The sequence below is a fragment of the Ectopseudomonas chengduensis genome (genome assembly GCF_900102635.1).
GTDB classification, from domain to species: Bacteria; Pseudomonadota; Gammaproteobacteria; order Pseudomonadales; family Pseudomonadaceae; genus Aquipseudomonas; species Aquipseudomonas chengduensis.
The window spans coordinates 333,500-388,872 of record NZ_FMZQ01000002.1; the positions used below are offsets into that span (position 1 = coordinate 333,500).

General features: G+C 62.0%; 53 protein-coding genes and 3 pseudogenes (1 of these 56 cut by a window edge). 26 read left to right on the plus strand and 30 right to left on the minus strand.

The annotated features are described in order from the left end of the window. Window positions 1-40 precede the first annotated feature (40 nt). From BLS08_RS06170 to BLS08_RS06180, 3 genes are read left to right on the plus strand one after another with little or no spacing between them, the layout of a single operon-like run. Window positions 41-829 carry a PP2C family protein-serine/threonine phosphatase gene (locus tag BLS08_RS06170; RefSeq protein WP_090336212.1) on the plus strand — a complete coding sequence of 263 codons (789 nt, stop codon included), beginning with the start codon at window positions 41-43 and terminating at the stop codon, window positions 827-829. Between the two features lie 16 nt (window positions 830-845). Continuing rightward, window positions 846-2,324 (plus strand): serine/threonine-protein kinase, encoded by a 1,479-nt coding sequence (locus BLS08_RS06175; RefSeq protein WP_090336214.1) that lies wholly within the window; start codon window positions 846-848, stop codon window positions 2,322-2,324. Window positions 2,325-2,339: 15 nt separating this feature from the next. Further along, on the plus strand, window positions 2,340-3,242 hold the full coding sequence (locus BLS08_RS06180; protein ID WP_090336216.1) for an FHA domain-containing protein: 903 nt from the start codon (window positions 2,340-2,342) through the stop codon (window positions 3,240-3,242). A gap of 143 nt (window positions 3,243-3,385) precedes the next feature. Here the strand turns inward: BLS08_RS06180 and BLS08_RS06185 are convergent, their stop codons facing one another. The 3 genes from BLS08_RS06185 to BLS08_RS06195 all read right to left on the minus strand — a co-directional run bounded on the left by BLS08_RS06185 (window position 3,386) and on the right by BLS08_RS06195 (window position 5,086). Then, complete coding sequence (locus BLS08_RS06185) at window positions 3,386-3,715, minus strand: DUF2025 family protein (RefSeq protein ID WP_017674924.1); 330 nt, start codon at window positions 3,713-3,715, stop codon at window positions 3,386-3,388. A 62-nt stretch (window positions 3,716-3,777) separates the two neighbouring features. Then, entirely contained in the window at window positions 3,778-4,248 is a 471-nt protein-coding gene (locus BLS08_RS06190; protein WP_244155364.1) for an NUDIX hydrolase, read from the minus strand. A 136-nt stretch (window positions 4,249-4,384) separates the two neighbouring features. Next, entirely contained in the window at window positions 4,385-5,086 is a 702-nt protein-coding gene (locus BLS08_RS06195) for a YebC/PmpR family DNA-binding transcriptional regulator (protein WP_017674922.1), read from the minus strand. Between the two features lie 511 nt (window positions 5,087-5,597). Here BLS08_RS06195 and BLS08_RS06200 point away from each other — a divergent pair. Then, complete coding sequence (locus tag BLS08_RS06200) at window positions 5,598-6,311, plus strand: NADPH-dependent F420 reductase (RefSeq protein WP_090336218.1); 714 nt, start codon at window positions 5,598-5,600, stop codon at window positions 6,309-6,311. 6 nt (window positions 6,312-6,317) lie between these two features. Here the strand turns inward: BLS08_RS06200 and BLS08_RS06205 are convergent, their stop codons facing one another. Next, window positions 6,318-7,052, minus strand: a complete 735-nt coding sequence (locus tag BLS08_RS06205; RefSeq protein WP_017674919.1) for a sulfite exporter TauE/SafE family protein — start codon at window positions 7,050-7,052, stop codon at window positions 6,318-6,320. Between the two features lie 139 nt (window positions 7,053-7,191). On the opposite strand from BLS08_RS06205, the gene BLS08_RS06210 reads away from it, so the two are divergent. Continuing rightward, a complete protein-coding gene (locus tag BLS08_RS06210) occupies window positions 7,192-8,085 on the plus strand; it encodes an EamA family transporter (RefSeq protein WP_090336221.1) in 894 nt (297 codons plus the stop codon). A gap of 70 nt (window positions 8,086-8,155) precedes the next feature. On the opposite strand, the gene BLS08_RS06215 is transcribed toward BLS08_RS06210, so the two are convergent. The 3 genes from BLS08_RS06215 to BLS08_RS06225 all read right to left on the minus strand — a co-directional run bounded on the left by BLS08_RS06215 (window position 8,156) and on the right by BLS08_RS06225 (window position 10,653). Further along, window positions 8,156-8,695, minus strand: coding sequence for a DUF1003 domain-containing protein (locus BLS08_RS06215; RefSeq protein ID WP_090336223.1), 540 nt, complete (start codon window positions 8,693-8,695; stop codon window positions 8,156-8,158). A gap of 60 nt (window positions 8,696-8,755) precedes the next feature. Beyond that, window positions 8,756-10,285 carry a sensor domain-containing diguanylate cyclase gene (locus tag BLS08_RS06220; protein ID WP_090336225.1) on the minus strand — a complete coding sequence of 510 codons (1,530 nt, stop codon included), beginning with the start codon at window positions 10,283-10,285 and terminating at the stop codon, window positions 8,756-8,758. An 86-nt stretch (window positions 10,286-10,371) separates the two neighbouring features. Beyond that, a complete protein-coding gene (locus BLS08_RS06225) occupies window positions 10,372-10,653 on the minus strand; it encodes a peptidylprolyl isomerase (RefSeq protein ID WP_003462270.1) in 282 nt (93 codons plus the stop codon). 167 nt (window positions 10,654-10,820) lie between these two features. Here BLS08_RS06225 and BLS08_RS06230 point away from each other — a divergent pair. After that, window positions 10,821-11,161, plus strand: a pseudogene (locus BLS08_RS06230) (hypothetical protein). A gap of 135 nt (window positions 11,162-11,296) precedes the next feature. Then, window positions 11,297-11,746, plus strand: coding sequence for a hypothetical protein (locus BLS08_RS06235; RefSeq protein ID WP_003462266.1), 450 nt, complete (start codon window positions 11,297-11,299; stop codon window positions 11,744-11,746). Between the two features lie 11 nt (window positions 11,747-11,757). On the opposite strand, the gene BLS08_RS06240 is transcribed toward BLS08_RS06235, so the two are convergent. After that, on the minus strand, window positions 11,758-12,849 hold the full coding sequence (locus BLS08_RS06240) for a GGDEF domain-containing protein (protein ID WP_338139003.1): 1,092 nt from the start codon (window positions 12,847-12,849) through the stop codon (window positions 11,758-11,760). 134 nt (window positions 12,850-12,983) lie between these two features. Between BLS08_RS06240 and BLS08_RS06245 the strand changes: the two genes are divergently transcribed. Then, window positions 12,984-13,841, plus strand: a complete 858-nt coding sequence (locus tag BLS08_RS06245) for a CAP domain-containing protein (RefSeq protein WP_090336228.1) — start codon at window positions 12,984-12,986, stop codon at window positions 13,839-13,841. Window positions 13,842-13,854: 13 nt separating this feature from the next. On the opposite strand, the gene BLS08_RS06250 is transcribed toward BLS08_RS06245, so the two are convergent. From BLS08_RS06250 to istA, 3 genes are all read right to left on the minus strand, one after another. Continuing rightward, window positions 13,855-14,442, minus strand: coding sequence for an NADPH:quinone oxidoreductase MdaB (locus tag BLS08_RS06250; RefSeq protein ID WP_003462259.1), 588 nt, complete (start codon window positions 14,440-14,442; stop codon window positions 13,855-13,857). A 119-nt stretch (window positions 14,443-14,561) separates the two neighbouring features. Next, window positions 14,562-15,317 carry an IS21-like element ISPpu7 family helper ATPase IstB gene (gene istB, locus BLS08_RS06255; RefSeq protein WP_090336230.1) on the minus strand — a complete coding sequence of 252 codons (756 nt, stop codon included), beginning with the start codon at window positions 15,315-15,317 and terminating at the stop codon, window positions 14,562-14,564. 17 nt (window positions 15,318-15,334) lie between these two features. After that, a complete protein-coding gene (gene istA / locus BLS08_RS06260) occupies window positions 15,335-16,849 on the minus strand; it encodes an IS21 family transposase (protein WP_090336232.1) in 1,515 nt (504 codons plus the stop codon). 204 nt (window positions 16,850-17,053) lie between these two features. Here istA and BLS08_RS26480 point away from each other — a divergent pair. Beyond that, window positions 17,054-17,287 (plus strand): annotated as a pseudogene (locus BLS08_RS26480) (efflux RND transporter periplasmic adaptor subunit); the annotation flags it as partial. Continuing rightward, a pseudogene (locus tag BLS08_RS06270) lies at window positions 17,284-18,354 on the plus strand (efflux RND transporter permease subunit); the annotation flags it as partial. The pseudogenes BLS08_RS26480 and BLS08_RS06270, both read left to right, overlap by 4 nt. On the opposite strand, the gene BLS08_RS06275 reads toward BLS08_RS06270, so the two are convergent. After that, window positions 18,350-18,925 carry a hypothetical protein gene (locus BLS08_RS06275; protein ID WP_055646740.1) on the minus strand — a complete coding sequence of 192 codons (576 nt, stop codon included), beginning with the start codon at window positions 18,923-18,925 and terminating at the stop codon, window positions 18,350-18,352. The pseudogene BLS08_RS06270 and the gene BLS08_RS06275 sit on opposite strands and share 5 nt — an antisense overlap. Window positions 18,926-18,971: 46 nt before the next feature. Continuing rightward, complete coding sequence (locus BLS08_RS06280) at window positions 18,972-19,250, minus strand: EF-hand domain-containing protein (RefSeq protein ID WP_034081111.1); 279 nt, start codon at window positions 19,248-19,250, stop codon at window positions 18,972-18,974. Window positions 19,251-19,412: 162 nt separating this feature from the next. Here BLS08_RS06280 and BLS08_RS06285 point away from each other — a divergent pair, with 162 nt between their 5' ends. Continuing rightward, window positions 19,413-20,045: a TetR/AcrR family transcriptional regulator gene (locus BLS08_RS06285; RefSeq protein ID WP_034021350.1), complete on the plus strand. Its 633-nt coding sequence runs from the start codon at window positions 19,413-19,415 to the stop codon at window positions 20,043-20,045. Window positions 20,046-20,226: 181 nt separating this feature from the next. On the opposite strand, the gene BLS08_RS06295 is transcribed toward BLS08_RS06285, so the two are convergent. Genes BLS08_RS06295 through BLS08_RS06305 form a run of 3 tightly spaced genes read right to left on the minus strand, consistent with a single transcriptional unit; the run spans window position 20,227 to window position 22,950 of the window. Continuing rightward, window positions 20,227-21,516 (minus strand): ISL3-like element ISPpu12 family transposase, encoded by a 1,290-nt coding sequence (locus tag BLS08_RS06295; protein ID WP_090336233.1) that lies wholly within the window; start codon window positions 21,514-21,516, stop codon window positions 20,227-20,229. Window positions 21,517-21,537: 21 nt separating this feature from the next. Then, complete coding sequence (gene lspA / locus BLS08_RS06300; RefSeq protein WP_003821921.1) at window positions 21,538-22,050, minus strand: signal peptidase II; 513 nt, start codon at window positions 22,048-22,050, stop codon at window positions 21,538-21,540. Window positions 22,051-22,053: 3 nt separating this feature from the next. Then, on the minus strand, window positions 22,054-22,950 hold the full coding sequence (locus tag BLS08_RS06305; RefSeq protein WP_004364974.1) for a cation efflux transmembrane domain-containing protein: 897 nt from the start codon (window positions 22,948-22,950) through the stop codon (window positions 22,054-22,056). A gap of 95 nt (window positions 22,951-23,045) precedes the next feature. Here BLS08_RS06305 and cadR point away from each other — a divergent pair, with 95 nt between their 5' ends. After that, window positions 23,046-23,453: a Cd(II)/Pb(II)-responsive transcriptional regulator gene (gene cadR, locus BLS08_RS06310; RefSeq protein WP_004364961.1), complete on the plus strand. Its 408-nt coding sequence runs from the start codon at window positions 23,046-23,048 to the stop codon at window positions 23,451-23,453. Between the two features lie 318 nt (window positions 23,454-23,771). Next, the gene (locus tag BLS08_RS06315) at window positions 23,772-24,515 is read left to right on the plus strand and encodes a class I SAM-dependent DNA methyltransferase (RefSeq protein ID WP_039964908.1); all 744 of its coding nucleotides are present in this window, start codon (window positions 23,772-23,774) and stop codon (window positions 24,513-24,515) included. Window positions 24,516-24,550: 35 nt separating this feature from the next. On the opposite strand, the gene BLS08_RS06320 is transcribed toward BLS08_RS06315, so the two are convergent. Further along, complete coding sequence (locus tag BLS08_RS06320; RefSeq protein WP_003462220.1) at window positions 24,551-25,252, minus strand: FMN-dependent NADH-azoreductase; 702 nt, start codon at window positions 25,250-25,252, stop codon at window positions 24,551-24,553. A 145-nt stretch (window positions 25,253-25,397) separates the two neighbouring features. On the opposite strand from BLS08_RS06320, the gene BLS08_RS06325 reads away from it, so the two are divergent. Continuing rightward, a complete protein-coding gene (locus BLS08_RS06325) occupies window positions 25,398-26,264 on the plus strand; it encodes a LysR substrate-binding domain-containing protein (RefSeq protein WP_090336235.1) in 867 nt (288 codons plus the stop codon). 153 nt (window positions 26,265-26,417) lie between these two features. Here the strand turns inward: BLS08_RS06325 and BLS08_RS06330 are convergent, their stop codons facing one another. Further along, a complete protein-coding gene (locus BLS08_RS06330) occupies window positions 26,418-27,113 on the minus strand; it encodes a GNAT family N-acetyltransferase (RefSeq protein WP_003462217.1) in 696 nt (231 codons plus the stop codon). A gap of 109 nt (window positions 27,114-27,222) precedes the next feature. Further along, on the minus strand, window positions 27,223-28,395 hold the full coding sequence (locus tag BLS08_RS06335) for a GGDEF domain-containing protein (protein WP_090336237.1): 1,173 nt from the start codon (window positions 28,393-28,395) through the stop codon (window positions 27,223-27,225). 227 nt (window positions 28,396-28,622) lie between these two features. Between BLS08_RS06335 and BLS08_RS06340 the strand changes: the two genes are divergently transcribed. After that, the gene (locus tag BLS08_RS06340; RefSeq protein ID WP_017674896.1) at window positions 28,623-28,958 is read left to right on the plus strand and encodes a hypothetical protein; all 336 of its coding nucleotides are present in this window, start codon (window positions 28,623-28,625) and stop codon (window positions 28,956-28,958) included. Further along, window positions 28,942-29,133 carry a DUF1289 domain-containing protein gene (locus tag BLS08_RS06345; protein WP_026088376.1) on the plus strand — a complete coding sequence of 64 codons (192 nt, stop codon included), beginning with the start codon at window positions 28,942-28,944 and terminating at the stop codon, window positions 29,131-29,133. The genes BLS08_RS06340 and BLS08_RS06345 overlap by 17 nt, the downstream gene beginning before the upstream one ends. A 43-nt stretch (window positions 29,134-29,176) precedes the next feature. Here BLS08_RS06345 and BLS08_RS06350 read toward each other — a convergent pair whose 3' ends face one another. The 4 genes from BLS08_RS06350 to BLS08_RS06370 all read right to left on the minus strand — a co-directional run bounded on the left by BLS08_RS06350 (window position 29,177) and on the right by BLS08_RS06370 (window position 36,517). Beyond that, window positions 29,177-29,743: an isochorismatase family protein gene (locus BLS08_RS06350; RefSeq protein WP_017674894.1), complete on the minus strand. Its 567-nt coding sequence runs from the start codon at window positions 29,741-29,743 to the stop codon at window positions 29,177-29,179. 977 nt (window positions 29,744-30,720) lie between these two features. Then, entirely contained in the window at window positions 30,721-31,740 is a 1,020-nt protein-coding gene (locus BLS08_RS06360; RefSeq protein WP_081593801.1) for a DUF4062 domain-containing protein, read from the minus strand. A 107-nt stretch (window positions 31,741-31,847) separates the two neighbouring features. Further along, window positions 31,848-33,098, minus strand: a complete 1,251-nt coding sequence (locus BLS08_RS06365) for a ribonucleotide-diphosphate reductase subunit beta (RefSeq protein WP_017674892.1) — start codon at window positions 33,096-33,098, stop codon at window positions 31,848-31,850. A 509-nt stretch (window positions 33,099-33,607) separates the two neighbouring features. Then, window positions 33,608-36,517: a ribonucleoside-diphosphate reductase subunit alpha gene (locus BLS08_RS06370; protein ID WP_090336239.1), complete on the minus strand. Its 2,910-nt coding sequence runs from the start codon at window positions 36,515-36,517 to the stop codon at window positions 33,608-33,610. 762 nt (window positions 36,518-37,279) lie between these two features. On the opposite strand from BLS08_RS06370, the gene BLS08_RS06375 reads away from it, so the two are divergent. Continuing rightward, window positions 37,280-38,035: a winged helix-turn-helix domain-containing protein gene (locus BLS08_RS06375; protein WP_017674890.1), complete on the plus strand. Its 756-nt coding sequence runs from the start codon at window positions 37,280-37,282 to the stop codon at window positions 38,033-38,035. A 10-nt stretch (window positions 38,036-38,045) separates the two neighbouring features. Continuing rightward, window positions 38,046-39,653 (plus strand): ATP-binding protein, encoded by a 1,608-nt coding sequence (locus BLS08_RS06380; RefSeq protein ID WP_090336241.1) that lies wholly within the window; start codon window positions 38,046-38,048, stop codon window positions 39,651-39,653. Window positions 39,654-39,756: 103 nt separating this feature from the next. Here the strand turns inward: BLS08_RS06380 and BLS08_RS06385 are convergent, their stop codons facing one another. Continuing rightward, window positions 39,757-40,461 (minus strand): 4'-phosphopantetheinyl transferase family protein, encoded by a 705-nt coding sequence (locus BLS08_RS06385; protein WP_090336243.1) that lies wholly within the window; start codon window positions 40,459-40,461, stop codon window positions 39,757-39,759. Between the two features lie 615 nt (window positions 40,462-41,076). On the opposite strand from BLS08_RS06385, the gene BLS08_RS06390 reads away from it, so the two are divergent. Further along, complete coding sequence (locus BLS08_RS06390; RefSeq protein WP_090336245.1) at window positions 41,077-42,951, plus strand: MFS transporter; 1,875 nt, start codon at window positions 41,077-41,079, stop codon at window positions 42,949-42,951. A 75-nt stretch (window positions 42,952-43,026) separates the two neighbouring features. Here BLS08_RS06390 and sugE read toward each other — a convergent pair whose 3' ends face one another. The 4 genes from sugE to BLS08_RS06405 all read right to left on the minus strand — a co-directional run bounded on the left by sugE (window position 43,027) and on the right by BLS08_RS06405 (window position 45,452). Continuing rightward, complete coding sequence (gene sugE / locus BLS08_RS06395) at window positions 43,027-43,341, minus strand: quaternary ammonium compound efflux SMR transporter SugE (protein ID WP_021490124.1); 315 nt, start codon at window positions 43,339-43,341, stop codon at window positions 43,027-43,029. A gap of 146 nt (window positions 43,342-43,487) precedes the next feature. After that, on the minus strand, window positions 43,488-44,435 hold the full coding sequence (locus BLS08_RS06400; RefSeq protein WP_059391281.1) for a bile acid:sodium symporter family protein: 948 nt from the start codon (window positions 44,433-44,435) through the stop codon (window positions 43,488-43,490). Further along, a complete protein-coding gene (locus BLS08_RS26295) occupies window positions 44,423-44,563 on the minus strand; it encodes a hypothetical protein (protein WP_167375870.1) in 141 nt (46 codons plus the stop codon). The genes BLS08_RS06400 and BLS08_RS26295 overlap by 13 nt, the downstream gene beginning before the upstream one ends. A gap of 19 nt (window positions 44,564-44,582) precedes the next feature. Further along, window positions 44,583-45,452, minus strand: a complete 870-nt coding sequence (locus tag BLS08_RS06405; RefSeq protein WP_090336247.1) for a MurR/RpiR family transcriptional regulator — start codon at window positions 45,450-45,452, stop codon at window positions 44,583-44,585. 202 nt (window positions 45,453-45,654) lie between these two features. On the opposite strand from BLS08_RS06405, the gene zwf reads away from it, so the two are divergent. The 7 genes from zwf (at window position 45,655) to BLS08_RS06440 (ending at window position 52,292) form a co-directional block, all read left to right on the plus strand. Continuing rightward, complete coding sequence (gene zwf / locus BLS08_RS06410; protein WP_090336249.1) at window positions 45,655-47,124, plus strand: glucose-6-phosphate dehydrogenase; 1,470 nt, start codon at window positions 45,655-45,657, stop codon at window positions 47,122-47,124. Continuing rightward, window positions 47,111-47,824: a 6-phosphogluconolactonase gene (pgl, locus tag BLS08_RS06415; protein WP_090336250.1), complete on the plus strand. Its 714-nt coding sequence runs from the start codon at window positions 47,111-47,113 to the stop codon at window positions 47,822-47,824. Before zwf ends, pgl begins: the two co-directional genes overlap by 14 nt. A gap of 1 nt (window position 47,825) precedes the next feature. Then, entirely contained in the window at window positions 47,826-48,497 is a 672-nt protein-coding gene (locus BLS08_RS06420) for a bifunctional 4-hydroxy-2-oxoglutarate aldolase/2-dehydro-3-deoxy-phosphogluconate aldolase (RefSeq protein ID WP_017674881.1), read from the plus strand. A 165-nt stretch (window positions 48,498-48,662) separates the two neighbouring features. Next, window positions 48,663-50,585 (plus strand): methyl-accepting chemotaxis protein, encoded by a 1,923-nt coding sequence (locus tag BLS08_RS06425; protein WP_017674880.1) that lies wholly within the window; start codon window positions 48,663-48,665, stop codon window positions 50,583-50,585. A gap of 121 nt (window positions 50,586-50,706) precedes the next feature. After that, the gene (locus BLS08_RS06430) at window positions 50,707-51,240 is read left to right on the plus strand and encodes an REP-associated tyrosine transposase (protein WP_017674879.1); all 534 of its coding nucleotides are present in this window, start codon (window positions 50,707-50,709) and stop codon (window positions 51,238-51,240) included. A gap of 195 nt (window positions 51,241-51,435) precedes the next feature. After that, window positions 51,436-51,870, plus strand: coding sequence for a YciI family protein (locus tag BLS08_RS06435; protein ID WP_017674878.1), 435 nt, complete (start codon window positions 51,436-51,438; stop codon window positions 51,868-51,870). Between the two features lie 2 nt (window positions 51,871-51,872). After that, window positions 51,873-52,292 carry a VOC family protein gene (locus BLS08_RS06440; protein WP_017674877.1) on the plus strand — a complete coding sequence of 140 codons (420 nt, stop codon included), beginning with the start codon at window positions 51,873-51,875 and terminating at the stop codon, window positions 52,290-52,292. A gap of 139 nt (window positions 52,293-52,431) precedes the next feature. Here BLS08_RS06440 and ggpS read toward each other — a convergent pair whose 3' ends face one another. Next, window positions 52,432-54,690 (minus strand): glucosylglycerol-phosphate synthase, encoded by a 2,259-nt coding sequence (gene ggpS, locus BLS08_RS06445; protein ID WP_017674876.1) that lies wholly within the window; start codon window positions 54,688-54,690, stop codon window positions 52,432-52,434. 258 nt (window positions 54,691-54,948) lie between these two features. Further along, window positions 54,949-55,373 carry the 3' end of an MFS transporter gene (locus tag BLS08_RS06450; RefSeq protein ID WP_017674875.1) on the minus strand. Its footprint extends 826 nt past the window's final position, so the window shows 425 of its 1,251 coding nt (coding positions 827-1,251); its start codon lies off the right edge, out of view — the gene reads right to left on this strand; the stop codon is at window positions 54,949-54,951.

Sequence of the window (55,373 nt, forward strand, 5' to 3'; positions counted from 1 at the left end):
CGCATCATGGGCAATCGCATTTTGCTCAAGGATTCGCCGCGTGTCTCAGCCTTCCCCTGTATCCGTGGTCTTCGCTGCGCAGAGCGTTGCCGGCCAGGTACGCACGCATAACGAGGATGCCCTGGCCTGCCGTCCCGATCTGGGGCTGTGGGCGCTGGCCGATGGCATGGGCGGGCACGCGCGTGGCGAGGTGGCCAGTGCCCTGGCGCTGGAGGAACTGGTGGGCGCCGTGCAACAGGGCGAGGAGCTGCCTGCAGCGGTGCAGGCCGCCCATCTGGCAATCGTAGCGGCGGCGCAGCCCGTTGCGGGCGAGGCGGGCATGGGCAGCACCCTGGTTGCCGTGCGCCTGGACGGGAATGAGTTCGAACTGGCCTGGGTCGGCGACAGCCGCGCCTATCGCATCGGCAGCGAACATATCGAGCAGCTCAGTCACGACCACAGCTGGGTCCAGGCCATGGTCGACGTTGGCCGGATGAGCGCCGAGGAGGCGCGTGAGCACCCGCGCCGCAACGTGATTCTGCAGTGCCTGGGGCAGGTCGGGCAGGCGCCTGAAGTCGGTCTGCTGCGGGTCCGACTGGCGCCGGACGAACTGCTGCTGCTGTGCAGCGACGGGCTGACCAACGAGCTGGACGACGCTGCCATCCAGCGCTGTTGCGCCGAAGCGGACACGCTGGAGGCGATGGTCGAGCAACTGGTGGGGCTGGCAAATAGCCATGGCGGCAGAGACAATATCAGCAGCATCGTCCTGGGCCTTGGCCCGACTACCGAACCCCGCGAAGCGCCGACCCCCGGCCTGCTGCGCAAGCTGTTCAAATCCCTTCAACCCTGAGCGCCAGTCGAGCCGCATGAGTCAGCCTTCCATCAGCGTACCCGGTTACAGCATTCATCACCGCCTGGGCAAAGGCGGCATGGCCGAGGTCTATCTGGCTACCGAGCAGGCGCTGCAGCGCCAGGTGGCGCTCAAGGTGCTGCTGCACCGCGAGGACGCAGCCTTCACCCAGCGCTTCATCAAGGAAGGCCATACCGTCGCCTCCCTGCAGCATCCTTCGATCATCACCATCTACCGTATCGACCAACTGGACGACGGCCGCCATTTTCTCGCCATGGAGTACCTGGCGGGCGGTGATCTGGCCCAGTACAAGGGCCAGCGCCTGGAGCCGGCGCGTGCGCTGCGTATCGTCCGGCAGATCGCCAGCGCCCTGGCACTGGTACACGACAAGGGCCTGGTGCACCGCGACATCAAGCCCGGCAACATCCTCTTTCGCGACGATGGCACCGCCGTGCTCAGCGACTTTGGCGTGGCCAAGGAGCTGCAGCTCGACAGCGAACTGACCCAGTCCGGCATAGCCGTCGGCAGCCCGGCCTACAGCAGCCCCGAGCAGGCGCAGTGTCAGGCGCTGGACGCACGCAGCGACATCTACAGCCTGGGCGTGATCCTGCTGGAGATGCTCAGCGGGCATAACCCCTTTCGCGGCGGCAACTACACCCAGACCCTGATGAATCAATTGCAGCTAGAGGCGCCGCCGCTTCCGGAGTCGCTGGGCGAGCTGCAGTGGCTACTCGACCGCATGCTGGCCAAGGACCCGGAAGATCGCTTCGCCGACTGCCACGTGCTGCTGGCCAGCCTCGATGAGCTGCAGGACGCCGATCAGGATCAGACCCGTCTGAGCCCGGCTGTCAGCCTGCCGCCTCGGCCCTCCCGGCGGCGCTGGCTGCCCTGGGCCTTACTTGGCTTGCTATTGCTAGCCATGAGTAGCGCAGGTGGCTACTACTGGCAGCTGCAGCAGCGCATCGCCGGGTTGCTCGCGCTGGCTGAAACGCGCTTGAGCGAGGGGCACCTGCTGACCCCGGCGCAAGACAACGCCGACTACTATTTTCGCCAGACGCTGGCCCTGGACGAGGACAACCAGCAGGCCAACGACGGTCTGCAGCGCGTGCTGCAGGCACGTATCCAGCAGTATCTCGACCTGGCCGAGCAACGCCTCGGTGAGGGTTTGCTGATCTTGCCGGAGGACGACAGCGCGGTGCATTACTTCCGCCAGGTGCTTGGCTGGGAACCGGACAACCTGCTGGCCCTGGCCGGCATCAACCGGGTGGCGCAGCGTTTCATCGAACAGAGCGAGGCGGCCTATGCGCGGCGCGAATATAACCTGGCGCTTGAGCACATCAAGCAGGGTCTCGAGGCCGAGCCGGACAACGAACGGCTGCTGGCCCTTTATGACAGCCACGAGCAGCGCGTGCGTCAGGCGGCGAGCCGCCCACGCAGCGCGCAGCCGGCCCAGCAGAACCCGATCAAGCGCTTGCTGAACAACCTATTCGACTGACCCGAGGCGACCACGATGCTCAGACTGCAGTTCCTGGATAACCGCCAAGCGCCGGTCTGGCTGACCGACGAACGCCTGACCATCGGTCAGGACGGCCGCAACCAGCTGGTGCTTGGCGACGCCGGAATCGCCAGCTTCCACGCCGAGATCCGCCAGGATCACGGTTACTACTACCTGAGCGATGCCGGTCAGGGCGCCACCTGGGTCAACGACCAGCGCGTCGGTACACGCTTTCAACTGCGCGACGGTGATCGCCTGCGCCTGGGGGCCGTCGAGCTGCAACTGGTCGACCCGTCGAAAAGTGTGGCCAGGCCCGAGGCTGCCGCGCCGCGCTGGTTTCTGCAGGTGATCCAGGGCGAGCACCAGGGGCGCAAGTTTCATATCCACGGCTCGATGACCTTCGGTCGTTCGAGCAAGTGCGAGCTGTGCTTCAGCGATCTGGAATTGTCGCGCCGGCATTGCGAGTTCTTTCTCAAGGACGACGTGTTGGAGGTCAAGGATCTTGCCTCGGCCAACGGTGTACTGGTCAACCAGCAGAAGGTCAGGACCGCGGTACTGCAGCCGGGCGATCAGTTGAAGATGGGCACGGTGACGCTGCTGGTGATCGGGCCGAAGGTGAACGTGAGTGATGCGCCCGACGAGGATGCCACCCAGTTCATGCGTGTGGCGGACCTGCCGCCTGCATTGGCTGCCAAGGCCGCTGGCGGCGCCACGCAGATCGCCCCGGTGCCGCAGCCGGCGCGTGCCAGCGCCAAGGCAGCGCCGGCGGCGGCCAATCCGCTGCGTGCGGCTCAGGCCAAGCCTGCCGCCCTTGCCGCGCCGCCTGCGGCCAGTGCGGGCAAGCTGTGGCTGGGTGGGATCGTACTGCTGCTGATCGGCGTAGGCCTCGGTGCTGTCGCCATGCGGCTATTGGGCTGAGGCGGGGCGCGTCACCCGATAGAACCGGCATGGCGGGTTGCACCCGCCCTACGGGGTAGCGGTCGTGTCGTAGGGCGGGGGTACCCCGCCGTTGTGGTCCCGGTGGGTTGGTGCGCACCGAATGCCTCGAAACACGCTGAATCTCAGGCCGGCATCAGGCGTCGCCGCTCCGCACGGATCTCCGGCAGGTCGCTGCGGCGCAGATAGACGCGCAGTGGCTCGCTGAGATTCACTCGGTCATCGATGCGCTGTTCCTGCAGCCAGGCCAGGCGCTGGCGATCCAGGCGCATCAGCTCACCGTCGTCGGCGTGCCAGACGTATTCGCAAGTGGGCGTGATGGTGTCGGCCGGTACATCGAGGCCGAAGCTGTCTTCGGAAAAACGCAGCAGGTACTGCTCGGTCTTGGCGTTGTAGCCGACGAAACCCTGCAACTGGTCGGCGGCCTGGCAGATCTGGGCGGACGTGATACTCATGGCAAACCTCGTTTCCTGTGGGGTTTGCAGGCAAGGCGAATGGTTCTGTTTATCGGCGCAGCCTAATCGCTGGCGTTGTCACCCGCGTTGTCGTGGATCAAGAAACTGCCGGGAGCGGTTCTTGATGTCGCTGGCGACGGTCCTAGCAGAGCCGGCAGCACCTGTTCACGCAGCAGCGGTGCCAGGTCATCGGGCAGGGGCAGGGTGGTGTCGAGCCAGCGCAGCTCTTCCAGCTCGGCGGCCGGCTGCACCGCGTGGTGCAGGGCGGCGCGATAGATGTCTGCCTGCACCCAGGTATCGGCCTCGTTGGCCGCGGGCGCCTGGAACTGGCCGAGCGGTTGCAGGGCGTCTGCGCCCAGTTGTAATTCGAGCTCTTCGAGCAGCTCACGCTCGAGCGCCGACAGCGCGTCTTCGCCCGCTTCACGTTTGCCGCCGGGCAGCATGAAGAATCGGGTATTGCGCTTGCGCACGAGCAGCAGCCGGCCTCGTTCGTCGAACAGACAGGCAGCAGCGATATGCAGGGTGGTTGGCATGGGGCAAGCACTGTACTGATTGCGTCTCTGGCGAACCCGGACAACGCACGTTGCAAAGCTTCGCCCCGGGGCGGGGCTCCTACAGGGGCTGAAGCCTTGCCTGATATGGGCGCCGGTTCAGGGCGCCCAATGAGCGTCAGCCGGCCAGGCCGACATAGACGTTCTGCACGTCATCATGGCCGTCAATGGCCTCGAGGAAGGCTTCGACCTCTTCCATCTGCTCCGGCGTCAGGCTGCTTACCGGGTTTTTCGGACGGTAGCCGAGTTTGGCTGAGTTGACGGTGAAACCCTGCTCCGGCAGCGCCTTGCACACGGCGTCGAGGTCGGTCGGATCGGTGATGAACAGGGTCGAGCCCTCGTCATCGGGCACGAAGTCCTGGGCGCCGGCTTCGATGGCGGCCAGTTCCGGGTCGGCGCCCTCTTCGGTGGTGGCTTCGATCAGGCCAACGTGGTCGAAGTCCCAGCTGACCGAGCCGGAGGCACCGAGCTGGCCCTTGCGGAACAGCACACGGATCTCGGCGACGGTGCGGTTGACGTTGTCGGTCAGGCACTCGACGATCACCGGCACCTGATGCGGAGCGAAGCCCTCGTACTGGGTACGTTCGTAGTTGACCACTTCACCGGACAGCCCCGCGCCTTTCTTGATGGCGCGATCCAGGGTGTCCTTGGGCATCGAGGCTTTCTTGGCCTGGTGCACGGCCAGGCGCAGCTTGGGGTTCATGTCCGGGTCGGCGCCGTTACGCGCGGCGAGCATGATTTCCTTCACCAGCTTGCCGAAGATCTTGCCTCGGGCATTGGCGGCGGCTTCTTTGGGTTTGGCTTTCCACTGGGCGCCCATCTGGGGTCTCCTGGCCGATAGGTGAGAGGGTGTCACGGCACGCAGGGGCGGCCGGACGATCACTTAGGCTGCGGATTCTAGTGCGTTGCGGCGCTGGCGGCACGCGCAATTTCCCGGATGGTGTTTTTGCGCCAGGGGAGTGCCGACGCAGCGAGGCTGCGCCGGCAGGTTGGAGCTCAGGCGTCCGGTGAGTGGCTGCCGAGCAGGGTCTGGCCGTGCTTTTTCTCGCGCTTGGCCATGCGTTTCTCGTGCGCCGTTTTCAGCGGCTTCTTCTTGCCTTCTTTGTGTGAATCCATGCTTTTGCTCATGGTCGTGTCTCCGGGAAGTAGGTCATTGACTGGGGGGATGCGTTCGGGTCACTGCCACCTCCTCGGCTCATGTAGCCGACTGCAATGCGGTATCGCCTTTCAAGCATAGCTGGCGGGCAACACCCTGTTGCGAATCGTTGCTCGTCACTGTGTCTGGTTTTTCTATGCTTGCTCTTCGTCGTCATTTGCTCGAGGAACTCAGCATGCCCCGTTTACTTCACCGTTTCGCCGCCGCGCTTGGCCTGCTTGTGCTGCTGGGCGGCGCCCCGGCACTGGTGCAGGCGGACGCCTTGCGTATCGGCATCATCGGCACCGGCAATATCGGCAGCCCACTGGCGCGGCTGTGGGTCGAAGCCGGGCACGAGGTGATGATTTCCTCGCGCAATCCCGAACGCCTGCAGCCGCTGGCCGAGGAGCTGGGCGAGCGTGCCCGCGTCGGCACCCCGCGTGAGGCTGCGGCCTTTGGCGAGGTGATCATGTTGGCGGTGCCCTATGCTGCGACGCCGCAGGTCGGCCGCGACTACGCCACTGAGCTGGCCGGCAAGGTGGTGCTGGACGCCGGCAACCCACGACCGGGGCGCGATGGTCCGATGGCCGAGGCAGCGGTCGAGATGGGCGCCGGGTTGGCCTCGCAGCAGTTTCTGCCGGGCGTGCGCCTGGTGCGCGCGTTCAACGCCATCTCCGCGCACAACCTGCGCAGCCAGGCCCATCGCAGCGGCGAGAAACTGGCCATCCCGCTGGCCGCGGATGACGAGGCGGCGCTGCAGGTGGCAGCGCGTCTGGTGACCGATGCCGGCTTCGATCCGGTGATCGTCGGGCCGCTGGCCAGCGCCAAGTCCTTCGACTTCAACAGCGGCGTGTCGGCGCGCATGCCCACCGCGCGTGAGTTACGCGAACTGCTGGGGTTGCAGCCCTAGCAGGCGTCAGAGGTAACGCCAGATCAACTGCACACCCGCCATGAGAATGCCCAGCCGCGCGATACGGTAGAACCACAGGTGGTTGACTCGTGACTGCAGCCACAGGCCGCTCCATACACCCAGCGGGACGATGGGTGCGAGCATCAGGCTCAGCAGCAGATTGTCCTGGGTGAACTGGCCCAGCGCCGCGTAGGGGAACAGCTTGGCGGCGTTGGTCAGCAGGAAGAACAGATTGATGGTGGCGACGAAGCGCACCTTGTCCAGCTGCTGCGGCAGCAGGTGCATCATCACCGGCGGGCCGCCAGCGTGGGCGACGAAGCTGGTGAAGCCGGCCAGACTCGACAGCAGTGTGCCGCGCCCTTTGTGCAGTGGGCGTGGCGCCTGGTTGCCAAGCACCAGACCGAGCCCGACGAAGGTGATGGCGATGGCGCCGATCAGCAGGCCGATGGCGCGTTCGTCGAACAAACCGAAGGTCATCGAGCCGATGGCGATGCCGATCACCGCGCCCGGCAGCATGACCTTGAGGTTGGCCATATCCCACTTGCCCCAGTAGGCCTTCAGGCCCACCACATCGGCCAGACAGAGAATCGGCAGCATGACCGCGACCGCCTGTTTCGGCGAAGTGGCCAGGGCCAGCAACGGCACGGCGATGCCGCCCAGGGCGCCGCCAAAGCCACCCTTGGACAGCCCGGTGAGAAACACCGCGGGCAAGGCGAACAGAAGGAAATCGTGCAGAGTCATGGGTTTGGCGTAACGCTACAAAAGCGCGCAGGTTAGCAGCCGTCAGTGTCTGTGTGGCTTTTTTCCTCGGCCTCTGTGTCTGTCTGCTGCGGGGTGAGGCTGCTCTAATGCCGGCTCACTCAACCCGAGGTTCGTGCTCATGACACCCAAGGATCTGCTGCTGGCGCTGCTGGTGATCGTCGTCTGGGGGCTGAACTTCGTGGTGATCAAGGTCGGCCTGCACGGCATGCCGCCGATGCTGATGGGCGCTCTGCGCTTCATGCTCGCAGCCTTTCCGGCGATCCTCTTCGTGCGTCGCCCGCAGGTGCCGCTGCGCTGGATGCTGGCCTATGGCATGACCATTTCAGTGGGGCAGTTCGCCTTTCTCTTCTATGCCATGTACGTCGGCATGCCGGCTGGCCTGGCGTCGCTGGTGCTGCAGTCGCAGGCGTTCTTCACCCTGTTCTTCGCCGCGCTGTTTCTCGGTGAGCGGCTGCGTGGCAGCAATCTGTTCGGCTTGCTGGTGGCAGCCAGCGGCCTGGTGTTGATCGGTCTGCAGGGCGGGCAGGCGATGACCCTGGCGGGCTTCGCCCTGACCATCGCCGCGGCCTCGATGTGGGCGCTGGGCAACGTGGTCACGCGCAAGCTGGGCAAGGTCAATCTGGTCGGCCTGGTGGTCTGGGGCAGCCTGATACCGCCGCTGCCATTTCTGGCCCTGTCGCTGTGGCTGGAAGGGCCGGAGCTGATCAGCCAGTCGCTGCGCACGCTTGGCGTGGACTCGCTGCTGGTGCTGGCCTACCTGGCATTCGGCGCCACCATTCTTGGTTACGGGCTCTGGAGCCGCCTGCTGTCGCGTTATCCGGCCAGCCAGGTGGCACCGTTCTCGCTGCTGGTGCCGGTGGTGGGCATCAGCTCCTCGGCGCTGCTGCTGGGCGAACGTCTCGGCAGCTTGCAGATGGTCGGCGCGGCGCTGGTCATGGCCGGGCTGCTGATCAACGTCTGGGGCGGGCGCCTGCTCGATGGTTGGCGTCGACGCGAGGCGACGCTGCCGTAGGGCGCTTCCTGAATCGTGATCCGATACTGCCGACGCCCTGGTGCACACGGCGCACCCTGCAACAACTGTCTCAGTCTTGCGGGCGCTGTTCCGGTAGGCGTTGGAGGATCTGATCCAGGCGTTGCTGGATGCGTTGGTCGATCTTCTCGTGCAGGCGCATGATTTCCAGTTCGGCGCGCAGGTTCACCTCGAAGTCCAGGCGTGCAGCCAGACGATCCTTCGTCGCCTGGCGGTTCTGGCTCATCATGATGATCGGCGCCTGGATGGCCGCCAAGGTCGACAGCATCAGGTTGAGAAAGATGTAAGGGTAGGGGTCGAAGGCCATGCCGAAGTGCGACAGCACGTCAGTGTTGAGCAGCATCCAGCCGAGCATGGTCAGCGAAAAACAGATGATGAAGGTCCAGGAGCCACCGACCGATGCGACCCGATCAGAAAGCCTCTCGCCGAAAGACGATTGTTCATCCGAGGCGTCGGCGGCATCGCGGCTGATGGGGCGGCGCTGGCGAATCTGTTCGAGCACATGGCTTTCTTCCGGCTCGAGCTCGTGGATTGCCTTGCCAAGCAGGTTCTGGGCGAGGTGTTGCAGCGGGTGCTGGGTGCTGTTGCTCATTGTGGCCATTCATCCGAGGCAGAGACGTCGAAGCGATGCTGAACCGCTTCACGAGCCTTGTCACCTCTGCTGTTCAGCATGCACTCCAGCACTTTCCAGCCGATTTCGACCATTGTTCTTGGCTCGATAAAGCGCTTGATCGGCCGCCTCGATAAGCGCCAGTGCCTGCCTCGTGCTGTCCCGCTGATCCGCCATCAGGTTGGCCACGCCGGCACTCACCGTGACCCTCGCGAAGGGACTTGCCTGGTGCTCCAGGTCGCGCTGTTCCAAGCTCTGCATGAAGCTTTGGGCGACGGCTTCAGCCCCTTCAAGTGTGGTGTTCGGCAGGATCACTGCCAGTTCCTCACCGCCATAACGGGCGGCCAGATCGCCGGGCCGGCGTACGCACTGCTTGAGCACCTCTGCCACGGCACGTAGACAGTCATCACCGGCTACATGACCGTAGTGGTCGTTGTAACGCTTGAACATATCGATATCGAACAGCAGCAGTGACAGGGAGGAGCCACGACGCTGCGCGCGGCGAATTTCCATTTCCAGGGTCTGGTCGAAGCTGCGGCGGTTGGCCAGGTCGGTCAGGCCATCCTGTGAGGCGAGGACCTCCAGCCGGGCGTTGGCATCAAGGAGTTCCTCGCGGGCGTTGAGCAGTTGCGCCTCGGCGCGCGAGCGACGGCGGATATCGACGATCAGGTATTGGCCAATGATGCTCACGGCAGCCAGCAACAGCATGATCAGCGCGGTGAACAGCTCGGCGTTGCGGCGCCAGGCTGCCAAGGCGTCCTCGCGGCCGAGTGCGACGACGGTGATCAGCGGCAGGCGATCGTTGCGGCGAAAGGCATAGACACGCTCGACACCATCGATACGTGAGGTCTGTACGGTGGTGCCTTCGCGTTGTTCGCGCAGCTGTTGCAGGATGGGTGAGTCGGACCAGTCCAGGCCGACATCCTGCTCACGGAATGGCTGGCGAAACAGCAGTTTGGCGTCGCCGGTGGAGAGGCTCATCGAGCCATGTTTGCCGAGGTCCAGGCTGCCGAAGAAGCTCAGAAAGTGCTCGACGCCTAGCGTCACGGCCACCACGCCGGCGAAACGACCCTCACCATCGTTCAGACGACGGCTGACGGTGAAGACCCAGTCACCCGTAATACGGCTCTTGATGGTGGGGCCGATGAAGGTGCCGGTGGAGGGATCGTTGCGATGATGGATGAAGAATGCGCGATCGGCGGCGTTGAGATTGTGTCCTGGCGGCTGGGTCGATGCCAGCAGGCGGTCGCCCTGTTCGTCGTAGATGACGATGGCGTTGGCCAACCCAAGCACTTCACTCTGCTGCTGCAGCAGTGCCTGCAGGCGTTCTTGTTCGTGCACGGCCGGGCCGTTGTGTTGCATGCGCTCGGCCAAGTCGATCAGCACCAGTTCCGACTGGCGAATGACCCCTTCCGTGTAGTTGTCCAGCGCCTGGGCCAGGTTGAGGTTGGCCACGTTCAGCTCTTGCAGCGCGCGTTCACGCGAGAACCAGACCTGCCAGGCGGTCAGCAACGCCAGCGACAGGCAGATGAATACCAGGAGAATGGACGCGAGCCGAATACCACGTTTCATGGTGAAACCCAGAGCCCTACTACAGGGAGCTGAAAAGGCTTGGGAAAACAGAAGGGCCGCACTGGCGGCCCTTCCGTCGTGCACGATCAGTCCTGACGGCTGGTGACTTCCAGCAGGTGATAACCGAACTGGGTCTTCACCGGGCCCTGCACCACGCCGACCGGTGCGCTGAACACCACGGTATCGAACTCCTTGACCATCTGGCCCGGGCCGAAGGAGCCCAGATCACCGCCGCTACGGCCGGACGGGCAAGAGGAGTTGTCTTTGGCCAGTTGGGCGAAGTCGGCACCGCCTTCGATGGCGGCTTTCAGTTCGTTGCACTTGTCTTCGCTGGCAACCAGGATGTGGCGGGCAGTGGCGCGGGCCATGGGAGTACCTCCTATCAATGAAGGTGCAGAGCCTAGCGCAATCGCCTCGACAAGCAAACGGTCGGCCGTTCGTCCACCTGTCAGGAGCCGTTTCGGCGTCTGGCTTGTCCCATCTTCTGTAAGTGGGCATCTGCCCTGAACTCAGGCTTCACTGAGGAGACTTGCGGATGAACACCCTGAGCATCGACGGTTGGCGCAAGGCCGACAATGACAGCAAATCCATCCCTATCGGCACTCTGCAGTTCTATGTCAGCGAGTCGGAGCACTTGCGCCTGGAGCAGGCTGAGGAGCAACTGCAGCGCAGCGGCGTCCGGGACGCGATGATCGACGCAGACATGCGACGTTGGAGCTGGTCATGCCGGAGGGCTTCGGCCCACTGAGTGAATGCAAATGGCGCGTGTACCTTGGCGGCGAGGAGGGGCGTGGCCAGTTTCATCTGGTCGGTTACAGCGCCGAGGATGGCTGCCTGATCTACAGCAATGCGGTGATGGTCGATCTGCTGGGGTGACCGGCACAGGCAAAACCTTGCCCCGCGGTGGCAAGTCGCTGCCACGAATGTGTGTGCAACCCGCGTAGTGACTGGCCTGCAGCGGCTGGCCCGGAATCTGCTTTGCATCAGGCGAACGGATTTCGCGGAGGCCTCATGACCAGTATCAACAACAGCACGCCTGCCATGCTCAGCTACTACGGTAGCCAGCTCAACAATCGCTCGACTGCGTCCAGTGGCGAAGCCGACGGTCAGGCCAGTCAGGATCCAGTTGCCGACTTGCGGCGTTTTGCCAAACAGGTGGTGGCGCGCAGTGAGGGTGGACTACTACGCGCGATGAATGGTGGCGCGGCGCAGCCCAGCAATACCGTGCAGCGCAGTGGTGACAGTCAGCCGACTACGCCTTCGGTGATTCAATTGCCGGACGTAACGCAGCTCGATCGCGACGATGCCGCCAAGCTGCTGGCGCAGGTGCAGAAGATGGTGGATGCCGGCATGGATGGCAGCGTGCGCATCGCCGGTTACAACGGCGACCAGCAGACCGACTCGCTGGAAACCTACCGCCAGTGGCTGCAGGAAAAGGGCGGAGTCAGCATCTACGTCTGATCCGCAGCCGTTCAGCCCAGAATGGGTTCTACGTCCTCTCGGGTGATCACCCGGTTACGCCCGGCGCGCTTGGCCGCGTAGGTGCGCCTGTCTGCCGCCAGCATCAGCTCGTCCAGTGATTGCCCATCTACCCCGAAACAGGCCACGCCAGCGCTCAACGTCATGTGCAGCGTGGTTTCATCCACCGTCAGCGATTGCGCAACCAGGCGTTCGCGCAGGCTTTCGGCGATTTCCCGAGCTTGCGCTGCCTTGCTGCCTGGCAGCAGCACCGCAAATTCCTCACCGCCCAGGCGGCAGAACAGATCATTGACCCGTAAACGCTGCGCCAGCACCTTGGCGAAGTGAACCAGGGCACGGTCACCGACTTCGTGGCCAAAGCGGTCGTTGATCTGCTTGAAGTGGTCGATATCGACGAATACCAGCGAAAGCGGCGTGCCATTGCGCAACGCATGGGCACGCTCACGCTCGAATACCTCGGCCAGCTTCAGGCGGTTTGGCTGGCTGGTCAGAGAGCCGGTGGTCGCCTGCTCGGTCAGGCGCTGCTCATTGAGCAGGCGGCTGCGCTCGTAGATGTGCGCGAAAATCATCACCGCCAAGCTGGCGAGGCCGAGATTGGCGATGATCTCGACGTTTTGCAGCAATTCATCGGACGAAAACCGCTGACTGAAGACGAACAGGCCGACACCGACGAACACGATCGAGCCGTACATCCCCAGGCGCAACCCCAGTAATAGATAGCAGATGATCGGAATTGTCTGGATCCAGGCGAACACCGCGAAGGTAGTGGTGGTCTGAGACAGCGCCACAATCATGATGCTGAAGAACGGCAGCAGGTAAACCGCGGTCAATAGCTGCAGGTTGCGTGTTTTATCGATGATGGTCAGCAGATACAGCGACACCGCGGCATAGCCGATCTCCAGGCCGGCCAGCAGCCAGTTGTCGTGCAACAGATTGACGACCGAGAAGAACAAACCGCCGCTCAAGGTGATCCATAGCAAGGCTTTGAGGACCAGGCGGCGATGTTGTTCGTTCTTGGCGAAGTAACCGGGTAGCAGTGTTCTCGAGCGGGAGAGACAAATGCGTAAATTGTTCGATGACGGCAGAGGGCGTCATGCAGGAACCCTGCCGTTGGGCCGCGATCCCAGTGTACGCGGGCGTTCGATGGGATTAGGAAACCGGCCATGATCCTGCGCCGGAAATTGCGTCAGAATCACGACGTTAGTTGGGAGAGGGCGGTATGACAACAATGGACAAATGGGGGTGGCAACGCTGCCTGCTGGCGCTGCTGCTGATGGGCATTTGCGGCGCGGCCCAGGCCGCTGAGGACCTTGCGCTGATCGAGATGATCAACAGCTATCGTAGCGAGGTGCAGCGCTGTGGCGTTCAGGCCTCCGAGCCACTGCCGCCGTTGACCAACGATCCACGCCTGATCCTGCCTGCCAACGGCACCGCGGATTTGCAGGATTCGCTGAGCGCGGCTGGTTACCCGTTGGTTAACGTACAGGCCATCACCCTCTCCGGCCCGCGCAATGCGCAGGCAGCCATGCAGGCATTGAGCGAGAGTTTCTGCCGCGTGCTGCTCGATCCGCAATTCATCGACATCGGCGTCAGCCAGCAGGATCGCGACTGGCGCATCGTGCTGGCACGGCCGCTGCTCAGTGGGCGCCTGCAATCCTGGCAGACCGAGGGGGAAAGTCTGCTCATGCTGATCAACTCTGCCCGCGCCGAGGCACGCCAATGCGGTGACCAGCACTTCGCTGCCACCGCGCCGCTGGTATGGAATGCCGAACTGGGGAGCGCCGCCGAGAGCCACAGCCGAGCCATGGCCAACGGCAACTTCTTCTCCCATCAAGGGCGTGACGGCCTGACGCCGGGTGACCGCGCGGAACTGGCGGGGTACAGCGGTACCAAGGTCGGCGAGAACATCGCCGCGGCGCTGGATACCACCGCCAAGGTGGTCGAGGGCTGGCTCGCCAGCTCCGGGCATTGCGCCAACATCATGAACCCGGAGTTCAGCGAGCTAGGCGCTGCCTATGCCAACGACCCGCAGAGCGATGCCGGCATCTACTGGACGGCGTTGTTCGGCGGGCAATGAGTGAGCGCCGGCTTCAGTTGACGCCGAACACCTGGGCCAGGTGCTGCTCGTAGCGTGCCACGTCGTGCTCGATGTTCGGCTCCTTCATCACGTCGTTGCAGATGAAGGTGGGCAGACCAGTCATGCCCAGGAACTCGTTGGCCTTGTGGAAGGGGAAGTACACCGCGTCCACGCCTTTGCCTTCGAAGAAATCGGTCGGGTCCTCGAAGGCCTGCACCGGGGCGTTCCAGGTCAGTGACAGCATGTACTGCTTGCCCTGAATCAGCCCGCCGCTGCCGTACTTCTGCGATGCATCGGAGCGGGTACGGCCGTCGTTGGCATACAGGCTGCCGTGGCCGGCGGTGAACACCTCGTCCAGATACTTCTTCACCGTCCAGGGTGCGCCCATCCACCAGCCGGGCATCTGGTAGATCACCACATCGGCCCAGAGGAATTTCTGTACTTCTTCTTCCACGTCGTAGCCGCCGTCGATGAAGGTGGTCTTGACGTCGAAGCCGGCGCGGTCGAGGAAGGCCACCGCCGCGTCGTGCAGGGTGCTGTTGTACTGGCCGTGGGAGTGGGCGAACGCTTTGCCGCCGTTGAGCAGGAGGATCTTTTTCATGGGGGTTCTCCAAATGCGGATTCCACGCCATTCGGACACTCAGCCCACGCTGATCCGGACACCTGTTCCACGCTCATTCGGACAGGCAGTCGGAGCGCAGCGACGCAGGGGTGGCATTGTTAGTCCGGGTTGGCTGGCGTCGTCAATTTCTGCGTCCGTTTGCGCATTGATTCACCCTTCAGATTGATCCGATAAGCGTTGTGCACCAGGCGGTCGAGGATGGCATCGGCCAGGGTCGGATCGCCGATCAGTTCGTGCCAGTTGTCCACCGGCATCTGGCTGGTGACGATGGTCGAGCGCTGGCCGTAACGGTCGTCCAGTAGCTCCAGCATGTCGCGCCGTTGCTCGCCGGTGAACGGGGCCAGGCCCCAGTCGTCGAGGATCAGCAGGTCGGTCTTGGCGTAGCTGCTCATCAGCTTGGCGAAGCGGCCGTCGCCATGGGCCAGACCCAGTTCTTCCAGCAAACGTGGCAGGCGCAGGTAGCGCACGCTGTAGCCCTCCCGGCAGGCCTGGTGGGCCAGGGCGCAGGCCAGCCAGGTTTTACCGACACCGGTGGGGCCGCCGATGATCAGGTTGAGGCCGTCGCGCAGCCACTGACCACTGCTCAGTTGCAGGATCAGCGCCTTATCCAGTCCGCGCGGGCTGCGGTAGTCGATGTCTTCGAGGCAGGCGTTGTGCTTGAGCCGGGCCTGGCGCAGGCGGCTGCTCAGGCGCTTGTCATCGCGTTCGGTCAGCTCGCGGTCGACCAGCAGGCCGAGGCGTTCCTCGAAGCTCAGGCTGTCGATTTCCGGGGTTTTCAGTTGTTCATTCAGCGCCTTGAGCATGCCGTGCAGGCGCAGGGTTTGCAGCTTGTCCAGGGTCGGATGGGGCAGCATGGTGAGTTTCCTTGGGTTCAGTGGTAGTAGCCGGGGCCGCGCAGGTTGGCGTGGTCGTCCGGCAGCAGGGGCAGGTGCTGCTGGGCCAGCGGCAGGTTTTCCAGCCCCTGGCGCAGGATCGATTCGAGGCTCTTGTAACTGCACGCACCGAGGCTGATGGCGCGACGGCAGGCCAACTCCAAGCGCACTTCGCCATGGGTCTTGCCCAGGCGCAGGATGCCCAGGCAGGCCCGGTAACCCTGCTGCGGATGGATGCGCCGTTCGAGGATGTGCCGGATCACGCCGGCGGTGTTCGGGCCGGCCTGCTCGGCCCATCGGATCAGCCGCTGCGGCGTCCACTCGGCATGCTCGCGATGGCTCTTGGGCATGTGCTCGGCCTGCGTGCTGTGCCTGCCCTTGTGCATTGAGCGCAGGTGGCTGGCCACTCGCTGGTTGGCGTGGAAACACTCGACGGTGCGCGCCGTCAGGCGTACTTCCAGTTGCTTCTTCACCAGTTGATACGGCACCGAGTAGTAATGCCCATCGACCTCGACGTGGTAGTCGATGTGCACCCGCGCCTTCTTCCACTCGGCATAGACGTAGGGTTGCTCCGGTAATGGGCGCAGCGCCGGGCGATCCAGAGCCTCGAAGGCCGAGTGCCGGGAGCCCGGTAGCTTCTTGAACGGGCGTTGGTTGAGCCGCTCCAGCAACCCGGCGATAGCGCTGTTGAGTTCGTCCAAGGAGAAGAACTGCCGATTCCTCAGTGCGGCGAGGATCCAACGCTCGACCACCTGCACGCCGACTTCGGCCTTGGCCTTGTCGCGCGGCTTACGCGCCCGCGCCGGCACCACCGCCACGCCATAGTGCTCGGCCAGATCGCGGTAGCTGGGGTTGATGTCCGGCTCGTAACAATGGGCCTTGCTCACCGCGCTGCGCAGGTTGTCCGGCACCACGATCTCCGGCACGCCGCCGAGGAAGGCGAAGCAACGGGTATGCGAGCCTAGCCAGTCCGGCAGCTGCTGCGACCAGGTGGCTTCGGCGAAGGTGTAGCTGGACGCGCCAAGCACCGCGACGAACACCTGCGCCTGGCGGATCTCGCCGCTGTGGCGGTCGATAACCGGCACCGTCTGGCCGGCATAGTCGACGAACAGCTTCTCGCCGACGCGGTGCTCCTGACGCATCACCACGTCCAACTTGCCCTGCCAGGCTCGGTAATGCTCACAGAACCAGCTGTACTGAAAGCCCTGCGGCTGGCTCAGGCGGTACTCCTGCCAGAGCAGCGCCAGGGTCACCCCGGGGCGGCGCAGTTCGGCATGCACCCATGCCCAATCGGGTAAAGGCCGCTTCTCACTGGCAACCGCCGGGGCCGGCGGGAACAGTTGCTGCTCCAACTCGGCATCGGACAACGAACAGGGCCAACTGAGACCGCTGGCGGCAAAACGACAGAGGTAATCACCGGCACTGCTGTGGCCAGTACCCAGGCTGCGGGCGATCTTGCGCACGGACAGGCCGCAGTCGAACTTGAGGCGCAACACCTCTCGGATTTTACGCATGGATAAACGCTCCACGACGACCTCTCTGCTTCGAAAAAGAGGTCGATGGTAGTGAAGAAATCCTGCGTAGCTGCCTGCCTGAAAAGTGTCCGGATGGCCGTGAAATCGGTGTCCGGATGCTTGTGGAATGAGTGTCCGGATCAGCGTGGAATCACTGTCCGGATGCGCGTGGAATGGGTGTCCGAGTCAGCGTGGAATCCGCATGCTGTCTACGACCCAGGAAAAGGAACAGGCGTTTGGGTCATTGCGGGCACACCCACGAAAGTGACTTGGCGTCCGGTTGAAGTTCTGAGTCTCGCCGATGATTCCGCACGCGTGTCCGGTGATCTCAAGGTTGGCGAGCAGATTGTGGCGTTGGGAGCGCACTTGCTGCAGGACGGTGAGCAGGTTCGACTGGCCTCGCAGAGTGACGTCAGTGCGGCCGGGAGTCGTCCATGAGCGAGGGGCGTTTCAACTTCTCGGCGCTCGCTGTGCGCGAGCGCTCTATCACCCTATTCCTGATCTTCCTCATCGGCGCAGCCGGCATCCTGGCGTTCTTCGGGCTGGGTCGTGCGGAGGATCCGCCGTTCACAGTCAAGCAAATGACGGTCATTACTGCTTGGCCTGGTGCTACAGCGCAGGAAATGCAGGATCAGGTGGCTGAGCCGCTCGAAAAGCGCATGCAGGAACTGAAGTGGTATGACCGAACGGAAACCTATACCCGGCCGGGTATGGCTTTTACCGTAGTGTCGCTGGCCGATAGAACGCCGCCATCGGAAGTCCAGGAAGAGTTCTACCAGGCGCGCAAGAAGCTCGATGATGAATCGCGAAAATTGCCAGCGGGTGTAATCGGGCCGATGGTGAACGACGAATTTTCGGATGTCACTTTCGCGCTCTTTGCGCTCAAAGCCAAAGGTGAGCCGCAGCGGTTGCTGGTGCGAGATGCAGAGGCGTTGCGCCAGCGCCTATTGCATGTGCCGGGAGTGAAGAAGGTCAACATCATCGGTGAGCAGGCTGAACGGATCTTTGTGTCCTTCTCTCACGATCGCCTCGCAACGCTCGGGGTATCTCCGCAAGACATCTTCTCCGCCCTGAACAACCAGAACGTCCTTACGTCTGCTGGATCGATTGAGACGAAGGGGCCGCAGGTTTTCCTGCGTCTGGACGGTGCATTCGACAAGCTGGAGAAGATCCGAAATACGCCGATTGTGGTGCAGGGGCGTACGCTCAAGCTATCAGATATTGCAACGGTAGAACGCGGCTATGAAGACCCGGCGACTTTCCTGATTCGTAACAACGGTGAAGAGGCCCTTCTGCTCGACGTCGTGATGCGCGAAGGGTGGAATGGACTGGATCTAGGCAAGGCACTCGACGCCGAGACGGCCAAGATCAACGAGAACATGCCGTTGGGTATGGCTCTTGTGAAGGTTACCGATCAGTCTGTGAACATCGCATCGGCTGTCGATGAATTCATGGTCAAATTTTTCGTCGCGCTGCTTGTTGTGATGGTTGTTTGCTTCGTCAGTAGGTCGCAAGCGCACGCTTCTTGGGCACATCGATGAGTAGCTTGCCTTCAACTTTGTACTGCCTACCGTCGGGTGCGATCATCGGCCGGCTTTGCTGCAACGCAATGCCCGTTGCATCCAAGATCGGGTTTCCGTCACTACCCACGATTGAATGGGCTGCATCGAGTTGAACCTGGGCGCCTGGATAGAAATCGGCAATGGGGGTCACTACGTTGTTGCCCACCATCGGCCGAACGAATCCAGCGATGACGAGCAACAACGCAAGACAGGCCAATATGATCTTCAGCGTGCGAATTCCCGCTGTTTTCGTACGTACTGCATCAGTCGAGAAGCGAGCGTAGAAGTACAGCGTTGTCCAGAAGAGCGGGAATCCAGCGGCAAGTACATAAACGGTACGAGATGGCGTAAAAAATGCCATCGCCATGAATGCCATGCTCAATAGATTGAATACACCCAACCAAACGGGAAGGTGGTTCCATATCTCACGGAAAAGGTACCGCACCCCGGAATAGGAGTTGCTGACATTTTCCGATGGCGGCGGCTTTAGTCCATTCCATGTTATGAGGCTCATGATCTTCAGGCTCTTGATTGGAGAAGATGTTGCGGGGATCTGAGGATCACTGGCCTTGAGATTGCGCCATGAACGTCTTGAGTTGATCCAGCGTCACGTAACCTTTTCCATCTGTATCTATCTCAGCGAAATGCTGGGCCACGCGAGGCATGCCCTTAGTGGCCTCTTCCTTTGTCAACTTTCCGTCGTGGTTGGCGTCGGCCTGCTGGAACCTGCTTTCCAGTACGTTTGCCATGCGGCCACGCATGGCGCCGCCGCCCATCTGAGGTTGGGCGGCGGCCATGCCGGAGACAACCAGCAGTCCAATAGTGATCAGTGTGCGCATCGAAATTTCTCCATGTTCCAAGTGGTTGGGGCGTCTCCCGCAGACGCAGCGGCGGTTCCGTTGCATCGAGAGGACAGCCTCATTGTGCCATTGACTTACTGGACAGTCAATGAACGAATGCGCTAGACTGTAACATCACTCATAGACACACGGGACTCCTTCATGCCGACAGAAAAACCACAAGGAATTCGGGCCCAGAAGAAGGCAGAGCGTCCAGGCGAGATCCTGCGGGCGGCGTTCGCCGAATTCGTCGACAAGGGTTTCATCGCCGGACGAGTCGAGGACATCGCCAAGCGCATTGGTGTCACCAAGGGTACGGTGTACTTCTATTTCGAGACCAAAGAGCGGTTGTTCGAGGAGGTCATGGTAAGCGTTTCGGCAGCCATAGCGAGCGATATTGCATCCATTCCGCTCGATACGCGGGGAACCTATGTCGACCAGTTGAAGAATTTCATTCTTTCCGTCTATGGCATGTTGGCCAAGCACCCGGAAGGTCGCGAAATGGTTCGACTTCTCATTGCTGAGGCGCCCCGCTTCCCGGAGTTGACTGAAAAGCATCACGATCATTTCATTGGCCCGGGCGTGGCCGCTATCAAACGAATTGTCACCAATGGCATCGCTGCAGGTGAGTTCACTGATTCGGCGTTGGCTGACTTTCCGCAGTTAGTGATGAGCCCTATCCTGGTGTTGACCTTTGGGCAGTTGCGTTTTGCAGGGCGTAGGCCCATTGACCCAAGAAAGTTCATCGAAGCCCACCTTGAGTTGGTGATCAACGGATTACGGGTGAGGTGTTGATGTTCTACTGCAGCGCTGCGGCTGCGAGTCGATACATGAAAAACAATGCCAGCGAGGTCCCTAAAAATGTGAAACGAGTAGCCCAAAGCAAGGTCGTGCTCAGCGTGGCATCCATATTTTTATGGGTATACGGATTTAATGGTTGATGGGGCACCTTCACCCCATCAATCTGATACCACCCTCAGATGGTTGATAGATCGACTCCGTAGTTGAGTTCCTCTGCGAAGTCCGGCAGTCCGTAACCGATGGTTTTCTTGTAGAAAGGAGAGACCTTCGCAGTCGGTGCCTTCTTCTTGTGCTTCGTGGTGTAGAGCATTCGTGCCCGCATCACCTCGAAGGAGTAACCGCGCCCTTCACGGTTCTTGTCCTTGGCCAGTCGGTTGATGGACTCCGTGTAAGCGTTGGTGACGGGCATGTCCGTCTCGAAGTAGGTCATGGTCTCTTCGCGCCAGTTTCCCACTGCCCTGACCAGATCGCTCCAGACTTCCTTTTGGCCCTTCGGGATGGTGGCTATCCACTCGTCCAGGGCGGCTTCTGCCTGGAGCCGTGTGGTGGCGTCCCAGATGCCGTAGAAGCGCTCCTTGTGCTCGTAGGCGGCCAGCAGTTGCGGGAACGCGCCTGTCCAAGTCTCCATGATGAGGCGCTCCCGGTCTGAGACTTCGTGAGCGCGTTTCAGCAGGATTTTCCGGTCTCCCTTGAGAGTCCGGCTCTGGGACGGTTTCAGCTCCTTTCTGAGGCCCTTGCGCACTCTCTCTAGGGCATCGTTGGCCATGCGCACCACATGGAACTTATCGACCACGATACGGGCCTGGGACAGCACAGCCTTGACCGCTGCCCGGTAGGGGTTCCACATGTCCATGCTGACGATCTCGACCTTCTGCCGGTCTTTCAGCTTCATCAGGTAGTTGGTCACCACGTCCTGGCGGCGGGTGGCCAGCAGGTCGAGCAGGGTTCGCTCCTCAATGTTGGTCAGAATGCAGCGGTAGCGCTTGTTCAGGTATAGCTCGTCAATGCCCAGGATGCGGGGCGTCTCGAAGCGGTGCCAGCGCCCCAGGAACTCGGCGCGGGCGTTGAAGATGTCGCGCACCGTCTTCTCGTCCAGGCCGGCCTGTGCCGCCACAAAGGTGTAGGGGTGGTTGAAGGATTCCTTCTCCACGTACTCATGCAGCCGCAGTGTCATACGGAATCCGTCCACCATCTCCGGTAGCTGGGGCCTGAATGTTGTCTTGCAGGCCCGGCAGGTGTATCGGCGGCGGACCACCCAGAGAGTGACCCGCTTGCCGTGGATGGGCAGATCACGATAGGGAACGTCACGCTTGCCGAACCGTACGAACTCACCCTGCACGCCGCATTCCTCGCAGGCGATGGGATCGGGCACGTCCACCTGGAAGTGCATTTCGTCGTCGGTTGATTTGCAGCCCAGTACTTGGTATTGCGGCAGGTGAAGGATGTTGTCGGGAAGTTCGGTCATGGTGTTGTATAGGCGTAGGTGTCAGTCAGATCCATCCGACTCGGCATTGGTGTTTGCTTTTTTACCCAACAAGCTGCTGGAAACGAAAAGTAAGGCACCGAGGACAATTGCAATATCAGCCAGGTTGAAGGCCGGCCAATGCCAGTCTCGCCAATAGAAATCAAAGGAATCCACAACATAGCCGCGAAAGACCCGGTCAATCAGGTTGCCCATGGCGCCACCGAGGATAAGACTGTAAGCGATGGCTTCTCCTTTATGACGATTTTCAAGGATCAGCTTGATCAGAAAAATCGAGACCACTACCGCGATTCCGATAAAAAAGTAGCGCTGCCAGCCTCCACCATTCGCAAAAAGACTGAATGCGGCACCGGTGTTCCATAGGTGCACCCAGTTAAAGAACGGGGTCACCGAAACATACTCGCCATAGGCCATTGATTGCTGCACCAGCCACTTTACAGCCTGATCAGACGCTGCCAGCAGGCCCGATATGGACAATAGGGCATACGGCGAGAGCTTTTTGCCAATAATGAGCATTGTTTAACCCTTCAACGCCAAAATGCGTCTGGCACCGTTAAGTACAATGCCCCCCGCGATGGTGCCGATAATCAGATCCGGATAATTGGAACCGGTCCACGCGACCAGGGCGCCGGCGGTGATGACCCCCAGGTTGATCACCACGTCGTTGGCCGAGAATATCCAGCTTGCCTTCATGTGCGCCCCGCCTTCCCGATGTTTGGATATGAGCAGCAGACAACTGGTATTGGCAATCAATGCGACGAATGCGATAGCCATCATCACCAGCGATTCAGGCTCACTACCGAATACAAAGCGTCTCACCACCTCTACGAGCACGCCCACAGCCAAGATCAGTTGCAGTACACCAGCAAGATGCGCGGCACGTACCTGCATTTTCACGCTATGTCCAACCGCATAAAGGGCAAGCCCGTACACCGCCGCATCGGCAAAATTGTCCAGGGATTCTCCAATCAGGCCGGTGGACCGGGCGATCAGACCGGCAGTCATTTCCACCACGAACAGAAGTGCATTGATGCCGAGCAACCAGCGCAGGGTCCCGGATTCTTGCTTAGCAGAAGCTGCCGAAAACTCGGCGGCCTTGATGGTCTCCGGATTTGCAGCGACGGTTTCCTGAAGCGAGGCGCCTAGCCCCAAGGTCTTCAGTTTCGAGGTGACGGGCTCGACCTCGCCGTCATGCACGACCTTCAGCCGGCGGTTCGACAAGTCGAAGGACAGCGCCCGAATCTCCTCAAAGCCGTTCAGGGCTAGGCGAATCATTCGTTCTTCTGATGGACAGTCCATCTTCGGCACGGCATAAACACTGACCCATCTCCCTGGCGCCTCGGAGGAGGCCTGTATATCGGTATCCGCTGCGGACGTTGCATCACCGCCACAGGCGCCACCACAGGATTTGCTCATGATACGACTCCACTTGAACAATGTTGTGGTACCATTTAAAACTATAAAGCTACTATAAGGTCAATAGAGTAAAGAATCCGTTGGGGAGGAGGCTGATGCGCATTGGTCAGTTGGCGCAGTTGGTAGGGGTCGAAACACAGACGATCCGCTTCTATGAACAGCAGGGCTTGTTGCCGCCGCCTGATCGGCAGGACAACGGTTACCGTGTCTATACCGAGAAGCATGGTGAGGGGCTGGCCTTCATCCGTCGCTGCAGAATCCTGGGCCTGTCACTGGCTGAGATTCACGAACTACAGAGCTATCAGGACGACCCTCATCAGCCTTGTACCGCCGTCAACGCCTTGCTCGATGATCACATCTCTCATGTGCGGTCGCAGATAACCGCTCTGCAAGCGCTTGAGAAACAACTCGTTTCACTGAGAGCGAGTTGCAACGATGACCGGGAAGTTGAGGCGTGTGGGGTTCTTGCTGGAATTAGCGAAGGAAACATGCACCAGCAGTAGGTGAAGCATCAACCAGATAATCCGATGAGATGCCGGTCTGTCTCACTCTCATGCAAAGGTAAGATCAACCATTTAATCCGCTTACCCGATTTTTTCAGAGAACTTCATTGGCATGATGGTGAACATCGATGCCGGTGATAGCTGGCGAAAGCCCAGTTATAGAAGGCTTCCAGCTGTTTCATGAGCGTCGCTGGGGCCCGTTCATGGTGAGCGTCGGGCTCGACCAGACCGCTGGCATAGCGACGGCAGCGATAGTGATTTTGCCCATTCGCGGCCTGAGCTATGATGCGCGCCCTTCGTCCTTGCGCCGCTGTCATCATGTCTGGCAATGCCCTCTATACCGACCTGTCGGGTTACTACGATCTGATGTGCGCGGACATCGACTACGCCGCCCAGAGTCATTGCGTACACCGCTTGCAACAACTGTTCGGCAACGGCGGCAAGCGCCACCTCGATCTGGCCTGTGGCACCGGTCCGCATGTGCGCCATTTTCTCGATGCCGGCTACTCCAGCAGCGGCCTGGACATCAACCAGCCGATGCTCGATCGCGCCGCCCAGCGCTGCCCCGAGGCACGCTTTGCCCGGCAGGACATGTGCGATTTTCAGGTCGACGAGCCGCTGGACCTGATCACCTGCTTTCTCTATTCCATCCATTACAGCGCCAGCATCGAACGGCTCAAGGCCTGCATCGCCAGCGCGCACGGCGCCCTGGCGGTTGGCGGGGTGTTCTGCTTTAACGCGGTGGACAAGCAGCGCATCGATAACGCCTCGTTCGTTGCCCACAGCGTACGGCATGCCGAAGGGCAGTTCCGCTTCAGCTCCGGCTGGTACTACCGCGGTGAAGGCGAACAGCAGGCGCTAAGGCTGCGTATCGAACGTACCCTCACCGAACAGACCGAGGTCTGGCACGACGAACACCCGATGGTGGCGGTGAACTTCACCGAGCTGCAGAGCCTGCTGGCGCCGTACTTCGAGGTGCAGGTGCTGGAGCACGACTATCAGCGGCTGGCGCCGTGGGATGGCAGCTCCGGCAACGCGCTGTTTGCCTGCACCAAGCGCTGAGGCGAGGCAGCGTCATCCTCGGCCTGGCCATTGCCTCACGCCGGCTCTTCGACGCGCTCGGCTTGCAATGAACGCTGCAGCTCGGCCACCAGCGCATCGACCTTGCCCAAGGCTTGTTTGACTGACTCGGCAAGCAGTTCACCGCCGACTTCCTGACCTTCGATGGCAATCTGGTGCACGCGGGTGATGCCGATGAAGCCGAGCGCAGTGATCAGGTTCGGCTCCAGATGGTTCATATGCGCCATCTCTCCGCCCACATCGAAACCGACGCCGCCGCGGGCCGTGAGGATCACCGCATGGCGCGGCCGGTCGGCCAGCCTGGGTGCATAGGGATCGAGCGGGTTGCTTTCATCCACGTCCACTGTGCGGCCGGGGCGCACCACCTGGTCGATCCAGGCCTTGAGCGCGGCGGGCATGCCGAAGTTGTACAGCGGCGTGCCGATCACCAGCACGTCGGCGGCGATCAGTTCATCCACCAGGCGATCGCTTTCGGCCAGGGTGTCGTGCATCCAGGCTTCGCGTTTCGGCTCGGGCGTGAAGGATGAGGCGATCCAGTCATGGCTGATGATCGAGGGCGGATTCTGGCCGATGTCGCGGTAGGTGACGACGTCCTGCGGGCGGCGCGCCTGCCACTGGCTGATGAAGCGATGGCTGAGATTGCGGCTGTGCGAACCGTGCTGATCCTTGCCGGCGAGGCCGGGGCGGGCGCTGGCGTCGAGATGCAGAATATGGGTCATGATGAGTCTCCTGCTTGAATTTGAATTCATCTGTGATTGGCAGCAGACTCAGGCTAAGGTCGCGCCGTTCGGGCGACAAACGATCAATATTTTTCGTAATGAATGAGGAAAATTCAGGCATGAGCCGGCGCCGACTCCCTCCGCCTTGCGCGCCTTCGAGGCGGCGGCACGCCATGAAAGCGCCAAGCAGGCCGCGGAAGAGCTTTCCGTTACCGCCACAGCGATCAGTCACCAGATTCGCGCACTGGAAGAATCCCTCGGTGTCGCGCTGTTCGTGCGCAAGCCGCGGCAGCTGGAACTGACCATGGCCGGACGTGAACTGCAGCAGGTGCTGGAAAGCGCCTTCGACAGCATCGGCGCCGCGGTCGAACGCCTCAGCGCAACGCCCAGCCGACAGGCCAATACCCTCAGCACCACGCCGGCAGTGGCCGTGCGCTGGCTGCTTTCCTGGGTATGCATGCTTCGCGACTCCCACCCCAATATTGACCTGCGTATCCACGCCTCGCATGAGCCAGTGGCGCTCGATGGCGTCACGGCGGATATCGCCATTCGCTACGGCGACGGCCGCTGGCCTGGTCTGGTGGCGGAAAAACTCTTCGACAACACCTTCGTCCCGGCCTGCAGCCCGTTGCTGGGCCTGCACGACGCTGCAGACCTACCCAGGCATACGCTGATTCACTTTCGTAACCAGGCAGCGATCTCCTCGCCGATGGACTGGGCCGTCTGGCAGAAACAGGCTCAGGTGCCGGGGCTGGATGTCAGTGCCGGGTTGGTGTTCTCCGACGAAACCCACGCCGTCTCGGCGGCCGTCGGCGCCCAGGGCGTGGCGCTGATGAGCCGGCAACTGATCGAGGATGAGCTGAGAGAGGGACGACTGGTGCAGCCCTTCGGCCCGGAACTGGAAGGTAAGCCGTTCTTTCTGGTGTACCCGGAGAGCCGCATAAATGACCCGACCATTCTCGCGGTGCGGGAGTGGATCATGGCGGTGCCGGGTGGGTTGTGTTCGGTGTGACGACTATCTAAGAACCCGCAGCCATGGCACCCGCTAGGCATCCGTGCCAAGATTTGCTGGTACACAAGCGAGAGAGGTGAAGCCATGGATCTGCAGAAGATCGAGGATGAAGCCCTGCATCTTTCCAAGAAGGAGCGGGCATCGCTGATCCAGTCAATGCAGCGCGCGTGAAGGCAGGCGCTCGTCGACCAACTGCTGAGCCTGCAGGGCGAGCGTGTCGAGGTGCGCGTCACGCTGTTTTTCCGCCTGTTGCATGGCGCGCTGGCCGTGCTGCTTGAGCAGGTAGGCGTGAATCTGCCTGACCTCAGTGGAGGCAAACACCGGCGCCAGGTCGGCGACCGCCACCATGCCGCTGGAGCGATAGTCGCGGCTGCTCATCACCACCAGCGCACCCTGAGCGGCCAGCACCTGCAAACCCAGGGCCTCGAACAGCGGCACCTTGCCTGCCACGCAGGCCAGCTCCAGGTGCGGGCGTCGCTCCAGCACGCGTCTTAGAAGCGCCCGGCCGATGCCCTGAGCACGATACTCGCTGTGAACCGCTAGATAGGCGAGGGTGCAGGCGGCAGCATCGTCCGGGCTCGGCAGATACAGGGCAAACCCCAGCACACGGGCCGGGTCTTCATCGTCCAGCGCCAGTAGCAACTGCACCGGGCCTTCGGCCTCGCCGTTCATGGTCTGCAGGTGCAGATGCAGCTCATAGCCGATCACGTACTGGTACAGCTGATACAGCGGATTGCTCGGCAGCAGCGGTACCGCGCTGACATCGGCGAAGTAGTCCACCACCATCTGCTGCACCTGGCTTTTCAGGGACTCGGGCGGCGGGCTGCTGAGGTGGGAAAGGGTGAACATCGGTATATGGGGTCCGCTGGAGAATGCGTGGGCCGTGGATTGTAACCCGCGGGCTGCGCGCATGATCCGTCTCCGGCTTACAGTTCGGTGCTGCTGGGTGTTGTTGCCGCTATCCGGTCGGCCGCGACTCGCCACCTGTGCGGTCATCCACCCGCGTGCTGTTGCGGCCGCCGCGCTTGGACTGATAGAGCGCGGCGTCGCCTTGTTCGATCAGTGCTGCCAGGCTGGCCGGTGGTCGGTCGAACAGCGTGGCGCCGATACTCAGGGTGACGGCCTGCGGTGTGGCGAAAGCCTGCGATGCCATGTGATTGAAGCGTTGGCGCAGCGTATCGCCCAGGGCCACGACGCGCTCAGTCGACGCATCGCCCATCAGGATGACGAACTCGTCGCCGCCCAGGCGAGCGGTGAGCGCGCGCTCCGGCAGCAGCGCGCGCAGCATCTCGCCGAGGGCTATCAGCAGGCGGTCCCCCGCAAGGTGGCCGTGGAGATCGTTGGCCTGCTTGAAGTTGTCGATATCGATCAGCAGCAGCGCGCCAGGGCGAGCCGGCGAGGTTTCCTTCAGCAGGTTGTCGGCTCTCGCTTCCAGCGCGCGGCGGTTGTATAGAGCGGTCAGCGGATCGCGAGCGGCCAGGCGCTCGATGCGTTTCTCGCGGCGCCAACGTACGGTGCCGGTCATCGACAGGGCAATCAGCATCAGGGCCATGGCACCTTCCACCAGCGACACCTGGATGATCAAACCACGAAAGGCGCTCAGGTCTATCAGCGTGCCGGGAATCACGGCGGTCATTGCTTTGGCCGCATAGAACAGGCCATGCATCAGCAATACATAGCGCAACTGAACGGCGCCCACGCTCAATGACCTGCCATGAGGGCGCAGCAGGGCGCTGGCCTTGAGGGTGACCAGGGCGACCAGCATCGAGTTGGTGAACAGCATGACTCGGGACCACAGCGGTCCCTCCGGCAGGAGCAGCATCGCCAGCCAGGCGACGAAAATCAGGTACCAGGCTCGCGAGAAGCGCGCCTCGGTGAAGCGTGCAACGCCCAGCAGGAACAACCAGTGGGCCGTGACCAGCAGGCCATTGGCGAACCAGATACCGATCAGGATCAGGCCGCTGCCGCGCAGCAGGGCAAGGGTCGAGCCGATGGCGATGGTCGCGAAGCCCGCACTCCAGAACAGCAAGGGCGACTCTCTTACGTTGCGCCACTCCACCGCCAGGTACAGCGCAGCGGCCACGGCGAGGGCGACGGTGAGGGTCAGCATGGTGGGGGCGTCGAACGCCATGTTCTGCAGGGCCTGTATGGATCGATGACGAGCGCGCGGTGGGCATCACACCGGCGGTCTTTGGGGAGCAGAGTTTAAGGGGTAGTGATGATTTTCCAAGGGCTGACGGTCGAGCAACATCGGCGTTGGGCGCTTTACCTGTGGCTTGAGCAACTCCAGTGCTGCAACCGGGCTTGGCGCGTCTCGGGTAACATGGCGCGCCCTGAACGCCGACCCGGACGCGCCTTATGCCATCGCCGAAACGAAAACACTCAGGCATCGAGCGCGAGCTGATCCGCACCCTGACCCTTGCCTGTGAAACGGCAAAAAGCGAAATCGTCGGCTTCCAATGGCTGACCCATGACGTGGACTACGAGCGGTTTCCGCAGAGCTTGCGCGTGATCTGGATGTTCGACAGCGAGGCGAGCAGGGCGCGCGCACTCGCCAGTTCGGACAAGGCGCGAATGCTGGCGCTGACGTTAGGCGCTTTCGATGAAGTGGGCATCAGCGTTTCCAACATCGCTGAACACGTAGCGTTCTCGGTCGAGCGACCGGCAAGGGGCAAGCGTGGCCAAGGACATTGAGAACCCCTGCGTGTCGCTGTGCCAGCTCAACAGCGAGCTGTGCGTCAGTTGCGGGCGCACGCGTGAGGAAATCCGCAAATGGCGGGGCATGAAACGGCCGGAGAAGATGGCCTGCGTGCAGAAGGCCGCGGCGCGGATGAAGGCGATTGCCAAGAAGAAGGGTAAAGGTCAGTAGGGTGGATGACGCTTTTTTCATCCACCGTCAGCGGTTGTCCGGGCTACTTACTAAGCCGTGCGATCACATCCTCTGATGACATGACCTCAGCATATTCGGCGCCCAGTATGGCCAACGTCAGCTCGTGCACGGTCGAGGCATCCCAGCGGGTTCCACCTGGCCCTGTTACAGGTACGGCAGTTGTGGCATCTGACGGGAGGATGATGCTGTACCCGAGCGCTTTGCCTGCGCGGACGGTGGCATCCATGCTGTTGTGAATCACAACGCCCGTCAGCACGATGCGATTTGCATTCATTCCCTTCAGCGTGGCATCCAGTTGGGTGCCTATGAACGCGCAGTTTTCATGCTTGATGATGACGGCCTCGCCCTCTATCGGCGCGACTTCCTTTTTGATGCCATTCCAGGGGCCGTGAAGGTAATAGCTGGAGGTGGGCGTCTTTTCATCGTGCTTTACGTGAAGAACTGGCCAGCCGTTTGATCGCCAGAATTGCAGGAGACGTTGGATGACGGACAGGTAACCGGGGTGACTTTTGTCATTCCAGACGGGCTGGTCGATGGCGTCCTGAACGTCGAGGATGATCAAGGGGATTGGGCTGGGCGTGTTCGGCATTTGGTGTCGTCTCCTTACGATGTGGGTGCAGTGTGCTGCAGTGTTTTTCTATCAACAACCATGGCAGCTCGATAGCTTCAGCGTTGCCGGCAGGCGTAGGGTGGATGACGCTTTTTTCATCCACCATTGCGATGGTGAGCCAGCTCTCTTCCCTTCGGCGTGAACCCGCCGCTTCTACGTTGTTGCCGATACCGGTTCCGCTCTTACAGCGGCTCACTTTTGGCAGACGCCCCAAAAGTAAGCAAAAGGTCTCTGCCCCTGCCATCCGGCCCGACTTCGTCGGGTTCCCTCGCTCCATCATTGCTCCAGGGGCACGCCGCGAAGGGCCATCCCTGGCCCATCGCGGCTCTCGCGGCATCCATGCCGCTCAACCCCTTACACAACGATTCCACTCGGCCTCCTGACGGGGCGTTTGGCGTTGCCTGCGAGATTGGCGTACCAGAATCCAAAGAAGCCCAAGCATTGCGGCAAAGCCGCAATGCTTGGGCTCTGCTTTTTTCTTTTTGTTTTTTCTGCGCGGACAGGTCAGGCGACTCGGTCTCCGAATCCCGTCAGGAGGCCGAGTGGAGGTGCTGTGGAGAGGGGCGTTTGGCATGGATGCCAAACGAGGAGTGATGGGCCAGGGATGGCCCTTCGCGACGACCCTCGGAGCAGAGCCGGAGCGAGGGGAGTTTCGCGCAGCGAAACCCGGATGCCGGGCGCGCTTTCTCTTTGGTTACTTTCTCTTTCGCGCGAGCAAAGAGAAAGTGACTCGCCGTAAGGGCGAAACCAGTAGAAGAGCGCGACACAGAAAATAAATCTGTCCCCTTTTTCTGCGAGCACTCAAGCGAAGGCCAAAACCCTATCCACTACTAACCCGAGCGCGCCCAGCGCAACGCACGGAAATCCAGAAGAAGGGACATCCAAGGAGGGCTAAGTAAGTGCCATTCAAATCTGTCCCCTTTTTCTCTAGGGTGATCAACGCACTTCGTAGCCTTTTATTTTATTGTGCCCTTGGTTTCTTCTTTCAATCGATTTAGTCGCATGTCTTTTAGGAATTCTTTGGCGAAGTTTGTTAGCTGCCAATATTCATTTTTATCTGATACCGCATGCTTGCGGCTTGATGGCTCCACTAAATTTAATGCGGCTAAGTCTGCCAGCCAATCGGTGACATTGTTTGTGGGTAATGGCCAGGTTCCTCTTATTTCCCTTTTGGGATCATCTTTGAGATGGAATGCAAGAGAGTAATTTATGTCAGTTGATGATTTTTCCTGGATTAGTTCTGGTGCGATCAATGAGAAAATGCTAAGCAGTGTTGATTTTTTCTGGGCTTCCCAGTCTTTTGAGTCGTGATAATAGATATATACTTCCACTTCGGATGTTTTGAGGATTTCTTTTATCTCCCCGTTTGATTCCGTTTTTTGAATTGTCTCTTTTAGGGTTTTCAGCTCTTCACGTAACTCGTGATTTTCTATACTTAGACGCGCTAGCTCCTTAGAAGACTCTCTGTTTTCTGCAAGGTTGGCTCTTACCCAGCCGGTTGCGGGAAACATTTTTATAGTTTTTGCCATGCTTAGAGCGACTATGCCAGGTAGATCCTCTGCCGTTTTCCAAAAGCGCACGAGTCGACCTGTTGCAGCTTTTTCTCTAAAAGACTCTAAGAGTTTTCTAGAAATTTCGTTTTGTTCCGATTTTTCATAAGGTATTTCATTAGGTTTTTCGTGGAGAAGCGCAACAACTTTAATGCCTTTTTCTATTGCGTAATCATATTCTTTTTCTGTGTAACTAATGCCTTGTGCAGTTGTTGAGCCATACCGTCCTCCGATTACTAATAGATAATAGTCGCAGTCATCTATTATGCGTTTTATGAACTCGAATTGTTCCTCGTCAGTTGCTGGAAAAAGCTCCATTCCCGCCGGTATACAGTCGAGTTCCATAAGTGTTTGAAATATTTTGCTTCGTTCTTCTTTTAGGTCGGAATAAGTAGAGCTAATAAAAACTTGATATTTCTTATCCATTTATTCTTCCTAATAAAAGCCCCGCACTAGGCGGGGCTTTTTATTTGGCTTCAACCCCAACATCCCTGGCAGGTGTAGGGTCAATCTACTCTGATGTCAGCGAGCCATCAATCCCAGCTCAACGCCCCACCAGTCTGATACTCGATCACTCGCGTCTCGAAGAAGTTCTTCTCCTTCTTCAGGTCCATGATCTCGCTCATCCACGGGAAGGGGTTGGTAGTACCTGGGTACTCTTCCTTCAGGCCGATCTGGGTCAGGCGGCGGTTGGCGATGAATTTGAGGTAGTCCTCCATCATCGCCGCGTTCATGCCCAGTACGCCGCGCGGCATGGTGTCACGGGCGTATTCGATCTCCAGTTGGGTGCCCTGCAGAATCATCTGAGTCGCTTCGTCCTTCATCTGGGCATCCCACAGGTGCGGGTTCTCGATCTTGATCTGGTTGATCACGTCGATGCCGAAGTTCAGGTGCATGGACTCGTCACGCAGGATGTACTGGAACTGCTCGGCGGTGCCGGTCATCTTGTTGCGTCGGCCCATGGAGAGAATCTGGGTGAAGCCGCAGTAGAAGAAGATGCCTTCCAGTACGCAGTAGTAGGCGATCAGGTTGCGCAGGAACTGACGGTCGGTTTCCGGGGTGCCGGTTTCGAACTTGGGATCGGAGATCGAGCGGGTGTACTTCAGGCCCCAGGAGGCTTTCTTCGCGACGCTCGGGATCTCGTGGTACATGTTGAAGATCTCGCCTTCATCCATGCCCAGCGATTCGATGCAGTACTGGTAGGCGTGGGTGTGGATCGCTTCCTCGAAGGCCTGGCGCAGGATGTACTGGCGGCACTCGGGGTTGGTGATCAGGCGGTAAACGGCCAGTACCAGGTTGTTGGCAACCAGGCTGTCGGCGGTGGAGAAGAAGCCGAGGTTGCGCATGACGATGCGGCGCTCGTCTTCGCTGAGACCGTCTGTGGATTTCCACAGCGCGATGTCGGCGTTCATGTTCACTTCCTGCGGCATCCAGTGGTTGGCGCAACCATCCAGATACTTCTGCCAGGCCCAGTCGTACTTGAAGGGTACGAGCTGGTTGAGGTCGGCGCGGGCGTTGATCATCTGCTTGTCGCCGACCTGCACGCGTGCGGAGGCACCTTCGAGGTCGTCCAGGCCTTCCTGGATGTCGAGGTCGTTCAGGGCTTTCTTGGCGCGAGCCACGGCCTCGGAGTCGTTGGCGTCGACGGCGCGGGCCTGCTCGACCGAGCCGGCAGCTTCGCTGTCGAGCTTGTCGAAGTTGGTGCCGGCGCTCTGTGCGTTGGCATTGCTTGCGGCGGCTGCTTCTGCGCCGTCTTCCTTGTCGAATTCATCCCAGCTCAGCATGGCTTGGCTCCTGCGTGAGGGCCGGCGAATAAACCGGCCTGTATGGATATACAGATAATTTGAATTATGTTCCGTTGCGTGATGCGCGCAAGGGTAAACGGGTACCACTGGTCAGCAGGCGGTGGATTGCTGGCTGACCCTTGCCCCTCGACCCGGGGGAGGAGGGGCGGGAATTTTGTGGGGAGGGGCAGGGCTCAGGTAGGAGCGGATTTATCCGCGAGCTTCGCGGCTGAAGCCGCTCCTACGGAAGAGCCTTGCCCTCTCCCTAACCCTCGGTTCGGGCTTCCTGCTTCACCCTACCTCCTGCATCCCTGCAGTCGTCTCCCGCAAGCGGGAGAGGGGACTGACTGTTGCTTTGCTTTAGAACTACATCAGACTTTCGAGCGTGCAACTGAGCGAGTAGTCGCAAGGCACCTGCTGGAGTGGAGCCCCTGAGCGTACGCATGTACGTGATGGGGGCCGCTCTAGCAGGTAACGCCGCGAATGCCGCTCAGATCCACGCGTCAGCCTTACTGACAAGCTTCGCAGTCGGGTTCGTCGATGGCACAGGCTTTGGGCACTGGCGCCGGGGCCGGGGCGGCCTGCTGGGCAGGCGCCTGGGCCTTGGCCGAGAAGCCTTCGTCACCACCGGCGGAAACCGCGTTGAGCTTGCCGGTGTTGATGGTGGACTTCTCGGTGCTGGTGGCGGCCAGGGCACGGAGGTAGTAGGTGGTTTTCAGACCACGGTACCAGGCCATGCGGTAGGTCACGTCCAGCTTCTTGCCCGAAGCGCCGGCGATGTACAGGTTCAGCGACTGAGCCTGGTCGATCCACTTCTGGCGGCGGCTGGCAGCGTCGACGATCCACTTGGTTTCCACTTCGAACGCGGTGGCGTACAGGTCTTTCAGGTCCTGCGGGATGCGCTCGATCTGCTGCACGGAACCGTCGTAGTACTTCAGGTCGTTGACCATGACGCTGTCCCACAGGCCGCGGTTCTTCAGGTCGCGCACCAGGTAGGGGTTGATCACGGTGAATTCGCCGGAGAGGTTCGATTTCACGTACAGGTTCTGGTAGGTCGGCTCGATGGACTGCGACACGCCAATGATGTTGGAGATGGTCGCGGTCGGCGCGATGGCCATGATGTTCGAGTTGCGAATACCTTTCTTCACGCGCTCGCGGATCGGCGCCCAGTCCAGCGACTCGGACAGGTCGACGTCGATGTACTTCTGGCCACGGGCTTCGATCAGGATCTGCTGCGAGTCCAGCGGCAGGATGCCCTTGCTCCACAGCGAACCTTCGAAGGTGCTGTAGGCGCCGCGCTCTTCGGCCAGGTCACAGGAAGCCTGGATGGCGTAGTAGCTGATGGCTTCCATCGACTTGTCGGCGAACTCGACGGCGGCGTCGGAGCCGTAGGCGATGTGTTGCAGGTACAGGGCGTCCTGGAAGCCCATCAGGCCGAGGCCGACCGGACGGTGCTTGAAGTTGGAGTTACGTGCCTGGTCGACGCTGTAGTAGTTGATGTCAATGACGTTATCGAGCATGCGCACAGCGGTCTTCACGGTGCGGCCGAGTTTCTCGATGTCCAGCTTGCCGTCGACGATGTGGTTGACCAGGTTGACCGAACCCAGGTTGCAGACGGCGATCTCGTCCTTGTTGGTGTTCAGGGTGATCTCGGTGCACAGGTTGGAGCTGTGCACGACACCCACGTGCTGCTGCGGGCTGCGCAGGTTGCACGGGTCCTTGAAGGTCAGCCACGGGTGGCCGGTCTCGAACAGCATCGAGAGCATCTTGCGCCACAGGTCCTTGGCCTGGATGGTCTTGTACAGCTTGATCTTGCCGTACTCGATCAGGGCTTCGTAGTACTCGTAGCGCTCTTCGAAGGCCTTGCCGGTCAGGTCGTGCAGGTCCGGTACTTCGCTCGGGCTGAACAGGGTCCACTTGCCGTCTTCGAAGACGCGCTTCATGAACAGGTCCGGAATCCAGTTGGCGGTGTTCATGTCGTGGGTACGACGACGGTCGTCACCGGTGTTCTTGCGCAGCTCGAGGAATTCCTCGATGTCCATGTGCCAGGTTTCCAGGTAGGCGCAGACCGCGCCCTTGCGCTTGCCGCCCTGGTTGACTGCAACAGCGGTGTCGTTGACCACTTTGAGGAAGGGCACGACGCCCTGGGATTTGCCGTTGGTGCCCTTGATGTAGGAGCCCAGCGCGCGCACCGGAGTCCAGTCGTTGCCCAGGCCGCCGGCGAATTTCGACAGCATGGCGTTGTCGTGGATGGCGCCGTAGATGCCCGACAGGTCGTCCGGCACGGTGGTCAGGTAGCACGACGACAGCTGCGGACGCAGGGTGCCGGCGTTGAACAGGGTCGGGGTCGACGCCATGTAGTCGAACGAGGACAGCAGGTTGTAGAACTCGATGGCGCGGTCTTCGCGGTTCTTCGGCTCTTCGATGGCCAGGCCCATGGCCACGCGCATGAAGAACACCTGCGGCAGTTCGAAGCGGATGCCGTCCTTGTGGATGAAGTAGCGGTCGTACAGGGTCTGCAGGCCCAGGTAGGTGAACTGCTGGTCGCGCTCGTGGTTCAGCGCCTTGCCCAGTTTCTCCAGGTCGTACTCTTTGAGTTTCGGGTCGAGCAGCTCGAATTGTGAGCCGGCTTCGACGTAGGCCGGCAGGGCCTTGGCGTACAGCTCGGCCATCTCGTGGTGAGTGGCGCTGGCGGTGATGTTGAGGAAGCTCAGGGCCTCGGCGCGAATGTTGTCCATCAGCAGGCGGGCGGTGACGTAGCTGTAGTTCGGCTCACGCTCGACCAGAGTACGGGCGGTCATCACCAGGGCGGTGTTGACGTCCTTCTCGGCGACGCCGTCGTACAGGTTCTTCAGGGTTTCGCGCTCGATCAGCGAACCATCGACCTCGGCCAGGCCTTCGCAGGCTTCGCGGATGATGGTCTGCAGGCGGCCCATGTCCAGCGGCTGCAGTTCACCGCCAGCGGTGGTGATGCGGATGCTCGGGTGCGGCTGGGCGATGTCGCTGCCGGCATTGGCGCTCTTGCGCTTGTTGGCCTGGGCTTCGCGGTAGATCACGTAGTCGCGGGCGACTTTCTGCTCGCCGGCGCGCATCAGGGCCAGTTCGACCTGGTCCTGAATCTCTTCGATGTGGATGGTGCCGCCGGACGGCATGCGACGCTTGAAGGTCGCGGTGACCTGCTCGGTCAGGCGCGCGACGGTGTCGTGGATACGCGACGAGGCGGCGGCGGTGCCGCCTTCTACTGCGAGGAAGGCCTTGGTGATGGCGACGGTGATCTTGTCATCGGTGTAGGGGACGACAGTGCCGTTGCGCTTGATCACACGCAGTTGGCCGGGGGCGGTGGCAGCCAGATCCTGGGAGGATTCAGCGGCCTGCGGCGCCACGGCCTGCGGGTTCTCGCGAGTAGTGTCGGTATGCATGGAGATCTCCGTGTTCTGTAATTTTTGGTTGGACGTCACGATTAGAAACCGTGCCCTGTCCGCCGTTCATTCCATTAACAACTGAGCCGCACGCGGCAGCGGGGCCGGGTACGGGGTGTCGCAAGAGCGGGCAGGGTGGACACGACTTCAAGTGCCGTCCTGGCGCATAAGTCACAGCGGGGCATTACCACACCCCGCCTACTACATATAGTGGTCGACTGGCGGATAAGACCGCTGTCTGACCGGCTCACACGCAACGTCTGGCGTTGCTGCGCGGCTGTAACCCAGGCCAGGCCTGGGTTAGGGCGAAACGGTTAGCCGGGACATCTGGAAAACCCTGTGAAAAGGGCTTGCGCGATTCGTTCTTTTTGTGTCCCGTTTTCTGCGGTAACCCAACATCTGGTGGGTGCCGTGCAATGGGGATACAAGATAGTGCGCTGTTGGAGGCATTGCAAGGCGCTAGAAAAAGAACAGCCTGTGGATAAGCTGTGAGTGCCTTGTGGGTGTTAACAGCGTAGCCCGCGTGTTCTCTGGCTCTGGCTGCTAATGACCGTTCGTCGCTCCTGGCGGAAGGTTTTCAGCGACGTGGCGAAGCTGTTCGGTGGCGCACAGACTACCACTATATATAGTGCTTTTGGCATGTGCTGTGCTTAACCAGGCGCCAGGTCTGGGCGCTGGTTTGTCGCTCGCACCGAGACGCGCTCAGCCCCTAGAATGACGGCGGTGTTTGCGGCACTTGCCGCTATGCAAAGGGGAAAGGGTGTGGAACAAGAAGCGTGGCAGATTCTGATCGTCGAGGATGACCAGCGCCTGGCGCAGTTGACCCGCGAGTATCTGGAGGGCAACGGCCTGCGTGTGGCCATCGAAGCCGATGGCGCGCGTGCGGCGGCGCGGATTCTCGCCGAGCAACCGCATCTGGTGATCCTCGACCTGATGCTGCCGGGTGAAGATGGCCTGAGCATCTGCCGCAAGGTGCGCAGCGGCTACAAGGGGCCGATCCTGATGCTCACCGCGCGCACCGACGATATGGACCAGGTGCTGGGCCTGGAGATGGGCGCCGATGACTACGTGTGCAAGCCGGTGCGCCCGCGTGTGCTGCTGGCGCGCATTCGTGCGCTGCTGCGCCGCCGTGAGGGTAGCGAAAGCGAGCGTGATGAAGGTCAGCCGCGGCGTCTGCAGTTCGGCGCGCTGGCCATCGACAGCGCCATGCGCGAAGCCTGGCTGGGCGAGCAGGGCATCGAGCTGACCAGCGCCGAGTTCGATCTGCTCTGGCTGCTGGCGGCCAATGCCGGGCGCATCCTGTCGCGCGAGGAAATCTTCAATTCCCTGCGCGGTATCGAGTACGACGGCCAGGACCGTTCCATTGACGTGCGTATTTCGCGCATCCGCCCGAAGATCGGCGATGACCCGATGCACCCGCGGATGATCAAGACGGTGCGCAGCAAGGGTTATTTGTTCGTCGCCGAGGCCGCCGAGGCGCTGCCGTTCGGTGATGCGCCGCCGATCCTGCGCGATTGATCGGGCGGCCATGAATTCCATCTTCCTGCGCATCTATGGCGGCATGCTCGCCGCGCTGGTGCTGGTGGCGCTGCTGGGCGTCGGCACCTTGCACCTGGTCAACGAGGTGCGCGGCGATCAGTACCGCGAAGGGCTGGCGCGCGGCACCTTCCGCCTGATGGCGGACAACCTGCTGCCGATGAACGAGGTGGAACGCCGGCGCGCCCTGGTGGTGTGGTCGCGTCTGCTCGGCATCCCCCTGGAGCTGCAGGCCCTGAGCGAGGTGCCGCTTGAAAGCAGCGAGCGCAACCGGCTGCAGCGCGGCCAGGTGCTGGTGCAGCAGACTGGCCCGCATTCGGCCAAGGTCTATGGCCTGCTCGACGGCAAGCAGCCGCTGCTGCTGACCGGCGAGATCCAGCAGATCAGCGAGCAGCTGGCGCGGGCCACCAACTACCTGCTGATCGACGAACTGGTGCGCTACCCGGTGCATGAGCAGCCGCAGCGCCTGGCCGAATTGAAGGCGGCCAAGCAGTTCGGCTTTGATCTGCAGTTGGTGCGGCTCGAGGAAGCCACCATCGACCTCGACCAGCGCAGGCGTATCGACGAGGGCGATACGGTGATGGCGCTGGGCAAGGGCGGCGACTCCATCTATGTGTTCTCCGGCATCGTCGATACGCCCTGGGTGCTGGAGATCGGCCCGCTATACCAGATGAACCCCTATCCGCCGCAGCTGCTGGTGCTGATCGGTGCGCTGGGGCTGAGCCTGATCGGCTTGATCGTCTATCTGCTGGTTCGCTCGCTGGAGCAGCGCCTGCGCGTACTTGAAGGGGCTGCCACGCATATCGCCAGCGGTCGTCTGGATGCGCGAGTGCCGGCTCGCGGTGCGGATTCGGTGGGGCGCCTGGCCAGCAGCTTCAACGCCATGGCCGAGCACCTGCAGACGTCCCTGAGCACGCAGCGCGAGCTGGTGCGAGCGGTGTCCCACGAGCTGCGCACGCCGGTGGCGCGGCTGCGTTTCGGCCTGGAGATGATCGCCGACGCGCCGAACGAAAGTGCCCGGCGCAAGTACATGGACGGCATGGACAGCGATATCCAGGACCTCGACAAGTTGGTCGACGAGATGCTGACCTACGCGCGCCTGGAGCAGGGTTCGCCGGCGCTGAATTTCCAGCAGGTGGAGCTCAAGGCGCTGATCGACCAGGTGATCGACGAGCTGGCGCCGCTGAGCAACAAGGTGCGTGTGGAGTGTGGTGCGGTGCTCAGCGTGCAGGCCGAGGGCGCCTGCTGGGTTGAGGCCGAGCCGCGCTACCTGCACCGTGCGCTGCAGAATCTGGTGAGCAATGCCATGCGCTATGCCGAAGGCAAGGTGCTGATCAGCTGTCAGGTCGGCTACAAGCGTTGCCGCATCGACGTTGAGGACGACGGGCCGGGTGTGCCGGAAGAAGCCTGGGAGCGCCTGTTCAGTCCCTTCCTGCGTCTCGATGACAGCCGTACACGGGCTTCTGGCGGGCACGGGTTGGGGCTGTCCATCGTGCGCCGGATCATCTACTGGCATGGCGGTCGGGCGCAGATCGGCCGCAGCGAGAGCCTCGGTGGCGCGCGTTTCAGCCTGGTGTGGCCACGGCGTCAGGGGGAGTAGGGCACGTTTGCGTGTTGGGTCCGGTGCGCATGGCGCACCCTACCCGCGATCCGTAGGGTGCGCCGCGCGCACCGGCTTATCCACTTACGGCGGGGGCGCATGGTCACGCCGCCACCGCCACCAGGCTCAGAACCTTGTTATCGAACAGCACGAACTGGCCATCCAGCTCGGCGCCCGTGCGCCAATCGGGGTGCAGGTCGATCAGCAGGCGCAGGCGCGCGCGGTCCTGGTCGATGTCCAGCAGTTCGGCGTCATGGAAATAGAAGCGCGTCAGGGTCAGCGGGTAGAGCGCCTTGAACAGGCTTTCCTTGAGCGAGAAAGTCAGGCTGATGCGCGTGGCGCGGGTCTCTTCATCCAGAGCTTGCAGGTGTTGCAGTTCGGCGGGAGTGAGGATTTCACCCTGCAGTCGTTGGGCGCGCTCGTGGGGCAGCAGGCGTTCAACGTCCATGCCGACGGTGCGCCACTGATCTCGGGCGGCTACCAGCGCGGCAGCCCAGTTGTCGCCGTGGGTGATGGAGCCGACCACGCCACGCGGCCATTGCGGCGCGCGGTCTTCACCTACAGCCGGTACGCTGGCCTGGCCAGTCACGCGGCGCAGGGCTTCGCGGGCGCACAGGCGTCCGGCCAGGTATTCGGCCTGACGCTTGGCCACGCCGCGTACCGGGGGGATATCGCAGCGAGCGAAGTCATCCTCTGCGAGCAGGGCCGGGTCGAAGCGCGTGCTGATCAGCTGCGCGCCGGCAAGCGCGTTTGGCAGCGGGTTGTGCGTGTCGAGAGGGCTGCAGCAGGCGGGGTGATGAGCGTTCATGGGCGCGATTGTGCCGCGCGGCGGACCGTGCAGTCATCCGCCGTTTACATTTCTTTGCAGGCAGGTAACAAAGCTAAACGGACGCTGGCCTCGGCTTTTGTCAGACTGCGCTGGCATTCCCCAGGGAATGCAGGTGAGGTTGTAGTCAGTGCGAGGGCACTGACGTTTTCTCCGAGTTCGAGAACGGTAGCCCGATTGGGCTGCCGTTTTTTTTCGTCTCTCATTTGCTGCTGTGGCAAGAGGCCTAGTGAGCAGTCGGTGTCTGAGGTGTCACCAGTTCGTAGGAGCCGGCTTGCCGGCGATAGCTGCGCTGATGTACGGGATCGCCGGCAAGCCGGCTCCTACAGCATCCTTTGTTTGGCGGCGCGGTACACCGAGGATTCGGCGGCATCGTGGTGCACGGCGCACCCTACGCAATGCCGAAATGCGTAGGGTGGATCACGCTTCACCGATCCACCGCTTTGGTGGATGTAAAAAGCGACATCCACCCTACACGACCCTCCCGGCCCTTCGTGTGATCGCCAAGACGTTCGCATTTGCCCTGTGGCTTTCGTGGGGGGATTTGCAGTCAAATGCCTGTGCGGGCAAATCAATCCCCCGCGAGGACCATGGACGATGACCCAACAATCGCAATTCGCCCTGCTCGGCAAGAAGCGTTTTCTGCCGTTTTTCGTGACGCAATTGCTCGGCGCCTTCAATGACAACATCTTCAAGCAGTCGCTGATTCTCGCCATCCTCTTCAAGCTCAACACCGGGGTTGACCGCGATCTGCTGGTCAATCTCTGCGCCTTGCTGTTCATCCTGCCGTTCTTTCTGTTTTCCGCCCTCGGCGGGCAGTTTGGCGAGAAGTTCGCCAAGGATGCGCTGATCCGCAGGATCAAGCTGGCCGAGGTGTTCATCATGCTCACCGGCGCCGCCGGGGTGCTGCTCGACAGTCTGCCGCTGATGCTCGCCGTGCTGTTCGCCATGGGCACCCAGTCGGCGCTGTTCGGCCCGGTGAAGTATTCGATCCTGCCGCAGCACCTCAAGGAGCAGGAGCTGGTGGGCGGTAACGCCCTGGTGGAAATGGGTACCTTCCTGGCGATTCTGGCCGGCACCATCGGCGCTGGCATCATGATGGCCAGCAGCAGTTATGCGTCCATCGTCGCTGGTTCGGTGGTGGCTGTGGCGCTGCTTGGCTATCTGGCCAGCCAGGGCATCCCGCGCGCGGCGGCGGCGATGCCGACGCTGCCGCTGGACTGGAACATCTTCCGTCAGTCCTGGGTGATCATGAAGCTCGGTCTGGGCCAGCGTAAGGCGGTGTCGCGCTCGCTGGTGGGCAACTCCTGGTTCTGGTTTCTCGGCGCGATCTACCTGACGCAGATTCCGGCTTACTCGAAGGAGTGGCTGTACGGCGACGAGAGCGTGGTGACGTTGATTCTCACCGTGTTCTCGCTGGGCATCGGCCTGGGCTCGATGCTCTGTGAGCGCATGAGTGGGCACAAGGTGGAGATCGGCCTGGTGCCGTTCGGCTCCATCGGCCTGACCCTGTTCGGCATGCTGCTGTGGTGGTTCTCCGGCGGTTTCCCGCAGGGCGCCACGCCGCATGACTGGCTGGCGCTGCTGGGCTACGGCCAGGCCTGGTGGATTCTCGGCTGCATTCTCGGCATCGGTCTGTTCGGCGGTTTCTACATCGTGCCGCTGTATGCGCTGATCCAGTCGCGTACCGCCGAGCACGAGCGGGCGCGGGTGATTGCGGCCAACAACATCCTCAATGCGTTGTTCATGGTGGCCTCGGCCATTGTCGCGATCCTCTTTCTCAGCGTCGCAGGGCTGTCGATTCCGCAGCTGTTCCTGGCCATCTCGCTGATGAACATCGCGGTCAACAGCTACATCTTCAAGATCGTCCCCGAGTTCAGCATGCGTTTTCTCATCTGGCTGCTGGGGCATTCGATGTACCGGGTGGAGCACAAGGGGCTCGACGCCATCCCCGACGAGGGCGCGGCGGTACTGGTGTGCAACCACGTGTCCTTCGTCGATGCGCTGCTGATCGGCGGCGCAGTGCGGCGGCCGGTGCGCTTCGTCATGTACTACAAGATCTACGACCTGCCGGTGCTCAACTTCATCTTCCGCACCGCCGGTACCGTGCCGATTGCCGGACGCAGTGAGGATCTGCTGATCTACGACGCGGCGTTCAAGAAGATCGCCGAGTACCTGCGCAATGGCGAGCTGGTGTGCATCTTCCCCGAAGGCAAGCTGACCGCTGATGGTGAGATCGACGAGTTCAGGTCGGGGGTCGAGCGTATTCTCGAGGAGAACCCGGTGCCGGTGATTCCCATGGCGCTGCAAGGCCTGTGGGGCAGCTTCTTCAGTCGCGACCCGCACAAAGGCATCTTCAAGCGCCTGTGGTCGCGGGTGGGCCTGGTGGCCGGTGCGCCGATTGCGCCGGAGCAGGCCAGGCGTGAGGCGCTGCAGGCGCAGGTGGCGGCCTTGCGTGGGGATTGGCGTTGACTTGAATCATGTGGGAGGGGCTTCAGCCGCGATTCGCCGCTAAAGCGCCTCCCACGAAGCTGGATTCCGGCTTTCTCAGTGGCTCAACTTGAGTCCGATCAGCCCGCAGACGATCAGTGCCACGCTGGCCAGGCGCAGCAGCGCCATGGATTCGCCAAACAGGATGATGCCGGCGATCACCGTGCCCACGGCGCCGACGCCGGTCCAGATGGCGTAGGCGGTGCCCAGCGGCAGTTCCTTCATGGCCAGGCCGAGCAGGGCCAGGCTGACCAGCATGGCGCAGACGGTCAGCAGCGTTGGCAGGGGGCGGGTGAAGCCTTCGGTGTATTTCAGGCCGATGGCCCAGCCGACCTCGAACAGGCCGGCGAGCAGCAGAATGATCCAGGACATAGCTAACCTCCAGTGAGCCCTGAAAGGGGCCGTCCCCGGGTGGGTCACCCTGCGTTCAGGGTGCGGAGGTCGTCCTCGCGTGCGCCATTATTGTGCACATTGGCGGAGCCGGGGCAAGGTGTCCCGGATCAGCGGAACTTGTTGATTCAGCTGGAGCTTTTCTCTGAATCCTGACTCATTCGACGATAAATGGTCGCCAGTAGCGGGCCGGACAGGTTGTGCCAGACGCTGAACAGTGCGCTGGGCACGGCGGCAAGCGGGCTGAAGTGGGCGCTGGCCAGGGCGGCGCCGAGGCCGGAGTTCTGCATGCCGACTTCGATGGACAGCGTCTTGCGCTGCGCCAGGGACATGCCGAACAGGCGTCCAGCCAGGTAACCCAGGCCCAGGCCGATGCCGTTGTGCAGCATCACCACGGCCATGATCAGCAGGCCCGATTCGGCGATCTTGCCCTGGCTGGCCGCGACTACGGCGGCGACGATGGCGACGATGCTCACCACGGAAATCAGCGGCAGCACCTCGACGGCGGTCTTCACCCGCTCGCCGAGCAGGCGCTGGGCGATCAGGCCGAGGGCGATGGGCAGTAGCACCATCTTGAGGATGGAGATGAACATGGCGTTGAACGACACTGGCAGCCACTCCGAGGCCAGCAGCCAGATCAGTGCCGGGGTCACGAGCGGGGCGAGCAGGGTGGTGACGGCGGTGATCGAGACCGACAGCGCCAGGTCGCCACGGGCGAACCAGGTGATCACGTTGGAGGCGGTACCGCCTGGGCAGCAGCCCACCAGAATCACGCCCACGGCGATTTCCGGCGGCAGGGCGAATGCCTGGCACAGCAGCCAGGCGGTGCAGGGCATGATGATGAACTGAGCCAGCACGCCAAGCAGCACGGCCAGCGGGCGGCGGGCGACTTCCTGGAAGTCCGCGCCTTTGAGGGTCAGTCCCATGCCGAACATGATCAGCCCGAGCAGCGGCACGATCCAGGCGGTCAGTGGCAGGAACCAGCTGGGCTGGAAGAAGGCCATGACGGCGAACAGCAACACCCAGACGGCGAAGGTGTTGCCGATAAAACGGCTGAGGGCAATCAGTGCTTGCATGGCAGATTTCCTGGCAGGTTCGGAAAAGCCGGCAAGCCTACCAGAAGCGTCCAGCGCACCAGAACTGTAGGAGCCGGCTTGCCGGCGATGCTTTCCCAAGGAATGTCGATAGAACCGATCGCCAGCAAGCTGGCTCCTACAAAAGCCCTAGAGCGGCTCTTCATCCGCCGGGTAGCGGCTGGCGGTCAGACTTTCCTTGATCTTGCGCAGGTGCGGCTGGAAGTCCACGCCACGGCGCAGGGTGACGCCGGTGGCGAGCACGTCGAGCACGGTGAGCTGGATGATGCGCGAGGTCATCGGCATGTAGATGTCGGTGTCTTCCGGCAGTGGAATGTCCAGGCTCAGGGTGCTGGCCTTGGCCAGGGGCGAGCCGGCAGCGGTAAGGCCGAGCACCGAGGCGCCATTCTCGCGCGCCAGGCGCGCCACCTCCACCAGCTCGCGGGTGCGCCCGGTGTAGGAAATGATCACGAACAGATCACCGGTGTGCGCCACCGAGGTGATCATGCGCTGCATCAGCACGTCGGAATGCGCTGACACTGCCAGGTTGAAGCGAAAGAACTTGTGCTGCGCGTCCAGTGCCACCGACGCCGAGGCGCCGAGGCCGAAGAAATGGATCTGCCGCGCCTGGATCAGCAGGTCGACGGCGCGGCTGACGTGCTGCGGGTCGAGGCTCTGGCAGGCAGTGTCCAGCGAGGCGATGGTGCTGCCGAAGATCTTCCGGGTGTAGGCCTCGGGGCCGTCGTCGGCCGATACCGCGCGGCTGACGTAGGCGGCGCCGCTGGCCAGGCTCTGCGCCAGTTGCATCTTTAGTTCCGGGTAGCCGTTGGCGCCGAACGAGCGGCAGAAACGGTTGACCGTCGGCTCGCTGACACCCGCCGCCTGGGCCAGTGCGGCGATGCTGAAGCGCGTGGCCTGCTGCGGATCATGCAGGATCACTTCGGCGACCTTGCGTTCGGCCTTGTTCAGGTCGTCAAGGCGGCTCTGGATCTGTTCCAGCAGGTTGCGCACTCGGTCCATAGGGGCTCCTAACAGGCGGTTGAACGGGCTTGGCGACAGGCGATGGGCGGTAAAACAACCGGCCTATCCTACTGATGCCGCCCCAAGGTCACCACTGACTTATCGGGTATTGTGAATAATGTTGTTGCTATAACAATATTTTTCCTTGATAAATGCAGTATCACCCGGTATTTCTAGTTCATCTTGATAAAAGAACAAACTCATGCCCGCGATGAAGCTTGAATCCTGCACCTTTGCCTTGTTCGGCGCGCTGGGCGATCTGGCCTTGCGCAAGCTGTTTCCCGCGCTTTACCAGCTCGATCGTGCCGGTTTGCTGCACGATGCCACGCGCATCCTCGCTTTGGCCCGCGAAACGGGCGAGCCGAGTGACCACCTGCGCGCCATCGAACAGGCGTTGCGCCTGCACGTGCCAGCCAAGGAGCTGACGGAAACCGACCTGACGCGGTTCCTCGCGCGTCTGAGCTACCTGAGCATGGATTTTCTCAAGGCCGAGGACTACTCGGCGTTGCTCGAGCATGTCAGCGCGCAGGATCAGTTGATCGCCTACTTCGCCACGCCCGCCTCGGTGTATGGCGGCATCTGCGCCAACCTGGCCGCCGTCGGGCTGGCCGAGGGCACGCGGGTAGTGCTGGAAAAGCCGATCGGCCATGACCTGACGTCCTCGCGTGCGGTCAACGATGCCGTGGCTCAGGTGTTTCCGGAGAACCGCGTCTATCGCATCGACCATTACCTGGGCAAGGAGACGGTGCAGAACCTGATTGCCCTGCGTTTCGCCAACAGCCTGTTCGAAACCCAGTGGAACCAGAACCACATCTCCCACGTGGAAATCACCGTGGCCGAGAAGGTCGGTATCGAAGGGCGTTGGGGTTACTTCGATCAGGCCGGGCAACTGCGCGACATGATCCAGAACCACCTGCTGCAGTTGCTTTGCCTGATCGCCATGGACCCGCCCAGCGACCTGTCGGCCGACAGTATTCGTGATGAGAAGGTCAAGGTGCTCAAGGCGCTGGAGCCGATCAGCGTCGAGCAACTCGGCCAGCGCGTGGTGCGCGGCCAGTACGTGGCCGGCAGCAGTGATGGGCGACCGGTGCCGGGCTACCTGGAGGAAGAGAACTCCAATACCCAGAGCGACACCGAAACCTTCGTCGCCCTGCGTGCCGACATTCGCAACTGGCGCTGGGCCGGCGTGCCGTTTTACCTGCGCACCGGCAAGCGCATGCCGCAGAAGCTGTCGCAGATCGTCATCCACTTCAAGGCGCCGCCGCACTACATCTTCGCCCCGGAGCAGCGTCAGCTGATCGGCAACAAGCTGATCATCCGCCTGCAGCCGGACGAGGGCATCGCCCTGCAGGTGCTGACCAAGGATCAGGGCCTGGACAAGGGCATGCAGCTGCGCAGCGGCCCGCTGCAGCTGAGTTTCTCCGATACCTACCGCAGTGCGCGCATCCCTGATGCCTATGAGCGTCTGCTGCTTGAAGTGATGCGCGGCAACCAGAACCTGTTCGTGCGCAAGGACGAGATCGAGTACGCCTGGCAGTGGTGCGATCAGTTGATCGACGGCTGGCATCGTCTCGGCGAGGCGCCGAAGCCCTACACCGCCGGCAGCTGGGGGCCCATGGCGTCGGTCGCACTGATCACCCGAGATGGCAGGAGTTGGTATGGCGATCTCTGAACTGAAACTGCCGCCAGGCGTGCAGGCTTGCCCGCACGATGGTGCCGAGCAACTGGCTCAGGCCTTGGCCGTGCGTGTGGCCGATGCGTTGCGCCAGGCCATCGCCAGTCGCGGCCAGGCCACCCTGGTGGTGTCCGGCGGTCGCAGCCCGGTGCCGTTCTTCGAGGCGCTGGCGCAGCAGGCGTTGCCCTGGGCGCAGGTGCTGGTCAGCCTGGCCGATGAACGCTGGGTGCCGGTCAATCACGCCGGCAGCAACGAGGCGCTGGTGCGCCGTCATCTGCTGCGTGGTGCGGCCGCCGAAGCCCGTTTTCTCAGCCTCTACCAGGTTGCCGGCAGCCTCGAGCAGGCGGCCGAGCTGGCCGATGCTGCGGTCGCCGAACTGGCGCCGATCGACGTGCTGGTGCTGGGCATGGGCGATGACGGTCATACCGCCTCGCTGTTCCCGCATAGCCCCAATCTGCACCAGGCGTTGCAGCCGGACTGCGCGCGCCGCGTGCTGCCGATGCTTGCCCCGAGCGAGCCGACGCAACGCCTGACCCTGACCCTGCCGATGCTGACCAGCGCACGCCTGCCGCTGCTGGCGATCCAGGGGCAGGCGAAATTGAACGTCCTGACTAAGGCGCTGATGCCCGGTGAGATCGCCCAACTGCCGATCCGCGCCTTCCTCAATTCCTCTCTTGAAATCCATTGGTGCCCCTGACATGACTAGCCTCGACCAAGGCCAGCGCGCGCGCATGGCCGACAAAATCGCCGAGATCGACCGCATCTGCGCGCAGGCGCGGATCATGCCGGTGATCACCATCGCCCGTGAGGCGGATATCCTGCCGCTGGCCGATGCCCTGGCCGCTGGCGGTCTGCGTGTGCTGGAAGTGACGTTGCGCTCGGAGCATGGCCTGGAGGCGATTCGTCGCCTGCGCGCCGAGCGTCCCGAGCTTTGCGTGGGTGCCGGTACCGTATTGGATGAAGACATGCTCGCGGCGGCGACCGCGGCCGGTGCACAGTTCATCGTCACGCCGGGCAGCACACGCGAGCTGTTGCTGGCCGCGCTGGACAACCCGTTGCCACTGCTGCCAGGCGTGAGCAGCGCGTCGGAGCTGATGGTCGGTTACGCCCTGGGGTATCGCCGCTTCAAGCTGTTCCCGGCGGAGATCTGCGGTGGCGTCGCGGCGCTCAAGGCGCTGGCCGGGCCTTTCGGCGGGGTGCGCTTCTGCCCCACCGGTGGCATCACCCCGGACAATCTGCAGCGCTACATGGCGCAGCCCAACGTCATGTGCGTAGGCGGCACCTGGATGTTCCAGCGCGAGTGGGTGGAAAACAGCGATTGGGCGCGCATCCAGCAATGCAGCGTCGAGGCGCTGCAACTGCTTGGCTGATGCGAACGTGGCGCTGCTAATGGTGGCGGCGCCGCTGCAGAATGTCGCACCCGCTTAAAATCTGTGCCGTAGTGGTCGCTTGGTACGTCAGCTGATCCCTTGTGCTGGCTTCAACAAAAACAATTCTCCAGCGAAACCTGAAACATCCGCAGTTGGAGAATTGTCATGAACACCTGGTTCGCTAATCTCAGCGTTACCCGCAAACTCGCGCTTGGCTTCGGCCTGGTGCTGGTGCTTACCCTGGCTCTGGCCTGGACCGCCTGGAGCGGCCTGGGCAGCGTGATCCAGCGCAGCACCTGGATGAGCGAGATCACCCAGCTCAATGCAACGCTGACCAACCTGCGTATCGCCCGCCTGCAGTTCATGCTGGCAAAGGGCGACGCCGCCAGCACCGAGCGTCTGCTGACCAACCTGAACCTCTATCTCGAGCAGCAGAAGCTGCTGCTGGGGACCTTCACCAATCCGGTGAACGTCAAGCTGCTGCAGGAGCAGGACCGCTACAACCAGGATTACCAGCGTTCACTGGCGGGTATGCGTGCAGCCTACACGGCCGCCGAGCAGGCACGTGGCCAGGTCAGTAGCGAAGACCAGCAGCTGAGCGAACTGCTGGGCGCGATGCGACGCAGCGTGGAGCTGCTGCCGGAATACGACGGTCGTCGCTTCGAGCAGCTGCAGGCCCTGACGCTCACTCATGGTGAGCTGCTGCGTCTGCGTTATCTGCTTGAGCGCTATGAAAGCGCACCTGATGCCCAGACCGAGCAGGCCCTTGCCGAGCGCATCGGCACTGCGCGCAGCAGCCTCGCTGCGCTGGAGCAGGTTTTCGGTAGCGCCCAGCAGGATGCTGTGCGGCGGATCTCCACCGCGCTCGGCCAGTTCGAGCAGACGGTGCAGGCGTTCAAGGCCGCCACTGCCGATATCGCCCGTACCCGTCAGGAAATGACCGATCAGCAGGGCGAAATCGTCCGTATCAGCGAGACGCTGTACAAGTTCCAGATGGAGCGCATGGCCATCGAAAGTGCCCAGGCGCGTAGTCTGCAGATCGGCGCCACGCTGCTGGCCCTGCTGTTCGGCGTTCTGGCTGCCTGGATCATCACCCGTCAGATCACCCGCCCATTGCAGGACACCCTGGGTGCGGTAAAGCGCATTGCCGATGGCGACCTGACTGCCAGCGTGCGGGTCGATCGCCGCGACGAGATGGGCCAGCTGCAGCAGGGCATCCAGCACATGGCCACGACCCTGCGCGAGCTGATCGGCGGCATCCGCGACAGCGTCACCCAGATCGCCAGCGCCGCCGAGGAGCTGTCGGCAGTCACCGAGCAGACCAGCGCTGGCGCCAACAGCCAGAAGAGCGAGACCGACCAGGTGGCCACCGCCATGCATGAGATGTCCGCCACCGTGCAGGAAGTGGCGCGCAACGCCGAGCAGGCCTCGCAGGCGGCCAACGACGCGGACGGCCAGGCGCGCCTGGGCGACCAGGTGGTGGCCGAGGTGATTTCGCAGATCGAGCGTCTGGCTGCCGAAGTGGGGCGCTCTTCCGAGGCGATGACTGGTCTGCAGCAGGAAAGCGACAAGATCGGCAGCGTGATGGACGTGATCAAGTCGGTAGCCGAGCAGACCAACCTGCTGGCGCTCAACGCCGCCATCGAGGCTGCGCGTGCCGGTGAAGCGGGGCGCGGTTTTGCCGTGGTCGCCGACGAGGTGCGCGGCCTGGCGCAGCGCACGCAGAAATCCACCGAGGAGATCGAGGCGCTGATCGCCGGCTTGCAGAGCGGTACCCAGCAGGTCGCCGCGGTGATGCGCAACAGCCGTAACCTCACCGACAGCAGCGTCGAGCTGACGCGCAAGGCCGGCGACTCGCTGGGCAGCATCACCCTCGCGGTGTCCAACATCCAGTCGATGAACCAGCAGATCGCCGCCGCCGCGGAAGAGCAGAGCGCCGTGGCCGAGGAGATCAGCCGCAGCATCCTCAGCGTGCGCGATGTATCCGAGCAGACCGCCACTGCCAGCGACGAAACGGCCAAATCCTCGGCCGAGCTGGCGCGCCTGGGCGGCCAGCTGCAGTCCATGGTCAGCCGCTTCCGGGTTTGATTTGAGTTGGAGCCGGTGCGCGCGGCGCACCCTACGAGAATTACGCTGTTCAAACCGTAGGGTGCGCCGCGCGCACCGCCGACTATCCTGAATCTGCTGGCAAGAATTCAGGAGACAAGGAATGTCCAACTACCGCCGCGCTCGCGATGCGGGCGCCTGCTATTTCTTCACGCTGGTCAGCCACCAGCGTCGCCCGGTGCTGACCGAAGCGCCATTGCGCGCAGCCTTGCGCCGTGCCATCGAACGAGTCCGTTTACACCGTCCCTTCATCATCGAAGGTTGGATACTGCTGCCCGATCATCTGCATTGTGTCTGGCGTCTGCCTGAAGGGGATGCAGATTTTGGCTCACGCTGGTCGATGATCAAGCGCCTGACTTCTCAGGCCTTGCCGGGGTTCGGTTCGATCAGTTTGAGTCGCAGTTTGCGTCGTGAGTCAGGGCTGTGGCAGCGGCGCTTCTGGGAGCACCGTATTCGTGATGAAGGCGATTACCAGCGGCATATGGATTACCTGCATTTCAATCCAGTGAAGCATGGCTTGGTCGAACGCGTGGCAGATTGGCCGTGGTCGAGCTTTCATCGTTTGGTGAAGGAGGGTGTGTATCCAGCGGATTGGGGTAGCGATGCCAAAACGGGTGACGGTGAGTACGGTGAATGACGCGGTGCGCACGGCCTAGGCGGCCCCGCGACACCCTACGGCTTAAGCGGCGTCCGCGCGCACCGACTTTTTTCAATGTGCCTGTCTATTCTTCCATCGCCCATTCGACTACTGCATAGAACCCCGCCCTGGGTTCACTGTCAGCCGTAGGGAGACACCCTGCGCGCGACTTCGACTCGAACAAGGAGAAAGGCGATGCGTTTCATGGTGATTGTCAAAGCGACGGCCGATTCCGAAGCCGGTGTGATGCCCAGCGAAGAGCTGCTGACGGCCATGGGCCGTTACAACGAAGAGCTGGCGGCCGCTGGCGTGATTCAGGCTGCCGAAGGTCTGCACCCCAGCTCCAGGGGCGCGCGGGTGCGGTTTTCCGGGGCGCAGCGCTCGGTGATCGACGGCCCATTCATGGAGACCAAGGAGCTGGTGGCCGGCTTCTGGATCTTTCAGTGCGAGTCGCTGCAGGCCTGCATCGACTGGGTCAAGCGTTGCCCCAACCCCATGCCTGGCGAATCCGATATCGAGATTCGGCAGATCTTCGAGGCCGAGGACTTCGGCGCCGAGTTCACCCCCGAGCTGCGTGAGCAGGAAGACCGTATTCGCGCGCGCATGAGCAGTGAAAATCAAGGAGAGTAACGATGAAGATGCATGCCTATCTGATGTTCGATGGCCAGTGCGAGGCCGCCTTCAACCGCTACGCCGAGGTCTTCGGCGGTAAGCTGGAGATGATGCGCTACGCCGACAGCCCCGAGGATATGGAGGTTCCGGCCGAGTACCAGCAGCGTGTCATGCACGTCTGCCTGACCGTCGGCGATCAGTTGCTGATGGCATCCGACAATCTGCCGCAGTACCCCTATGAGGGGATCAAGGGGTGTTCCGTTTCCCTGCAGGTGGACAACGTGCCGGAGGCCGAGCGCCTGTACGAGGCATTGTCGGCCGGCGGTTCGGTGCAGATGGAGCTGCAGGCGACCTTCTGGGCAACCCGCTTCGCCATGCTTACCGACCGTTTCGGCGTGTCCTGGATGATCAACTGCATGGTCGATAGCCAGCAGGGTTGACGGCGAGTTTCTCGGCAAACGTAGCCCGGATGAAATCCGGGGAGACGAGACTGCGCCTTCGCGACTGAAACGGAGTGCCGCCCAGCCGCTCCTACGGCCTGATTGGTCCGTAGGAGCGGCTTCAGCCGCGAAGAGCTTTCTAGCTCACCAGCGTCAGCGGCTCGGGCTCTTCCTGTACTTGCACGCCCGCGAGGAACTCCTCGCCCCAGCGGCGAATGTCGTTGTAGCAGACGATATCGAACAGCTCGCGCAGGCGCGCCTGGGCCTCGCTCTTGGGCAGGTTCAGCGCCAGGTAGCAGGTCTGCGCCAGATCGGCCGGATCATGCGGGTTGGTCAGCAGCGCGCCCTTGAGCTCGGCCGCCGCGCCGGCGAACTCCGACAGCACCAGCACGCCACGTCCGCCGAGCAGGCCTTGCGCGGCGACGAACTCCTTGGCTACCAGGTTGAGGCCATCGCGCAATGGGGTGATCCACATGACATCGGCCATGGCGTACCAGGCGCTGACTTCCTCGAAGGGCAGGCTGCGGAAGAAGAACTGCAGCGGCGTCCAGCCGATGCGGGCGAAACGGCCGTTGATGCGGCCGACTGCCTGTTCGATCTGCGTTTGCAGTTCGTCGTACACCCTCATCTCGCGTGCCGCCGGTACGCACACGGTGACCAGGGTGACCTTGCCGATCAGCTCGGGGTTATCGGCCAGCAGGCGCTCGTAGGCGTTGAGCTTTTCCAGAATGCCCTTGGTGTAATCGAGGCGCTCGACCGAGAGGATCAGCTTCACGCCTTTCATTTCCTCGCGCAGCTGGCCCATCAGCTCCTTGATCTTTGGTGCTTCCAGCGCATTGCGTACGCGGTCGATGTCCAGCCCGACCGGGTGCGCGCCGAGCTTGACCTGGCGCGTGCCGGTGTCCAGCGCGGTGGTCATGCGCTCCAGGCCCACGGCGCAGCCATAGGTGATGAAGCGCGGCGCGCAGCTCTGCCGCTCCAGGGTCTTGAGCGGGAATACACCACGGGCGACGTCGACGAAGTTCTCCACCTGACGCGGAATATGAAAGCCGATGTAGTCGCACTGCAGCAGGCTGCCGACGATCTGCCGGCGCCAGGGCAGCACGTTGAACACGTCGGCCGAGGGGAAGTAGGTGTGGTGGAAGAAGGCGATGCGCAGGTCCGGGCGCAGCTCGCGCAGGTAGGCTGGCACCATCCACAGGTTGTAGTCATGCAGCCAGACGATGGCGCCTTCGGCGGCCTCCAGCGCGGTGCGTTCGGCGAAGGCGCGGTTGACCTTGAGGAACACCTGCCAGTCGTCCTCGTTGAATATCGCGCGTTCCCAGAACGTATGCAGGGTCGGCCAGAAGGCTTCCTTGGAGAAGCGCTTGTAGAAGATGTCGACTTCTTCCTTGCTCAGCTTGACCCGCGCGGCGGTGAGCTTGGGATAACGCTCGGCGTCCACCGTGGTGTGGCTGTCGAACGGCTCATCGCCGTCCTCGTGTACGGCCCAGGCCACCCAGGAGCCGGGACGGCCGTCGCCGAAGAAGCTGAGCAGGGTGGGAATGATGCCGTTGGGCGAGGTCGGGCGGCGACGCTGCAGCTTGCCGGCGGCATTGCGGTATTCCTCATAGGGCAGGCGGTGATAGACCATCACCAGTTCGGCCTTGCCTGGTTGCGCGGCCTGGCGACGTTCGGCTGCGATGCCGTGCTCGCCGAGAAAGCCGAAATGAGCGAAGGCTTCGAGAATGCCGCCGCAGCCAGGGCGGCTGGCATGCAGGGTGCGCGAGTGGTTGGCGGTGGCTTCCAGCAGTGCGGTTTCCGACTGACCGACGCATACACCGTGGAAACTGGCGCTGAGCATGGACAGGTCATTGAGCGTATCGCCGGCTGCCAGTACCTGGTCATGGCTCAGCTCCAGCCAGTCGGCCAGGGCCTGCAGGCTGCTGCCCTTGTTCACGCCCTTGGGCAGGAAGTCCAGGTACAGCTCTGCGGAGTACAGCAGGTCGCAACCCAGCTCATCGGCGATCTCGCGCAGCGCCGGGTTGACCGCCTGTTCAGGCGTGCAGAAGTAGGAGCAGCGGCGCGCCTGCGGCACGTCCTGACGCTCCAGACCGAACGGCTCGATGACGCTGGCTACCTGGGTTTCGCCGGGCCAGCGGGCATCGACCACGCTTTGCAGCTGTTGGATCGGTTGCAGGCTGTCGCCATGCACCAGCGTCGCGCCGACGTCGGCGATGATGTAGTCCGGCTGCGGCAGCGTCGGGTCGGCCAGCAGCGGCAATACCGCCTCCAGGCTGCGCCCGGTGACGTAGGCGAGCTTGATCTCGGGGTGGGCGGCGATGGTCTGATAAAGGCTCAGGCGATCTTCGGGGTCGCCAGCGAGAAAGGTTCCATCCAGATCGGTAGCTAATAGCATCGTTGTTTCTCCAGAAGTGGCCACTGCGGCTCGGCGCGAATGCGCGCGGCCGAGGGGCCGGGTTTCTGGCTGCTTGGGGTAGGCTCAAGGCCTTGCCGAAACAGCCTTTAAGAAACCGTCCAAAGACTGCTGCGCGTCGGCCATGCTGCGTTGAAGTCGAGCTCAGAATGCTCATTTACAGCACGTAAACTCCGCTTCTTCGCTCGACTTCGCCTTGCCTGGCTCTAGCTCGCGAGTCTTTGAACAGGTTCTATGACTTCAGGACTGAATCGTCTCCTCTGTCGATTCGTGGGGCGGCGCATCGGGCATCAGCTCCAATACCGTGGGGCTGGTGCGCAGCATGGGCGTGAAGTGCGCAGCGTCGCCGCTGACCAGATCGCTGACATGGCGCAGCCGGTAAAAGGTGTAGGCGGCCAGCAGGCCGAGGGTGCAGGCGAAGTACAGCGGCAGTGCGCTGGCACCCAGCTGCTCCATCAGCAGGCCGGCCAATAGCGGCCCGCACACCGAGCCGATGCCATTGACCATCAGCAAGCTGGCGGAGCCGGAAAGAATCTCGTCGCTGTGCAACTGGTCGATCAGTTGCGCGACGGCGATGGGGTAGATGGCGAAGGCCAGGCCGCCCCAGATAAAGATCGCGCCGAGCAGCAACGGGCCGGCTGGCAGCAGGCTCATGATCAGCGCCA

Excerpts from the sequence above, each read along its gene's own strand:
- BLS08_RS06175 (WP_090336214.1), top strand. The coding sequence starts at position 846 with ATGAGTCAGCCTTCCATCAGCGTACCCGGTTACAGCATTCATCACCGC.
- BLS08_RS06180 (WP_090336216.1), top strand. The coding sequence starts at position 2,340 with ATGCTCAGACTGCAGTTCCTGGATAACCGCCAAGCGCCGGTCTGGCTG.
- BLS08_RS06185 (WP_017674924.1), bottom strand. The coding sequence starts at position 3,715 with ATGAGTATCACGTCCGCCCAGATCTGCCAGGCCGCCGACCAGTTGCAG.
- BLS08_RS06190 (WP_244155364.1), bottom strand. The coding sequence starts at position 4,248 with ATGCCAACCACCCTGCATATCGCTGCTGCCTGTCTGTTCGACGAACGA.
- BLS08_RS06195 (WP_017674922.1), bottom strand. The coding sequence starts at position 5,086 with ATGGGCGCCCAGTGGAAAGCCAAACCCAAAGAAGCCGCCGCCAATGCC.
- BLS08_RS06200 (WP_090336218.1), top strand. The coding sequence starts at position 5,598 with ATGCCCCGTTTACTTCACCGTTTCGCCGCCGCGCTTGGCCTGCTTGTG.
- BLS08_RS06205 (WP_017674919.1), bottom strand. The coding sequence starts at position 7,052 with ATGACTCTGCACGATTTCCTTCTGTTCGCCTTGCCCGCGGTGTTTCTC.
- BLS08_RS06210 (WP_090336221.1), top strand. The coding sequence starts at position 7,192 with ATGACACCCAAGGATCTGCTGCTGGCGCTGCTGGTGATCGTCGTCTGG.
- BLS08_RS06215 (WP_090336223.1), bottom strand. The coding sequence starts at position 8,695 with ATGAGCAACAGCACCCAGCACCCGCTGCAACACCTCGCCCAGAACCTG.
- BLS08_RS06220 (WP_090336225.1), bottom strand. The coding sequence starts at position 10,285 with ATGAAACGTGGTATTCGGCTCGCGTCCATTCTCCTGGTATTCATCTGC.
- BLS08_RS06225 (WP_003462270.1), bottom strand. The coding sequence starts at position 10,653 with ATGGCCCGCGCCACTGCCCGCCACATCCTGGTTGCCAGCGAAGACAAG.
- BLS08_RS06235 (WP_003462266.1), top strand. The coding sequence starts at position 11,297 with ATGACCAGTATCAACAACAGCACGCCTGCCATGCTCAGCTACTACGGT.
- BLS08_RS06245 (WP_090336228.1), top strand. The coding sequence starts at position 12,984 with ATGACAACAATGGACAAATGGGGGTGGCAACGCTGCCTGCTGGCGCTG.
- BLS08_RS06250 (WP_003462259.1), bottom strand. The coding sequence starts at position 14,442 with ATGAAAAAGATCCTCCTGCTCAACGGCGGCAAAGCGTTCGCCCACTCC.
- istB (WP_090336230.1), bottom strand. The coding sequence starts at position 15,317 with ATGCTGCCCCATCCGACCCTGGACAAGCTGCAAACCCTGCGCCTGCAC.
- istA (WP_090336232.1), bottom strand. The coding sequence starts at position 16,849 with ATGCGTAAAATCCGAGAGGTGTTGCGCCTCAAGTTCGACTGCGGCCTG.
- BLS08_RS06275 (WP_055646740.1), bottom strand. The coding sequence starts at position 18,925 with ATGAGCCTCATAACATGGAATGGACTAAAGCCGCCGCCATCGGAAAAT.
- BLS08_RS06280 (WP_034081111.1), bottom strand. The coding sequence starts at position 19,250 with ATGCGCACACTGATCACTATTGGACTGCTGGTTGTCTCCGGCATGGCC.
- BLS08_RS06285 (WP_034021350.1), top strand. The coding sequence starts at position 19,413 with ATGCCGACAGAAAAACCACAAGGAATTCGGGCCCAGAAGAAGGCAGAG.
- BLS08_RS06295 (WP_090336233.1), bottom strand. The coding sequence starts at position 21,516 with ATGACCGAACTTCCCGACAACATCCTTCACCTGCCGCAATACCAAGTA.
- lspA (WP_003821921.1), bottom strand. The coding sequence starts at position 22,050 with ATGCTCATTATTGGCAAAAAGCTCTCGCCGTATGCCCTATTGTCCATA.
- BLS08_RS06305 (WP_004364974.1), bottom strand. The coding sequence starts at position 22,950 with ATGAGCAAATCCTGTGGTGGCGCCTGTGGCGGTGATGCAACGTCCGCA.
- cadR (WP_004364961.1), top strand. The coding sequence starts at position 23,046 with ATGCGCATTGGTCAGTTGGCGCAGTTGGTAGGGGTCGAAACACAGACG.
- BLS08_RS06315 (WP_039964908.1), top strand. The coding sequence starts at position 23,772 with ATGTCTGGCAATGCCCTCTATACCGACCTGTCGGGTTACTACGATCTG.
- BLS08_RS06320 (WP_003462220.1), bottom strand. The coding sequence starts at position 25,252 with ATGACCCATATTCTGCATCTCGACGCCAGCGCCCGCCCCGGCCTCGCC.
- BLS08_RS06330 (WP_003462217.1), bottom strand. The coding sequence starts at position 27,113 with ATGTTCACCCTTTCCCACCTCAGCAGCCCGCCGCCCGAGTCCCTGAAA.
- BLS08_RS06335 (WP_090336237.1), bottom strand. The coding sequence starts at position 28,395 with ATGGCGTTCGACGCCCCCACCATGCTGACCCTCACCGTCGCCCTCGCC.
- BLS08_RS06340 (WP_017674896.1), top strand. The coding sequence starts at position 28,623 with ATGCCATCGCCGAAACGAAAACACTCAGGCATCGAGCGCGAGCTGATC.
- BLS08_RS06350 (WP_017674894.1), bottom strand. The coding sequence starts at position 29,743 with ATGCCGAACACGCCCAGCCCAATCCCCTTGATCATCCTCGACGTTCAG.
- BLS08_RS06360 (WP_081593801.1), bottom strand. The coding sequence starts at position 31,740 with ATGGATAAGAAATATCAAGTTTTTATTAGCTCTACTTATTCCGACCTA.
- BLS08_RS06365 (WP_017674892.1), bottom strand. The coding sequence starts at position 33,098 with ATGCTGAGCTGGGATGAATTCGACAAGGAAGACGGCGCAGAAGCAGCC.
- BLS08_RS06370 (WP_090336239.1), bottom strand. The coding sequence starts at position 36,517 with ATGCATACCGACACTACTCGCGAGAACCCGCAGGCCGTGGCGCCGCAG.
- BLS08_RS06380 (WP_090336241.1), top strand. The coding sequence starts at position 38,046 with ATGAATTCCATCTTCCTGCGCATCTATGGCGGCATGCTCGCCGCGCTG.
- BLS08_RS06385 (WP_090336243.1), bottom strand. The coding sequence starts at position 40,461 with ATGAACGCTCATCACCCCGCCTGCTGCAGCCCTCTCGACACGCACAAC.
- BLS08_RS06390 (WP_090336245.1), top strand. The coding sequence starts at position 41,077 with ATGACCCAACAATCGCAATTCGCCCTGCTCGGCAAGAAGCGTTTTCTG.
- sugE (WP_021490124.1), bottom strand. The coding sequence starts at position 43,341 with ATGTCCTGGATCATTCTGCTGCTCGCCGGCCTGTTCGAGGTCGGCTGG.
- BLS08_RS06400 (WP_059391281.1), bottom strand. The coding sequence starts at position 44,435 with ATGCAAGCACTGATTGCCCTCAGCCGTTTTATCGGCAACACCTTCGCC.
- BLS08_RS06405 (WP_090336247.1), bottom strand. The coding sequence starts at position 45,452 with ATGGACCGAGTGCGCAACCTGCTGGAACAGATCCAGAGCCGCCTTGAC.
- zwf (WP_090336249.1), top strand. The coding sequence starts at position 45,655 with ATGCCCGCGATGAAGCTTGAATCCTGCACCTTTGCCTTGTTCGGCGCG.
- pgl (WP_090336250.1), top strand. The coding sequence starts at position 47,111 with ATGGCGATCTCTGAACTGAAACTGCCGCCAGGCGTGCAGGCTTGCCCG.
- BLS08_RS06420 (WP_017674881.1), top strand. The coding sequence starts at position 47,826 with ATGACTAGCCTCGACCAAGGCCAGCGCGCGCGCATGGCCGACAAAATC.
- BLS08_RS06425 (WP_017674880.1), top strand. The coding sequence starts at position 48,663 with ATGAACACCTGGTTCGCTAATCTCAGCGTTACCCGCAAACTCGCGCTT.
- BLS08_RS06430 (WP_017674879.1), top strand. The coding sequence starts at position 50,707 with ATGTCCAACTACCGCCGCGCTCGCGATGCGGGCGCCTGCTATTTCTTC.
- BLS08_RS06435 (WP_017674878.1), top strand. The coding sequence starts at position 51,436 with ATGCGTTTCATGGTGATTGTCAAAGCGACGGCCGATTCCGAAGCCGGT.
- BLS08_RS06440 (WP_017674877.1), top strand. The coding sequence starts at position 51,873 with ATGAAGATGCATGCCTATCTGATGTTCGATGGCCAGTGCGAGGCCGCC.
- ggpS (WP_017674876.1), bottom strand. The coding sequence starts at position 54,690 with ATGCTATTAGCTACCGATCTGGATGGAACCTTTCTCGCTGGCGACCCC.